This window comes from Mastigocoleus sp. MO_188.B34 (assembly GCF_030065675.1).
In the GTDB taxonomy this organism is placed as follows: Bacteria; Cyanobacteriota; Cyanobacteriia; order Cyanobacteriales; family Nostocaceae; genus Mastigocoleus.
Genome location: NZ_JASJDK010000045.1, coordinates 1 through 57,671, shown reverse-complemented (window position 1 = coordinate 57,671; position 57,671 = coordinate 1). Strand labels below are relative to the sequence as shown.

The 57,671-nt window shown below is 36.3% G+C and carries 40 protein-coding genes, 2 tRNA genes and 1 pseudogene; 25 read left to right on the top strand and 18 right to left on the bottom strand.

What is annotated here, in order from left to right; all coding sequences use genetic code 11:
* Positions 1 to 70: 70 nt before the first annotated feature.
* The 10 genes and pseudogenes from QNJ50_RS13140 (at position 71) to QNJ50_RS13095 (ending at position 17,470) form a co-directional block, all read left to right on the top strand.
* The gene (locus QNJ50_RS13140) at positions 71 to 1,411 is read left to right on the top strand and encodes a GAF domain-containing protein (protein ID WP_300635889.1); all 1,341 of its coding nucleotides are present in this window, start codon (positions 71 to 73) and stop codon (positions 1,409 to 1,411) included.
* A 676-nt stretch (positions 1,412 to 2,087) separates the two neighbouring features.
* Positions 2,088 to 3,404 carry an AAA-like domain-containing protein gene (locus QNJ50_RS13135; RefSeq protein WP_300635888.1) on the top strand — a complete coding sequence of 439 codons (1,317 nt, stop codon included), beginning with the start codon at positions 2,088 to 2,090 and terminating at the stop codon, positions 3,402 to 3,404.
* 191 nt (positions 3,405 to 3,595) lie between these two features.
* A complete protein-coding gene (locus QNJ50_RS13130; RefSeq protein ID WP_300635887.1) occupies positions 3,596 to 7,102 on the top strand; it encodes an AAA-like domain-containing protein in 3,507 nt (1,168 codons plus the stop codon).
* Between the two features lie 68 nt (positions 7,103 to 7,170).
* Positions 7,171 to 8,685: an AAA family ATPase gene (locus QNJ50_RS13125; protein ID WP_300635886.1), complete on the top strand. Its 1,515-nt coding sequence runs from the start codon at positions 7,171 to 7,173 to the stop codon at positions 8,683 to 8,685.
* A gap of 953 nt (positions 8,686 to 9,638) precedes the next feature.
* Positions 9,639 to 11,177, top strand: a complete 1,539-nt coding sequence (locus tag QNJ50_RS13120) for a peptidoglycan-binding protein (protein WP_300635885.1) — start codon at positions 9,639 to 9,641, stop codon at positions 11,175 to 11,177.
* A gap of 525 nt (positions 11,178 to 11,702) precedes the next feature.
* The gene (locus QNJ50_RS13115; RefSeq protein WP_366914263.1) at positions 11,703 to 12,215 is read left to right on the top strand and encodes an SH3 domain-containing protein; all 513 of its coding nucleotides are present in this window, start codon (positions 11,703 to 11,705) and stop codon (positions 12,213 to 12,215) included.
* A gap of 473 nt (positions 12,216 to 12,688) precedes the next feature.
* Positions 12,689 to 13,963: pseudogene (locus QNJ50_RS13110) on the top strand (ABC transporter substrate-binding protein); the annotation flags it as partial.
* A 442-nt stretch (positions 13,964 to 14,405) separates the two neighbouring features.
* Entirely contained in the window at positions 14,406 to 15,305 is a 900-nt protein-coding gene (locus QNJ50_RS13105; protein WP_300635884.1) for a sugar ABC transporter permease, read from the top strand.
* 111 nt (positions 15,306 to 15,416) lie between these two features.
* A complete protein-coding gene (locus QNJ50_RS13100) occupies positions 15,417 to 16,301 on the top strand; it encodes a carbohydrate ABC transporter permease (RefSeq protein WP_300635883.1) in 885 nt (294 codons plus the stop codon).
* A 92-nt stretch (positions 16,302 to 16,393) separates the two neighbouring features.
* A complete protein-coding gene (locus tag QNJ50_RS13095) occupies positions 16,394 to 17,470 on the top strand; it encodes an ABC transporter ATP-binding protein (protein ID WP_300635882.1) in 1,077 nt (358 codons plus the stop codon).
* 57 nt (positions 17,471 to 17,527) lie between these two features.
* Here the strand turns inward: QNJ50_RS13095 and QNJ50_RS13090 are convergent, their stop codons facing one another.
* From QNJ50_RS13090 to QNJ50_RS13080, 3 genes are all read right to left on the bottom strand, one after another.
* Positions 17,528 to 18,709 carry a patatin-like phospholipase family protein gene (locus tag QNJ50_RS13090; protein WP_300635881.1) on the bottom strand — a complete coding sequence of 394 codons (1,182 nt, stop codon included), beginning with the start codon at positions 18,707 to 18,709 and terminating at the stop codon, positions 17,528 to 17,530.
* A 744-nt stretch (positions 18,710 to 19,453) separates the two neighbouring features.
* Positions 19,454 to 20,458: a hypothetical protein gene (locus tag QNJ50_RS13085; RefSeq protein ID WP_300635880.1), complete on the bottom strand. Its 1,005-nt coding sequence runs from the start codon at positions 20,456 to 20,458 to the stop codon at positions 19,454 to 19,456.
* A gap of 136 nt (positions 20,459 to 20,594) precedes the next feature.
* The gene (locus QNJ50_RS13080) at positions 20,595 to 21,182 is read right to left on the bottom strand and encodes a hypothetical protein (protein WP_300635879.1); all 588 of its coding nucleotides are present in this window, start codon (positions 21,180 to 21,182) and stop codon (positions 20,595 to 20,597) included.
* A 24-nt stretch (positions 21,183 to 21,206) separates the two neighbouring features.
* Here QNJ50_RS13080 and rbsK point away from each other — a divergent pair, with 24 nt between their 5' ends.
* Complete coding sequence (gene rbsK, locus QNJ50_RS13075) at positions 21,207 to 22,169, top strand: ribokinase (RefSeq protein WP_300635878.1); 963 nt, start codon at positions 21,207 to 21,209, stop codon at positions 22,167 to 22,169.
* Positions 22,170 to 22,287: 118 nt separating this feature from the next.
* Here the strand turns inward: rbsK and QNJ50_RS13070 are convergent.
* Positions 22,288 to 22,360 (bottom strand) — tRNA-Phe (locus QNJ50_RS13070).
* Positions 22,361 to 22,895: 535 nt separating this feature from the next.
* Between QNJ50_RS13070 and QNJ50_RS13065 the strand changes: the two genes are divergently transcribed.
* A complete protein-coding gene (locus QNJ50_RS13065; RefSeq protein ID WP_300635877.1) occupies positions 22,896 to 24,524 on the top strand; it encodes an iron uptake porin in 1,629 nt (542 codons plus the stop codon).
* 645 nt (positions 24,525 to 25,169) lie between these two features.
* Here QNJ50_RS13065 and QNJ50_RS13060 read toward each other — a convergent pair.
* The 5 genes from QNJ50_RS13060 to prfC form a co-directional block, all read right to left on the bottom strand.
* Positions 25,170 to 26,891 carry an NFACT family protein gene (locus QNJ50_RS13060; RefSeq protein WP_300635876.1) on the bottom strand — a complete coding sequence of 574 codons (1,722 nt, stop codon included), beginning with the start codon at positions 26,889 to 26,891 and terminating at the stop codon, positions 25,170 to 25,172.
* 219 nt (positions 26,892 to 27,110) lie between these two features.
* Positions 27,111 to 28,415, bottom strand: a complete 1,305-nt coding sequence (locus tag QNJ50_RS13055) for a glycosyltransferase family 1 protein (RefSeq protein WP_300635875.1) — start codon at positions 28,413 to 28,415, stop codon at positions 27,111 to 27,113.
* Between the two features lie 1,314 nt (positions 28,416 to 29,729).
* A complete protein-coding gene (locus tag QNJ50_RS13050; protein WP_300635874.1) occupies positions 29,730 to 30,200 on the bottom strand; it encodes an RNA-binding protein in 471 nt (156 codons plus the stop codon).
* A 658-nt stretch (positions 30,201 to 30,858) separates the two neighbouring features.
* Positions 30,859 to 33,210: a M48 family metalloprotease gene (locus QNJ50_RS13045; protein ID WP_300635873.1), complete on the bottom strand. Its 2,352-nt coding sequence runs from the start codon at positions 33,208 to 33,210 to the stop codon at positions 30,859 to 30,861.
* Between the two features lie 568 nt (positions 33,211 to 33,778).
* Positions 33,779 to 35,407, bottom strand: coding sequence for a peptide chain release factor 3 (gene prfC / locus QNJ50_RS13040; RefSeq protein ID WP_300635872.1), 1,629 nt, complete (start codon positions 35,405 to 35,407; stop codon positions 33,779 to 33,781).
* A gap of 155 nt (positions 35,408 to 35,562) precedes the next feature.
* Here prfC and QNJ50_RS13035 point away from each other — a divergent pair, with 155 nt between their 5' ends.
* The 8 genes from QNJ50_RS13035 to QNJ50_RS13000 all read left to right on the top strand — a co-directional run bounded on the left by QNJ50_RS13035 (position 35,563) and on the right by QNJ50_RS13000 (position 44,636).
* Positions 35,563 to 35,904 carry a DUF4870 domain-containing protein gene (locus QNJ50_RS13035; RefSeq protein ID WP_300635871.1) on the top strand — a complete coding sequence of 114 codons (342 nt, stop codon included), beginning with the start codon at positions 35,563 to 35,565 and terminating at the stop codon, positions 35,902 to 35,904.
* An 879-nt stretch (positions 35,905 to 36,783) separates the two neighbouring features.
* A complete protein-coding gene (gene hemB / locus QNJ50_RS13030; protein ID WP_300635870.1) occupies positions 36,784 to 37,764 on the top strand; it encodes a porphobilinogen synthase in 981 nt (326 codons plus the stop codon).
* 494 nt (positions 37,765 to 38,258) lie between these two features.
* A complete protein-coding gene (locus QNJ50_RS13025; protein WP_027843056.1) occupies positions 38,259 to 38,576 on the top strand; it encodes a helix-turn-helix transcriptional regulator in 318 nt (105 codons plus the stop codon).
* Between the two features lie 825 nt (positions 38,577 to 39,401).
* Positions 39,402 to 40,385 (top strand): alpha-ketoacid dehydrogenase subunit beta, encoded by a 984-nt coding sequence (locus QNJ50_RS13020; RefSeq protein ID WP_300635869.1) that lies wholly within the window; start codon positions 39,402 to 39,404, stop codon positions 40,383 to 40,385.
* A gap of 355 nt (positions 40,386 to 40,740) precedes the next feature.
* On the top strand, positions 40,741 to 42,159 hold the full coding sequence (secD, locus tag QNJ50_RS13015; RefSeq protein ID WP_300635868.1) for a protein translocase subunit SecD: 1,419 nt from the start codon (positions 40,741 to 40,743) through the stop codon (positions 42,157 to 42,159).
* On the top strand, positions 42,159 to 43,109 hold the full coding sequence (secF, locus tag QNJ50_RS13010) for a protein translocase subunit SecF (protein ID WP_300635867.1): 951 nt from the start codon (positions 42,159 to 42,161) through the stop codon (positions 43,107 to 43,109). The genes secD and secF overlap by 1 nt, the downstream gene beginning before the upstream one ends.
* A gap of 519 nt (positions 43,110 to 43,628) precedes the next feature.
* Positions 43,629 to 44,045: a hypothetical protein gene (locus tag QNJ50_RS13005; RefSeq protein ID WP_300635866.1), complete on the top strand. Its 417-nt coding sequence runs from the start codon at positions 43,629 to 43,631 to the stop codon at positions 44,043 to 44,045.
* Positions 44,046 to 44,159: 114 nt separating this feature from the next.
* Positions 44,160 to 44,636, top strand: a complete 477-nt coding sequence (locus tag QNJ50_RS13000; protein WP_300635865.1) for a GNAT family N-acetyltransferase — start codon at positions 44,160 to 44,162, stop codon at positions 44,634 to 44,636.
* Here QNJ50_RS13000 and QNJ50_RS12995 read toward each other — a convergent pair.
* From QNJ50_RS12995 to QNJ50_RS12970, 6 genes are all read right to left on the bottom strand, one after another.
* Entirely contained in the window at positions 44,581 to 45,558 is a 978-nt protein-coding gene (locus tag QNJ50_RS12995; protein ID WP_300635864.1) for a HAMP domain-containing sensor histidine kinase, read from the bottom strand. The two genes, QNJ50_RS13000 and QNJ50_RS12995, sit on opposite strands and share 56 nt — an antisense overlap.
* Before the next feature lie 247 nt (positions 45,559 to 45,805).
* The gene (locus tag QNJ50_RS12990) at positions 45,806 to 46,396 is read right to left on the bottom strand and encodes an L-threonylcarbamoyladenylate synthase (RefSeq protein WP_300635863.1); all 591 of its coding nucleotides are present in this window, start codon (positions 46,394 to 46,396) and stop codon (positions 45,806 to 45,808) included.
* A 417-nt stretch (positions 46,397 to 46,813) separates the two neighbouring features.
* Positions 46,814 to 47,734 carry a peptide chain release factor N(5)-glutamine methyltransferase gene (gene prmC / locus QNJ50_RS12985; protein ID WP_300635862.1) on the bottom strand — a complete coding sequence of 307 codons (921 nt, stop codon included), beginning with the start codon at positions 47,732 to 47,734 and terminating at the stop codon, positions 46,814 to 46,816.
* Positions 47,735 to 47,761: 27 nt separating this feature from the next.
* Positions 47,762 to 48,571 (bottom strand): Tic22 family protein, encoded by an 810-nt coding sequence (locus tag QNJ50_RS12980; protein ID WP_300635861.1) that lies wholly within the window; start codon positions 48,569 to 48,571, stop codon positions 47,762 to 47,764.
* A gap of 747 nt (positions 48,572 to 49,318) precedes the next feature.
* A tRNA-Pro gene (locus QNJ50_RS12975) sits at positions 49,319 to 49,392 on the bottom strand.
* A 375-nt stretch (positions 49,393 to 49,767) separates the two neighbouring features.
* Positions 49,768 to 50,295, bottom strand: a complete 528-nt coding sequence (locus tag QNJ50_RS12970; RefSeq protein ID WP_300635860.1) for a GNAT family N-acetyltransferase — start codon at positions 50,293 to 50,295, stop codon at positions 49,768 to 49,770.
* A gap of 338 nt (positions 50,296 to 50,633) precedes the next feature.
* Between QNJ50_RS12970 and QNJ50_RS12965 the strand changes: the two genes are divergently transcribed.
* Positions 50,634 to 51,353, top strand: a complete 720-nt coding sequence (locus tag QNJ50_RS12965; RefSeq protein ID WP_300635859.1) for a hypothetical protein — start codon at positions 50,634 to 50,636, stop codon at positions 51,351 to 51,353.
* Between the two features lie 105 nt (positions 51,354 to 51,458).
* Complete coding sequence (locus tag QNJ50_RS12960) at positions 51,459 to 52,370, top strand: alpha/beta hydrolase (protein ID WP_300635858.1); 912 nt, start codon at positions 51,459 to 51,461, stop codon at positions 52,368 to 52,370.
* Positions 52,371 to 52,673: 303 nt separating this feature from the next.
* On the opposite strand, the gene tsaD is transcribed toward QNJ50_RS12960, so the two are convergent.
* The gene (gene tsaD / locus QNJ50_RS12955) at positions 52,674 to 53,726 is read right to left on the bottom strand and encodes a tRNA (adenosine(37)-N6)-threonylcarbamoyltransferase complex transferase subunit TsaD (RefSeq protein ID WP_300635857.1); all 1,053 of its coding nucleotides are present in this window, start codon (positions 53,724 to 53,726) and stop codon (positions 52,674 to 52,676) included.
* Positions 53,727 to 53,904: 178 nt separating this feature from the next.
* On the opposite strand from tsaD, the gene QNJ50_RS12950 reads away from it, so the two are divergent.
* The 3 genes from QNJ50_RS12950 to QNJ50_RS12940 all read left to right on the top strand — a co-directional run bounded on the left by QNJ50_RS12950 (position 53,905) and on the right by QNJ50_RS12940 (position 55,364).
* Entirely contained in the window at positions 53,905 to 54,399 is a 495-nt protein-coding gene (locus QNJ50_RS12950; protein WP_300635856.1) for a Photosystem I reaction center subunit III, read from the top strand.
* A gap of 39 nt (positions 54,400 to 54,438) precedes the next feature.
* Entirely contained in the window at positions 54,439 to 54,576 is a 138-nt protein-coding gene (gene psaJ / locus QNJ50_RS12945) for a photosystem I reaction center subunit IX (RefSeq protein WP_072207738.1), read from the top strand.
* A 290-nt stretch (positions 54,577 to 54,866) separates the two neighbouring features.
* Entirely contained in the window at positions 54,867 to 55,364 is a 498-nt protein-coding gene (locus tag QNJ50_RS12940) for a photosystem I reaction center subunit XI (protein ID WP_300635855.1), read from the top strand.
* A 751-nt stretch (positions 55,365 to 56,115) separates the two neighbouring features.
* Here the strand turns inward: QNJ50_RS12940 and gmk are convergent.
* A complete protein-coding gene (gene gmk / locus QNJ50_RS12935; RefSeq protein ID WP_300635893.1) occupies positions 56,116 to 56,718 on the bottom strand; it encodes a guanylate kinase in 603 nt (200 codons plus the stop codon).
* Positions 56,719 to 56,902: 184 nt separating this feature from the next.
* Positions 56,903 to 57,172, bottom strand: a complete 270-nt coding sequence (gene remA, locus QNJ50_RS12930; protein ID WP_027840949.1) for an extracellular matrix/biofilm regulator RemA — start codon at positions 57,170 to 57,172, stop codon at positions 56,903 to 56,905.
* Positions 57,173 to 57,671 lie beyond the last annotated feature (499 nt).

The following is a 57,671-nucleotide window of genomic DNA, read 5'->3' as shown; positions in this document are numbered from 1 at the left end:
TAAGATTAGAAAAAAAATACTCTTTAAATGCAAATTTAAACATTAAATAAACTGAAACTGAATTTAGGAAATGCATAGTAGTATCAATGAAAAAACTGTATTACGTCAGATAACAAAATATATCCGTCAAAAGTTAGAATTAAAAGTCATTTTGACTGCTGCGGCTGCAGATCTGCGTTTATTCCTGGGAATTGATCGAGTAAAAGTCTGTAAGTTTAACCAGGATGGAAGCGGCGAAGTAATTGCTGAATCTGTAGATGATGATGGTTTACCATCCATGCTGGGATTACATTTTCCTGGTGATGAAATTCCGGCTGAAACTCGTGAGCTATATCTTAAAGTACGAGTAAGGTCAATTGTAAATGTTGACACTAAAGAAATAGCTCAAAGTGCATTATATGATTTGGAAACGGCAGAGATACTTTCTGAAGAAATTCGTTATCGTGCAGTAGATCCATGTCATTTGGAGTATTTGACAGCCATCGGTGTCAAATCATCTGTTGTCTTACCTATCCTATACGATGGAAAACTTTGGGGTTTATTAGCATGTCATCACAGCGAACCACGTTTGATTTCAGAAGCAGATCTGGAATTAGTTCAGATGGTTGTCGAGCAAATGTCAGTAGCAATTGCTCAAAATACTCTTCTTTCCCAAGTACCGGAGAAAAAACTCAGGGAAAATAGTATCAAGCATATTGTCACTCTACTACATTCATTGTCTACGGTAGAATTACAAGCTGCTTTGGCACAAGTTGTTGTTGCATTTGGAGGTTCTGGAGGTAGGCTTTGTATTGCTAAAAGAAGTGAGGGAAACAAAATTGACAGCTTTATAGACCGCTTGGAAAATTCTAGCGATAGTCTCAAGCTTTATACCCATGGCAAACAGCCTGTAATGCCAAAACTAGCAAAATATCAATTGATGGAACAGTATAGTGTTTGGCAAGAATATTATAAATCTGGTGATTATGATATTTGGGCAATTTCAGATATATATCAAGTTCATAAATTACGCTTTTTGCAGGTTGCTTTTCAAGGTTCTAAAGTTCGTAGTCTCTTAATGATTCCACTTCAGCATCGCCAACACTTGTTAGGATATTTAAGTATTTTTCGCAACAAATCAGAGGAAGAAACTTTTTGGGCAGGAGAGTTTGAGTCAGATCAAAGACAATTATACCCCCGCCAATCCCTTAATGCTTGGCGAGATACTACTAAGACTCTATCTTGTGAGTGGAGTACAAAAGAAATTGACTTAGCCCGGGAAGTTAGTAAACAATTTGCCTTTGCAGTTCAAGAATATCAACTACAGCAAGAATTCGATAAGCAAACTGATAACTTGCAGAATGCGATGCAAAAACAGCAGGAATTAGTCAAAGCTTTGACTAAGATGCGACAAATTCCTTGGGGTAGATAAAGAGCAGAAGACAGGACTTAAGAATTGAATAAGCTTTACACCTAAATTTTAGCTATTTATCTATACCTTACTTACCTGCTATCTGCTATAAGATCCTTTCAATATCAACAATAGATATTGAAAGGAATTTATTAGTTTTTATTATTGTTTATTTTCAATAAAGATTCAACATCTAAATCACTTTGATTAGTTATCTACAAAAGTGACGAAAGACAAAAATACCTCAATCTTCTTGAATTAAAATTTGTTTGTCTTATGTAAATTACCTGACATTTATTGAAATATTTACTTGTTCGAGTTTAATACTACATAAATTAGTTCAATGTCTGTAATTTTTGCTAGTATTACATGTTGTTTGCCAAGTAAAAATAACTCGCATGACTGGTAATTTTCCCATCTCAGATAAAGAGGCACCCTTTGATAAGACGTAAATTATTACTTTTGACTATTTCTTCTTGTCTAATATGTATATATTTGTATAATAACAAGTCAAAATACTGATTTTATAAGCCTTTACTTGACTTAGATATAGCAGTTTGATTTAAAAATCAAGGGTTCTTAAGTACATAGTGTTTCACTTTTATAGTTGCAAATCAGAATACAACTTTTCTCATTGATTGCAGCGAAAATTAACTGCCGAATTTTTCCGCTTTTTATAAAATAGCGTTAAATTATAATGACTATAGAAGATACGTTATCTATTCTAGACGAAGTTTTTCACCCCGACCGTTTAAGTGTTGTTCAGGAACAAGTATTCCGTAAATGTTGGGAAGGAAATACTTACCAAGAAATTGCTAACACTTGTGGTTATGATGCTGATTACATTAGGAGTGTTGGCTCTCAATTATGGCAAAAGTTATCTAATGCTTTTGGGGAGAAAATTACCAAAAATAACTTTCGTTCTGTTCTCAGACAACAGTTTCAAAATAGATTAGTACCGACACATGAAAAAAGAGAACTGGAATTTCCTAAAGGTATAGTACCTTTAAACTCCCCATTTTATATAGAACGCGTTCCTGGTGAATCGCTTTGTTATGAAACTATTTTACAACCGGGGGCTTTGCTACGAATAAAGGCACCTTTAGAAATGGGTAAAACCTCATTGATGGTGAGGATTCTGGAAAAATCTAGACAATTTGGGTATTACACAGTTGCATTAAGTTTCCAGAAAGCTGACGCCAAAGTTTTTACTGATTTGGATCGGTTGTTAAAATGGTTTTGTAGTGCGATCGCTCACCAATTGGGTTTGGAAGGAGAGCAATATCAACTCGAGCATCATTGGAGTTCGATTTATGGAAGTAAAAGTAACTGTACTCATTACTTTCAAGAGTTTTTATTACCAGCCCTAAAAAGACCTCTTGTGTTAGCCCTAGATCGAGTTGATGAAGTATTTCGTCACTTGGAAGTTGCTGATGATTTTTTCAGCATGCTGCGTTCTTGGTATGAGGAAGCTTCCTATGGAACCCAAGGGAGTGAGGTATGGCGCAACTTACGATTAATTATCATCCATTCTACAGAAGTTTACATTCCTTTAGATACTAATAAATCTCCCTTTAATGTAGGAGTTGCAATTGAATTACAGACATTCAAATCCGAACAGGTCTATAAGCTTGCTCGCTTACATAATTTAGAATTATCACCACAAAGGCTAAAACAGTTTATGCAATTGTTAGGCGGTCATCCCTTTTTAGTCCGCCTAACATTGTACAATTTGGCATTAAGACATATAACCTGGGATTATCTTGTAAAATCTGCAGCCACAGAATCAGGTATTTATCGCAGTCACCTACGTCAACTTTTAGGATATCTCCAAGAAGATATAGAACTGATTCTGGCATACGAACATGTTCTTAAATGCACGGGACCTGTAGAATTAGAACAAATGCTAGCTTTCAAATTAAATAGTATAGGCTTAGTATGTCTTCAAGGTAATGCTGTAATATCTAGATGCGAACTGTATCGCCAATATTTTCGTCAGCATATTAGAACTTAAAATCGAGCCAAACCATTGAGATTTAATGTGCTAGCCATAAATAGAAAAGCTTCATAGAAATTACTGGGTAAACAAAATAATGATAATCTTCCCTTACAAGGGGGTTTATTTAATATTTTTGCTGATACCAAGCCGCGGTCTATTTTGACTCGACTTTGTAGTGCTATTTAATTAAAACTTACCTTGAACTAATGGCTACCGAAAAGTTGACAAATTACCAATATCAAGTAGGTGGACGTTTACCAATTGATGCTCCGAGCTATGTAATACGAAAAGCTGATAAAGAACTTTACCAAGCTTTAAAAGCTAAAGAGTTTTGCTATGTACTCAACTGTCGTCAAATAGGTAAATCCAGTTTACAAGTGCGAGTAACCCAGAGGTTAATGAATGATGATGTTGCTTGTGGTGTTGTTGATTTGTCAGGTCTTGGTAGTCACAATACAACTGAGAAACAATGGTATGCTGATATAACCCTATCTTTAGTTCGTAGCTTAGGACTGAGTCAAAAGTTCAATTTGCGTAAATGGTTGGAGAAACGTCAATATATTTCACCAGTCCGTTCTTTGGGTGAGTTTTTGGAAGATGTTCTACCTACTTTAATTACACGACCAATAGTAATTTTTATTGATGAGATTGACAGCACCCTAAGTTTACCTTTCAACACCGATGATTTTTTTGCACTGATCCGTGCTTGCGTTCAAAACAAAATTATTACTTTCACTTTGTTGGGAGTTGCAACACCTTCAGATTTAATTGCGAACAAAAGTAGAGCTCCTTTTAATATTGGTCGGGCGATTGAACTAAGTGGCTTTACTTTTGAAGAAGCCCAACCATTAATTAGGGGTTTAGTAGGAAAAGTAAAAAACCCTCAAGAAGTACTCAAAAATATATTAGCTTGGACTGGCGGACAGCCATTTCTAACTCAAAAACTATGTCGCTTAACTGTTGAGCACTATGCCCAAAAAACAGGAACTTCCGATATCATTTCAATTGCTGAATTAGTTAAAACTTATATTACCGATCAGTGGGCATCTAAAGATGAGCCACCTCATTTACGTACCATTAGCGATCGCTTCCAAGTCAATACTAAAAAAACTGGACGCTTATTAGGACTATATCAGCAAATCATAGACATAGGTTCGATTTCAGCCAATAAAGCAATCGAGGAACAAGTTGAATTATTGCTCAGTGGATTAGTTAAAAGACACAACGGGCGAATAAAAATTTATAATCGCATTTACGAAGAAGTATTTGATCGAAACTGGGTAGAAAAGCAATTAGCAAAACTCAGACCTTACTCCGAATCATTAAAAGCTTGGTTAAATTCCGAACGCAAAGATGAGTCACAATTATTACGAGGATTGTCTCTAGAGGAAGCCCAAGCTTGGTCAAACGAACATAGTTTGAATCATTTAGATTATCAGTATTTAGCTGCTAGCCATGTAGTAAATAATCGGGAAATTCAAAAAATTGAAATGGCTCGTACTAAAGAAGCTGAGGCGCGATTGGCAAAACAGCGAGAAGTTTCCAAACTACAGAGAATTTTACTAGCTTCAGTAAGTACTGCCTTAGCTGTTTCTGCGACACTGGGGATAATAGCTTTCTTTCAGTTCCATAGAGCGCTGGTTAACGAAATCAAAGCAACAATTGCTTCTTCAGAGGAATCCTTTGCTTTGAATCGAAGTTTAGATGCTGCGATCGAAGCTTTAAGAGCAAGGCAAAAATTGAAAGGTTTATATTGGACAGATCAAAAACTGCAGAATCATTTAGAAGAAGTACTTTTACAGGCAGCATACCAGGTAAAAGAGAAAAATATTTTTTCTGGGCATACAGGTGCAGTTTACGAGGTTGTTTTTAGTCCTGATGGTAAATTACTAGCATCGGCGAGTCGAGATCAAACCATCAAACTCTGGAAAATGGATGGTACCCTATTAAAAACTTTTGAAGGTCATGGCGACTGGGTTAGAGGAATTGCTTTTAGTCCTAACGGGAAATATATAGTTTCTGCAAGTCAGGACGGTACCGTCAAACTTTGGCAGATAAATGGTACATTACTGAGTACTTTCAAAGGTCATAGTGCTGGAGTTAACAGTGTTGCTTTTGGTAATAAATGTAAACTTATTGTTTCAGGTTCCGATGACAATACTGTAAAAATCTGGGAAACTGACGGTACCTTATTGAGGACTCTAGAAGGACATAGGGATCAAGTTAGGGGAGTAAGTTTTAGTCCTGATTGTCAAATGATTGCTTCCGCGAGTGGAGATGGTACGATCAAAACCTGGAAAGTTAACGGTACCTTACTAAAAACTATTAAAGGTCATAACTCTGGTGTTAATAGGGTTATTTTCAGTCCCGATGGTAATATCATTGCCTCATCTTCCGATGATAATAGCGTTAAACTCTGGCAAATAGATGGCAAAGAAATATACACATTTAATAAACATGAAGCAGGAGTTGACGGTCTTGCTTTTAGTTCAGATGGTAAAACTATTGCTTCAGCATCCGACGATCATACTGTTAAACTCTGGAAACTTGATGGAAGTTTGCTCCGCAGCCTAGAAGTCCACAATGAAGAAGTGAGATCTGTTGCTTTTAGTCCTAATGGAAAAGCTATTGCTTCAGCTTCTGAAGACAGTAGAATAGAAATTTGGCGACCAAACGAGACTTTACTAACAATATTAGCTGGACACAATGATGAAATTGAAAGTGTAGAATTCAGTCCTGTTAAAGTAAAATCTCCAGAGGGAATAGGTCAGATTATCGCCTCAGCTTCTGATGATAAAACCATAAAACTTTGGACTTCCCAAGGAAAACTGATTATGGTTTTAGAAGAAGACCAAAATAAACATGGAGGTCATAGTGATAAAGTTGAGGATGTTGCTTTTAGCCCTGATGGTAAACTAATTGCTTCTGCATCTGAAGATAATACTGTTGGGCTGTGGAAGTTTGATCGTGAAGATAAAAAATATTACTTTTTGTTAAGCCTAAATGGTCATAGGAATGAAGTTGAAGGTGTAGCTTTTAGCCCCGATGGGAAAATTATTGCTAGCGCTTCCGACGATCAGACTATAAAACTTTGGAAATCAGATGGTACTTTGCTCAAAACTCTTCTAGCACACAGGGGTAGGGTAGAAGAAGTTGCTTTTAGTCCTGATGGTAAATTACTTGCTTCAGCAAGCGGCGACCATACTATCAAAATTTGGAGCATTGACGGTCAATTACTTCGTACGTTCAAAGGTCATACCAGGGGCATAGATGATGTAGCTTTTAGTCCTGATGGTAAATTACTTGCTTCAGCAAGTGAGGACAAAACCGTCAAGCTATGGAATCTTCATGGAGAAGTAATCAAAACTTTTAGGGGTCATACCGGTCGAGTTAGAGCAGTTGCTTTTCATCCCACAAAAGATATGATTGCTTCTGCAAGTGGAGATGCCACTATTAAACTATGGAAATTAAATGGTTCTTTGGTAAGAACTCTCAAAGGACATAATGATGGAATTAATGGAATTGCTTTTAGCCCGGATGGAAAACGACTTGCTTCAGCAGGTAATGATAATAAAGTAATCTTATGGGATTTAGACAAATTTCTTCAAATTGAGCCTGTATTGCAGCACGTCTGCAATTGGATCGAAGATTATTTGAAAACTAACGCAGAATTGAAACAGGAAGATCGAGAATTATGTGATGACATTATTTGAATTCAGTTGTAAGACGCCATATAAACCTTAACAATAAAATAAATAACCAATCTTTTAAGATCTAAAGTATGAGCTTCCGTGACGAGTTTAAACTTCTGCTACGCGCCCGTTATCCTTTACTTTACATTGCTACCTATGAAGAGGAACGGGTGGAAGCTGCTATTCAGGAAGAAGCTACCAATCAAGGTAATCGCCCGATTTATATCTGGGATTTTGTTGATGGTTACCAGGGTAATCCCAATGACCAAGGTTTTGGGCGGCGTAATCCATTACAAGCTTTGGAATTGGTGGAAAAGTTATCTCCAAATGCACCAGGGGTGTTTATTTTGCGGGACTATCACCGATTTTTAGAAGATGTAGCGATCGCGCGCAAACTACGTAATTTTGCCCGTCTTCTTAAGTCACAACCAAAAAATATTGTACTATTGTCGCCACGCATTAATATTCCTGATGATTTGATGGAAGTTTTGACAGTAGTGGATTTCCCATTACCAGCCAAGACAGAAATTAAAACAGAGATTGAACGTCTGTTAGCTTCAACTGGTACTTCCTTATCTGCGAAGTTTTTGGATGACTTGGTAAGTTCTTGTCAGGGCTTATCTATGGAACGCATCCGTAGAGTTTTAGCACGAGCGATCGCATCCCATGGAGAATTACAACCGGAAGATGTGGAATTAGTATTAGCTGAAAAGCGCCAAACAATTCGCCAAACCCAAATTCTGGATTTCATTCCTGCCACAGAGCAAATTTCTGATATTGGTGGTTTAGATAACCTTAAAGATTGGTTATTACGCCGGGGTGGAGCATTTAGTGAAAAAGCCCGACAATATGGTTTACCCCATCCCCGTGGTTTGTTATTAATCGGAATTCAAGGAACTGGTAAATCTTTAACAGCAAAGGCGATCGCTCACCATTGGCATTTACCACTGTTACGCTTGGATGTTGGACGTTTATTTGCTGGCTTAGTTGGTGAATCGGAATCTCGTACAAGACAGATGATCCAGGTGGCTGAAGCCCTAGCTCCTTGTATTTTGTGGATAGATGAAATAGATAAAGCATTTTCTGGACTTGGTAGCAAAGGAGATGCGGGAACTACTAGCCGAGTATTTGGAACATTTATTACTTGGTTAGCAGAAAAAAACTCACCTGTATTTGTTGTTGCTACCGCTAACGATATCCAAGCTTTACCACCGGAAATACTGCGGAAGGGAAGATTTGATGAAATATTTTTTGTTGGATTACCAATTCAGGAAGAACGCAAAGCAATTTACGAAGTACATTTAACCCGCTTACGTCCTCATAACATCAAAAATTATGATATTGACAGATTAGCCTATGAAACTCCTGATTTTTCTGGAGCCGAAATTGAGCAAACCTTAATTGAAGCAATGCATATTGGCTTTAGTCAGAACCGTGATTTTACCACCGACGATATTTTAGAAGCAGCTTCTCAAATTATTCCCCTAGCAAGAACAGCTCAAGAACAAATCGAAAAATTACGGGAATGGGCTGCTGCAGGTAGGGCGCGTTTGGCATCTAAGCATAATCCTTTGAGTGACAGGATACAACAACAATTGCAATAAGGACTATCTTTAATTTAAAACGCGATCGGCCCTCCAATTTATGGAGGGTTAATTTAAAGGTTAGGAATGTAGATTAAATAAAGTACAAAAGTAGGGTAGGGTGCTGTTAGCATCGCGTAACGCACCATTCCAAATTCCAGAATTACAGGTTATTAACTTCTCATTCCTTAGTCATACAAATCTGAGGTGAGAGTATTTTTACCATAAAGTTCAGTTTTGATTATTGTTAGCAAAGCATGTCCTTTGAGTATAAATAATTAAATATTTAAGGTGTGTTGCACGGAACATCATAATCTACCACCCAAAAGCTTTTGGTACATTATTAATACTGAAGTCGCATGTAATTAAAAAGACGCTATTATTGTTGAAATAGTTTATAATATTAGTAAAACACACAAAAAACTATCAACAGTATTTGTGTTCAAAGTATGTATTAAATAGTTTGAAATTTATCTCATTAGATAAAGGTTTATAGCTCATAAAAATACTTATAATTTAATAATTGCTGATATTAATTTTATCGTAGCGGATATTTGGATTAAGACATTTCCAGTTTTAATCTTCTCTTCCATTGATTTAATTTTTTATATTTTTTTCAGCAATTAATGACTTAGTTTTTTGAACACAAATCTTTTTATAGCCTCAAAATATAAGTTCATATAATAATTCTCAATTAAGCAAAATATAAGTACAAAGTACAAAACTCATAGAGTAATAAAACTGTTATATTCTCGCTCCATACTTTGTACAACTGAGAATTGTTACAATATTCGATTTTAGTTGCATCTTTTCCGGAATTTCTGCAAATACATTTGATTTCCTACATCAGAAATTCATCGGGGTAAATCTTTGTGAAGAATATTTTTATCGAGTTCCGAACTTGCTTGTGAAACGCTTCTTTCTTGATAGCAAAGTGCACTAAAAGATTACCAACCTGAAGAATTAATAAAATCATGGAAAATATTAGTTATTTTTACGCAGTTTCTGCGTATGAAGCACCAGAAGATATTGAATTAATTCCTCTAAAAATTAACTTTCAACTTTTTTCTGGACTTAATTGGAAGAAATTATCTAGTAAAACTGCTATGGGTTTCTTAACGGTAGCGCTAAGTTTATCAGTACTAAGTGCTGCCGGACAAGCTATGGCTGCAGAAAAAGTTGGTAGTAAAGGAACAGAAGTTGTAGCTATCCAACGGTGTTTAAAAGATTTAGGTTACTTAAAAAGTAAAGCTGATGGCTATTTTGGTCCAATAACTAAAAAAGCTGTTAGCAGTTATCAAGCAAACAATAATCTTGTAGTTGACGGAATTGTTGGTACTCGAACCGCTCAAAAACTCAAGTCTGATTGTTCTTCAAGTAGTAAGTCTACTTCTATAACTACCAGTCTTCTTAAACAAGGTAGCCGTGGTTCTGCAGTTACAAAATTACAAGATAATCTCAGAAGTTTGAGTTTTTATAATAACAAATCTACAGGTTATTACGGTCCAATTACCAAAAACGCCGTTATTAAATTTCAAAAATCCCAAGGGTTAAAGGCTGATGGAATTGTTGGTTCCAATACCCAAACTAAAATTCAAGCTTCATTAAAACCTAAGGGTAAAGATAAAGAGACATCATATTCTTCGATTCTCCGTGTTGGTTCTAAAGGTTCTCAAGTTACATCTTTACAACAGAGATTAAAAGAACTGGGTTACTTTAAGGGAAATACCACAAAGTATTTTGGACAAATTACAAAGAAGGCTGTTATCGACTTCCAGAGAGTCAAGGGATTAACAGCTGATGGAATTGTTGGTCCAAAAACCTGGAGTGCTCTTGAAAAATCAAAAATAGGTGTCCCCGAGGATGATAATTACCCCGTTCTTCGTCGTGGTGATAGTGGTCCAAAAGTTAGAAAATTACAAAAACTTTTAAAGATTAAGGTTGATGGTCTTTTTGGTCCTGGAACAGAAGCCGAAGTAAGGAGATTCCAGAGAGATAATGCATTAAAAGCAGATGGAATAGTTGGTCTAAAGACCTGGAATGCTCTAAAAGGAATCAAATATCCTGAAATAGAAGATCGGTTTTGCATAAATAGACCAACTATTAGTTATGGTGCAAAAGGCGAGCATGTGACTTACTTACAAAAACGCTTACGTGACTGGGGCTATTTTAGTAGTAATTCCACAGGCTATTTTGGATCTAAAACTGAAGCTGCTGTAAGACGTTTCCAACAAGCTAAAGAGTTATATCCAGATGGCGTTGTTAGTAAACGTACCTGGGAAGCATTAGGAAATCCAGGTTGTGCTAATACTAAACTTCATACAGTAGTTGTACCTCTGACTGTTCCAGAAATTTTGGAACGGGTGCGTTCATTTGCTCCAAACGCTACTGTCCATAATTCCAGATTGGGTAAATATGTCAGTGCTGGGAAGTTTAAAAACTACTACAGAGCAAAACAACTCAAGGACAGGTTACGTAATAACGGTTTAGATGCACGTGTTGTATACATGTAAAAACTCCAGTAAGTTAGACTTACACAAAATTCTTAGAAATCTGAGGATTTGGGATAATCAACGATTTTCTCATTCATATTCAGATGGTTTGTAAGTTCTAACTTTACTTCAAATTGGTTGATGCTTGACTGGAAATTAATAGCCAAAAGATAGAGTAGAACATCTTTTTATTTCTATATTTTGAGAGAAAATTCTGAAGTTTCAACCGGATAAATCAACCCGAGAAAATAGATGCTAATAGGCGTAGCATGCTGCAAAAAGGTAGCATGCTACCTTTACCATTTGGTTGCATGTGGAACAGATACAGAAAATAACTCTTCTAAATTTATAATTCCCAATTTCTACTTTCTAGGCTGAAATTTTAAACCCTTATCTCAGCATATATACTGAAAATTGATTTTATGTACTTGTATTAGGGGGACGGATTCAAGTGCAAATGCAATAATAGGTGAGAAATTAAAGTGGATAACACAGCAGTTAATGGCTAAGCCTTTAACTCATTAATAACTTGATGGTGTTGAAGATATGATTTTTGTCAACATACTAAAGTTTCTGTTTGGTTTTGCTTTAGCCATTGCTATTTTAGCTGGTGGTGGTGTGGTTGCTGCGCTTTACTTTATTAACCGAAATGCTGTAACCCCCAACAAGCCAATGTTTGATAACGATCGACCTCCAGCCATAACTGCAGGAGTAAAACCAGGAGAATCAGCATTTACCACTACTTCAAAAGTGAAGGAGAAAAAAGATACAAAATCCCAAAATACACCATCACAAAAAGATAAACAGTCAACAGAAGAAGGAAAACCTGCAAAACCGTTGCCACCAGGGGCTTATAATGCTCGGGTAACATGGTCTCAAGGTTTAGTTTTGCGTTCTGAGCCCAACACAGATGCCGAATCTGTTGGTGGGGTAGGTTTTAATAAAAAAGTTATTGTTTTACAAGTCAGTCAAGATAAAGCTTGGCAAAAGGTTCGGGTGGTAGGTACAGATGAAGAAGCTTGGGTAAAAGCCGGTAATACTAAACGTACTAATGAATAATTAGAATAAAAACCAAGTAACCAAGTAAACAACCGATTAAAAGACAGGGTTACAGCATTGCTGTATCCCTATATATTTTAAGCATATTTTTACTATTCAATAGTGATGTTTCAGATTTGAAATTTTGGATTTCAAATTTTAGAATGGAAACAAATAATAATTTGGATATTTTATGTATAAATATATCTTCACTAAAAGATAACTAAATTCATAAATATTCTATTAATGTTAATAACTAATATTAATTAATATTTATAGTTAAATTTATCTATACATAAATGTAATACAAATAACTATTTGGTATATTTTATCTATAAGTTTAATTAAGCGTTCAATATTAACAGTAAACTGACTTAAGAGTAAATCGCAAGTTATATAAATACTGATACTGTATATTTGAAAATATCATAATTGCTTCGTAAATCGAACTAGATATTTCGGAGATAATGTTTCACTTCCAATTGCCTAAGATACTGTCAAAAATACCACATAAACTCAAATTACCAGCGGTAATATTTGCCGTTATATTAGTTCTTCTACATACTTCAATGCCACATGCATTGACCGAACAGCCAGTCACGTTAAATATGTTGATGACAGCCCCGGATGCTCAACCTTGGAAAACAGGAATAATCAAAGACTTTGAAGCAAAAAATCCAGGTATTCGTATCAATATAGTTGAAGGTCCAAATTCAACAAATCTATTAGAAGACCTTTATACCTCTGCTTTTATTTTGGGTGATTCACCCTATGATTTGGTAAATATGGATGTAGTTTGGACTCCGAAATTTGCAGCAGCTGGATGGTTATTAGATTTAACAGATAAAATTTCTTCAGATGAATTAACAGCTTTCTCTGAAAAAGACGTAGAAGGAAGGCGTTACCAAGAAAAATTATATGCAATTCCCATGCGTTCTGATGTGGGAATGCTTTATTATCGCAAAGATTTACTTGAAAAAGCAGGGTTGGCAGCACCACAAACTTTTGCAGATCTAATGGAAATTTCCCAAACTTTACAAAAGGGAAATAAAGCTAAATGGGGTTACATTTGGCAAGGTAAACAATATGAAGGACTAGTTGCAATGTTTGCAGAAGTCCTACAAGGTTATGGAGGATTTTGGGTTAATCCAGAAAATTTGGAAGTGGGATTAGATCGACCAGCAACTATTGAAGCAATTAAGTTTCTCAAGCAAACTATCACAGATAAAGTTTCTCCAAGTGGTGTAACCACATATCAAGAAGAAGAAACTAGAAGATTATTTCAAAGTGGACAGGCAGTTTTTTTACGGAATTGGCCTTATGTTTGGCCCCTTGCTAATACAGATGATTCTCCACTTAAAGGTAAAATAGCTATCAAACCAATGCTTGCAACTCCTAATAATACGGGTGGAGCTTGTTTAGGAGGATGGGCACTAGGAATTTCTAAATCTTCCAAACATCCTGAAGAAGCTTGGAAAGCAATTAAGTATTTTACTTCTGAAGTAGCCCAACGTAAGTTTATTTTAGAAGCTGGTTTTGTACCAAGTAGGCGTTCTTTATTTACAGATCCAGAAATTGTAAAAAAATATCCCCACTACCCAACACTTTTAAAGGTTGTAGAACAAGCTGTTTTACGTCCTCCAATTCCTCAATACGCCCAAGCATCAGATATTTTACAACGCTATTTAAGTGCTGCATTAACTAATAGAATGTCACCAGAAGCAGCCATGAGTGCTGCGGCAAATGAAACTCGGCAATTATTAGGTGAAAAGGTTAATCAAAGAATATCAATTGCAGATGGCAAAGTAAATTTACAAGAAATAAGTGAAGATAAATCAGAAAACTTACTTCAAACATCAATATTAGAAACAGCAAAACTAGAAACAGCAAAATTAGAAAATACAGAGCTATCTTCACGAAAGGAATTTACACCTGAATTACTGGAGAAAAAATCTGTAGTATCAGATGAAAAACAGGATAGAGATATACAAAGTGTGAATATATTGCATGAAGAAATATCTCTCATACAATCTGAAGAAAAAAGTTTAATTACACAACAAGATGAACCATTACTACTAAGCTCTAAATAAAAATTACAACCAAGCTCAAAAAATTACATATTGAAAAATTAAACATTAACGATCGCAAACTGAGTATCAACAACTACAATTCGCTATATAAATTACCTAAGTTCGGTAATAAACAAGAAAAATGCAAACCATCCGAAGTCGAGAACAGCGAACCGCTCTAATATTTTTACTACCTGCTTTAATCTTACTTTTGCTAGTATTTGGTTATCCAATAATTCGTGCTTTTTGGTTAAGCTTATTTACAAAAAATTTGGGTACAGAACTACAGCCAATCTTTGTAGGATTTGATAATTACATACGAATGGTAGGAGACGGTCGTTTTTGGAATAGTTTGTGGACAACTACCATTTTCACCACAGCATCAGTAATTATTGAATTACTCTTGGGATTAGGTATCGCCTTAGTTCTAAATCAACAGTTTGTTGGAAGGGGTGTGATGCGTACTGTGGCAATTTTACCTTGGGCTTTACCAACAGCACTAATTGGTTTAGCTTGGGCATGGATATTTAACGACCAATTTGGTGTTGCTAATGATATTTTATTACGCTTGGGTTTTATAGACACTGGTATTAATTGGTTGGGAGAACCAACATTAGCAATGGTAGCGGTAATATTTGCAGACGTTTGGAAAACTACCCCATTTATTAGTATTTTACTTTTAGCTGGTTTACAATCAATTTCACCAGATTTATACGAAGCTCATTCTATAGATGGAGCATCTTCTTGGCAAAGTTTCCGCCAAATAACTTTACCATTATTGATGCCACAAATCTTGATTGCAATGTTGTTTCGTTTCGCTCAAGCTTTTGGAATTTTTGACTTAATTAAAGTTATGACTGAGGGTGGTCCTGGTGGAGCAACAGAGGTTGTATCGATGTATATTTACTCTACCGTCATGCGCTATTTGGACTTTGGTTATGGTGCGGCACTAGTAGTCGTAACATTTTTATTATTGATTTTTGCAGTTGTACTAGCGAGCTTACTGCTTAAAAATTTACGTTCTCGAAGTTCGCAATTTTAATTTTCAGTTATTAGTTTATGGCTGACGCCACGCCCTTACGGGCTACATTTACCAATTACCAATTACCAATTACCAACTATCAGTCAGTAAATTTTTAATTATCCCAAACAAATGACTTCAGTTTCTCCCAAATATACAATTAATTCTGAAGAAAATAATACTACAAAAAATATAGGCAGAAAAATATTATTATGGGTCGCCGTAGTTCTAATTACTATTTTTTGCCTTGCTCCTGTAATGTGGCAATTATTAACTTCATTTAAAACAAAAGAAGCTATAGAAGAAGTTCCTACTGCTTATTTTACTCTGAGTTTAACTTGGAAACATTATATTGATTTATTTAGTAGGCGTCCTTTTTGGCTTTATATACTAAATAGTGCCTTTGTTTCTTTTGTTTCTACTACTCTTGCATTAGCCGTAGGAGCACCTGCAGCTTATGCATTAGCCCGTTTACGTCCATGGGGTGGCAAAGTTATTTTGGCTGCTATTTTAATTGTGACTTTGTTCCCAGGTATTTTATTATTCTTAGGCTTATTAGAAATAATTCAATGGCTACATTTGGGTAATAATTATTTGGCATTAATTATTCCCTATACAGCAATTAATCTACCACTCACAATTTTAGTTTTACGTAGCTTTTTTGAACAGCTTCCTAAAGACTTAGAAGATTCAGCACGAATTGATGGTTACAACACCGTGCAAATGTTAGTTCATATTTTGCTACCAATGACCATTCCTGCATTAGTAACAACAGGAATTTTGACATTTATTTTTGCTTGGAATGAGTTTATTTTTGCTCTAACATTTATTACTCGGGAAAGTATGAAAACTATTCCTGTTGCTGCAGCACAATTAGGTGGTGCATCCAGCTATGAAATACCTTATGGTTCTATCGCCGCAGCAACAGTTGTGGGAACTTTCCCCTTAGTTATATTGGTATTATTTTTCCAAAGAAAAATTGTTCAAGGTCTTACTGCTGGAGCAGTGAAGGGATAATTTATCAATAGTCATTTACCAGCAAACAATTATTAGTTATCAATTACCAATTACCCATTACCTATCACCAATTAACGACTACCAATTTCAAAATGTCTAAACTTGAATTAAGAAACTTAAATAAGACCTATACATCAAAAATTGTCCCAGTAAAAGACGTTAGTTTAATAGTTGATGATAATGAATTTCTTACTTTACTGGGTCCAAGTGGTTGTGGAAAATCTACCACCCTACGAATGATTGCGGGTTTAGAAGAACCAACTCGCGGTAAAGTAATTCTCGGAGGTGAAGATATTACTTTTAAAAGACCTGGCGATCGCAATATGGCGATGGTGTTTCAAAGTTATGCTCTTTATCCCCACATGACGGTATATGAAAATTTATCATCGGGATTGAAACTAAAAAAAGTACCTCGGGCTGAAATTCAACAACGCGTAGCAAATGTTGTGGAACTTCTTGGTTTAAAAGAATTACTACATCGGAAACCAGGTCAATTGTCAGGAGGACAAAGACAACGAGTTGCAGTTGGTCGAGCACTAGTGCGGCGTGCTGAAGTATATTTGTTAGATGAACCATTGAGTAACTTAGATGCACTACTTAGAGAAAGGGTTCGTGCAGATCTCAAACAAATATTTGCAAGGGAAAAAGCACCAGTAGTTTATGTAACTCACGACCAAACAGAAGCAATGACTTTGTCTTCTAAGGTCGCAATTCTGAATAATGGTTATATCCAACAATTGGATCCACCCGAACGAATTTATAATCATCCAGCTAATTTATTTGTTGCTGGTTTTGTCGGTAGTCCCCAAATGAATTTACTAAATCTACCCTGTCAAGGTCACAGTGCAATGCTGGGTGATTTTCAGATTCAATTACCAGATATCCCTACCGTACCATCAGAAATTGTTCTGGGTATTCGTCCAGAAAATGTTCGTTTAGCAACTTCCGATGATGACAAACAGATAATTCAAGGAAAGGTTTTTCTAGTGGAAAACTTGGGAATGCACAACTTAGTAAGTATCCATGTAAAAAGTTCTCATTCTCCAGCATTAACAGTTCGTGCGTTATTACCAACAGACCAAAGTTGGGATACGAAGGAAATAAAACTGGTATTACCTCCCCAAAATATTCATTGGTTTGATGTAAATTCTGGTGATATTTTAAGGTAATTTTTGATTAGGAATTGGGAATTAGGAATTACTAATTGATAGTTGGTATATAATTAGCTATTTATTTTTTTCTAAGAATTCTTTTAACGACTTCTCTACATTTGGTTGTCGGAGGTATACTTCTGCAGCTTCGATCAAATTATTTATATTTTCTTTACTAACATCATCAATATCATCACTCAATCGTTTACCAGTTAATTCTCGATCTAATTTAAATTGTAAACGTAATAGTCTAGAGCGAACCATTTGATCGGTTATATATTCGCATACATCTGCCGATCCATCTAATGCTACACCTATTAATGGTTGTGCCCATTGTATTAAACCCCAATGATGAGCTTGCTCAAAAGGGATAATTCGCGTTCTATCCCCAGTACCTATAGAAAGTACACTAATATTTTCTAAGGGATGACCCAATCTCAAAGCTTCTGCTACAGCACATGCAGATGGATTATTTGCTGTTACACCACCATCAATTGCCGAATAAATCGTTTTAATTGAATATATAGAATTATGAGTGGGTATTTGCTTCCAGGCTTGATCTAAAATAGCTTTTCTGTGACGCCCTATATATTTCTTTATTTTACGAGTTTGACCAGTTCCAGGACCACTAATTATTTTCACTAATGCATTGTTATATATATTATTTGTACATGAAGCATCTCTATCTAAATAGATGTTATCTATCGATGCTTTGTAAACTTGACCATTTATTATTTTTTCTAATTTGTGTGCGGGGAAATATGTTGGTGCAGAGGCGGAAGAAACACAAGTTTCCCATAAGGGAATATTCCCATAACCTTTATCTTGACGCCAACTTTTAAAAACAATTGGCTTTCTTTCAATCGTATCGTAAGCAACTATTAATAATAATGGTGAAGGGATATCAAAAATAGTTTTATCGCCAAAAACACTTTTTAATACTTGAGTTAAACCTCGATCTGAGTACTTGGGCGCTGATATTCCATGCTTAAAAATTAATTTTATTCTTTTAAATGAAAAGTGGCTCTGATAAGGAAATATTAGTGAACTATTTTCTCTGTAGAATTCTACAATTTTTTCGCTTTTAATTCCTGTAGCTATAGCTGCAGCTAAAATAGAACCAGTAGAGGTTCCTGCAATTAAATCAAAATACTCATTTAATGGTCGATCAATTTGCCTTTCAATTAATGAGAGTATTTGTGCTGTTACGACCCCTCTAATACCACCGCCATCTAAGCTCAAAATCCGAAAAGGCATGGTTAATAATTACCTTATAATTTTAAAGTTGAATTAAATTTCAATTAAAGTTGAATGATATATTCTTATTCAGCTTAGTAGACAAAAGTGTGATTTACAACAAATATGTTTTGAAAAGATACTTTGATTTTGCATTAGTTTTAGGTAAGTGAAATAAAAACTCATTTTTTAGAGTTTATTTGAGATTATATAGCAATCATATTTGATTTGTGAACAGTAAATCCTGTAGAGACGCGCCAGAGGCTAACGCCGACGCCGCAGGCTCTGGCGCGTCTCTACAATATTCATTTTCATAAATGATTTAGGATTGCTATATAAGCCAAAAAAATATCTTTTGCAAAGATAAAAAATAATAAATTTTCACATATATTTCACACAAGAATAGATATTTATGACACATATAAAACTGCTATTATATAGCATATCTGAAGAAATATTATTCATAGTATTTAGTATTACAGCAAGGTTAATAAAATACAATTCATCACAATGATGTGGATAACATTGTTGCTGCATATTAAAAGTAGTTTTTACCAACTTTTTAAAAGTTGTTCCCAAAATAAAAATAGTATCAATCTTAGTAGATAAAATCTACCTATTTCAAATTTTTGTTAATACCAGTAAAATAACAGTTTTTCAACTTAATAGAAAAACAACCAAATAATAATCAAGCCAAGAATTATTTACATTCTTGGCTTTTCCTATGTCTTATTGATGATATTTCTTAGCAAATAAGAGCAGTGATTATTTTGACTTCATATTTACATTTACCAAAACTTCTTGATTCATGCTTGTATCTTCTTGTTTAGAAGTAAATTTACCTTTCCAATTCACATTAGAAGCAACAGAAATCTTAGAATTAATCGGCATTAATTTATCCAGCATTATTTGATATTTTCCCTCTCCATTACCTTTATAAGATTGAAGAGTTAGTGCGGCGCTGGGTGGTAGTCCTGGTAAGGTCACTTTTTGCATTGCTTGGGCTTGTTGGTCAACTTTAGCCTGGAGAGTTGCAACACCATCTTTAATGTCTAATAGTTTATATGTTTGTGTTTGGGTAATATTGATACCATTAAAACCAACCTTATTGGTGACGACCCATTCAGCTCCTTTACCCACAGCTTCTTGAGGGACAGGAGAAGATACTTTGCTGAGGGAATTACTAACTTGTTGCATCATTTGTTTGAGCATTGGGTCTTTAATATCAGATGCAACCAAGTTAAATTTTTTGGGATTACCACGATTGTCCATCACTCCAGAACCTTTCATTCCTTTAAGTTGTGCGAATTGTTTTCGCATTGCTTCAAGTATTTGTGGTTGGACATTGGGATCTTTAATTACGTCTATATCTGAATAGGAAAAATCATAGGTAATATCTCCATTTGGTTCTACCTTGTTAACAACCGTATTGATTGTTACTTCAGTTGCAGGAATATCAAAAGCTGGTACTGGCTTTCCATCAAGTGACATTTTCATATTGGTTTTGGTCATCATCACTGACTGTTGTTTGCTACCAGCTACAGGTCGAAAGCGTAATTTTTGCCTCGGTTCTACACCACTATTAAGTAATTTAACTCTAGGTGCTTGGGGACTTTTTAGTTGTGGTTCTTCAGAATTTTCTACATCTGTAGATACGTTTGGTGTTTTTTGTTCTGTTCTTGCTTGTGCATGTGCGGGGGTTTGTACATACTTGATTCCAGTTCCCAAGAGCAAGCAAATTATTCCACCAGCAAATAAACTCTTCTTCATAGACCTCACCATATGCGATATATACACTCTATACCCTGTTTTCTAAACAACAGGAGTTTATGGAATCTTAAGAGCTTGAAATAAGGACTTGAAAACTTTTGTGAATGGAGTCTACGCCAAATTTAATTTACTAAAATTATTCTGCAGCAGCGCCCAGAAATATTTCATTTACACGACCATTTTTAAACGAGAATATTAGACCTCCATAAATCGAGCCAGCAACGAATATTTTCGAGGAGGTTGATGTTTCTCGATCTCTCTCCTTATAATAAGCTTGCGTTACCTTAGCGTAAGAATCTCCTATTTTTATTCCACGTTGGGTTTTTAGTGTTGAAGGAGAAGTTAACTTGATAGAAGCAACTGTCTGTTTTTCTTCTCCTGTTACGGAAACCATATCTAAAGTAATCCCTTGTTTTGGATAGTACCAATACTGATGATAAAGTCCGTCTGCTCCCCACAAAATATTTTTACTCTTACTTTCTGGACTTCCCAAAACTTTAACTACTTGCGCTGCTGTAAGACCAATTTTTAATATTCCAAAGCCTTCCCATCTAGTTATTTCTTCGGGTATTGGTAACTTTTGGCTCAAATCGTTAGATTTTTTTGGATTTAGATTTGCTTGTGTTTCTACTGATGTCTTAGGAAATTGTCTTTGAGCACAGTTGCTCAAACCAAGCACGGAGACTAGTGCTATTCTGGATATCAAAGAGAACAGAAGACGCATTAGATAATCAAACTAAATTAAGTTATGAGTATTATCGTCTTTGGCAGCATAAATAAAGACTTAGTGGCGACAGCACCTCGGTTACCACTAGCAGGAGAAACGCTGCTAGGACGAGATTTTTTTAGTGTATCGGGAGGTAAAGGAGCAAATCAGGCTGTTGCGATCGCACGTTTGGGAATTTCAACTCATATGGTGGGACGTGTTGGTGCTCAAAGTTTTGGTAACGAGCTGATTGCGAATTTACAAGCTGCTGGTGTGGAAACTGAAAATGTTTTTGTTGATGAAACCGTTAATTCTGGTGTTGCAATTATTATTGTTGACGATGCGGGTGAAAATCAAATCATTGTCATACCAGGTGCAAATGGAAGGGTAGACCTAGATGATATCGAGCGATTATCCCGTTTATTACCAACAGCACAAGCGCTTTTACTGCAGTTGGAAATTCCTATCCCTTCAGTTTTAGCAGCAGCAAAAGCAGCTCGAGAAAGGGGAGTAACCGTCATTCTTGACCCAGCACCAGCACGGTCTGATATTCCTGAAGAACTTTTATCCCTGGTGAATATTATTACTCCTAATGAAGTAGAAGCCGGACAGTTAGTAGGTTTTACTGTTGATGGGGAAGAGTCAGCCCACAGAGCAGCAGATCTGTTATTACAAAAGATGACCAGGGGTATCAATAAGTCCAACAATGTTAATTTGAAATGCGTACTGGTAAAACTGGGTGAGCGAGGAGTTTATTGTGCTACCCCCGACCAAAGATTTTTTCTTCCTGCATTTCCCGTTTCAGCTGTTGATACAACAGCTGCTGGTGATGCTTTCAATGGTGGTTTTGCTACAGCATTAGCCGAGGGTAAATCTTTAAGAAAAGCAGTAGTTTGGGGTGCAGCAGCAGGTGCTTTAGCTACTACCAAGCCAGGAGCACAACCTTCTCTCCCCGATCGATTTATTTTCGATAAGTTTTTGCAAGAGCAAGTCGGCGACTATTAGGATATTAGGCTTGAGATGTGCTTTGGCAATTCTACGCAACGAAGGCTATATTTTTGTTTCAATATTGCTAATGTAATAAAAATCCTTGAAACTGCCTTTAGCTTCAAGGATTTCTGTATGCCAGGAACGAGACTTGAACTCGTGACACGAGGATTTTCAGTCCTCTGCTCTACCAACTGAGCTATCCCGGCGGATGTATTTCAATTTACGATTATTAACAATAGCAAAGGTCATAGAATTTTGCAAGCTTTAGCGGAAATTTTTTTTTTAAGATTCAAGATTTTGGGATGGAAATGATTTTGGGGCACAGTTCATCACATCAAATAAATTACTTTATCTAGTTCAAAATACATGTAATAAAAAATTTATATTTGACTACATTAGTGCAGAATAATATCAATATAATTAAAACTATTGAAAGTAGCTTATTATTTTAAATATTTTGTTTTGATTGTATCAATAGTTTCTCATCTGAAAAGAAACATTGCTCGAACTTCAAGGAAAAATACATTTATATAATCAATTGAAGAATTATTGAATAGTAATTTAACTTTAAGAATGGGTAAATATAGTTACTAGCTAAATTAACAAAAAACTATCTTTTGTATAAGATTGTCGTTAAAAATATTGCTTTTTGTACTGATTAGATTAATAATTTCTCAATAAGAACATAGCTGTATAAAGTATTTTGTCATACAGCTAATATTCAGTGTGAGGAATAAAAATATGAAAAAAATTTGGCAATCTTTGCTTACTAGTTCAGCAATTTTTGCAGCGATCGCGAATGTTGGGACTACAGCATTGGCAAATGAAATATCTGCAGCAACAGAATCTCAAACAGAATCAAATTCTGCGATCGTCAATCCAGAAGTTCAAATTGAAAGTGCCAAACAAGATCGACTCATGGCACAGGTGACCTCCGTATCTCAACTATCAGACGTACAGCCAACAGATTGGGCATTTCAAGCACTCCAATCCTTGGTAGAACGTTATGGCTGTATCGCAGGATATCCCAACAGCACATATCGTGGAAATCGAGCATTGACAAGATACGAATTCGCCGCAGGATTAAATGCTTGTCTCGACCGAGTAAATGAATTAATTGCAACTGCAACTGCTGATGCAGTCACCAAAGAAGATATTGTTGCTCTGGAAAGATTACAAGAAGAATTTTCAGCTGAGTTAGCAACATTACGCGGTCGTGTAGATGCAGTTGAAGCACGCACAGCAGAACTAGAAGCAAATCAGTTTTCAACTACATCCAAACTCGAAGGAGAATTGGTGGTAGGTATAACTGATGTGTTCGAAGGAAACACAAATGATGATAATACAGCCTTAGGGGCTAGAGCGCGAATTAACTTCGTTAGCAGTTTTACTGGTAAAGATACACTTTACACTCGGATCCAAACTAATAATATTGTTGCCCCCGATTTAGGTACTCCGGAAGGTGGGTTAGCCTTTGCTGGGGATACGGGAGACAATGATGCAGCTTTAGATGCTTTATGGTACAGTTTTCCACTAACTGAAAAAACTAACGTCATTGCCATCGCTAATGCTGGTGCAGCAGACGATGTAGTCGATACAGTTAACCTATTTGACGGTGACGGTACAGAAGGGGCTTTATCTACCTTCGGTACTCGTAACCCAATTTATGGAGCAATGGATGGTTCTGGTGTCGGCGTTACTCAGGAATTTGGTAAGGGCTTATCTTTAAGTTTGGCTTACTTAGCAGGTTCTGCTAGCGATCCAAGTACTGATAATGGTTTATTTCAAGGATCCTATGGAGCATTAGCGCAACTTACCCTAGAGCCTAGTGATCGCTTTAAAATTGGTTTAACTTACATTAATTCCTACAACCAATTTGGAGGTGCAGGAAGTAATGCAGCAACTTTAAACGTTACATCACCAGTAGACAATGCAACTAATCTTGCAGATACTCCATATTCCAGCAATTCTTATGGCGTTCAAGCTTCTTTAGGTCTGAGTAAAAACCTAGTTTTAGGTGGTTGGGCTGGTTATTCAAATGTACGTAATCTTTCAACATCTCCAGCCTTCCCCGATCGCGGTAAAGCTGACGTCTGGAATTGGGCTGTAACCCTTGGCTTACCAGATTTAGGCAAAAAAGGCAACTTAGGTGGTATAATATTCGGTATGGAACCAAAAGTTACCGATTCAAGTATTGATGGTTTAAATGAGGATAGCGATACTTCTTATCACATTGAGGCGTTCTATCAGTACAAAGTTAATGACAACATTAGTGTAACACCGGGAGTCATCTGGCTCACAGCCCCTGACCACAACAGCAACAACGACGACATTGTAATTGGAACTTTCAGAACCACATTTACCTTCTAATCAGCAACTCAAAATCTGAAGTTACAAAATCTGAAGTTACAAAATCTGAAGTTATTTTTGGCATTTTATTTCTGACATTTTATTTCTGACATTAACTTATCAGAATCTAGAATTTTACTTCCTTGACTCTTGGTTAGAGAAGAGAAAATAATTTTCAGTCTCAAGTCAGGAAATAAATACTTTGTCCTCAGAGGAATAAAGAAAGACCAGCCTACCACAGCTGGTCTGTAAAATAACCTTTTCTTAACGTTGTCTTCTCAAAAGAGTTAAACTTTATCCGGCGCGTTCCCAAAACACATCGGGTAATGTTTCTTAACAATATTGTAACAGGCAACACAGACTTTTAGTGAAAATTTATCAAAAAAAGATAAGAAAGACTAAATCGACCTCTATACTTTAAGAAGAATTTACTTGTAGATTGGGGATTGGGTACTGGCGACTGGCAATTGGGTAAGTTCGCGCCCAAGCAGAGTTTAGTTCAAGTTAATGTTATTGGTAATTGGTATTTGTTATTTTTTATGGGCAATACACACGTTGTTTAGGACGTCATATTTTGCCCAGAAGGGAACAGAGAACAGATAAATGTCCTAACATTTTTGGCGACTGCGATAATAATCCCAATCCCTAATCCCCAATCCCTAATCTTCACTCAACTAAATACGGCTTACCCCAAAGAACCTGCTCTTGTTTATAAATCGCAATTCCTGGTTTCGCACCTTTGGGCTTATAAACATATTTCGGCTGGGTGTAAACCACTGGAACTTGTTTACTTTGACGACTGCGACTGTGGTAAGCTGCGAGATTTGCGACAAATTGTAAATCCTTCGACTTTGGTGTGGTTCCAGCCTCTAATCTAAGTAGTACATGACTTCCAGGAATTTCCTGAGCGTGGAACCAAAGATCATAATCGCCTGCTATTTTGAATGAAAGTTGATCGTTTTGGCGGTTGTTACGACCAATTAAAACTTCAAAACCACCTGGGGTATGGTAACGATGAAAATTGGTACTAGCTGTTTGAGTGGAACTGCGACGACGATATTCTGTATCTTCTAAATATTTTTGTCCGACTAACTCTTCACGAATTTCTTCTAAAGCTTGTAAATCTTCCGTACTTTGGTAATCATTTGTTTGAGAAATAGATGCTTCGACTTGCTCTAAATAATTAATTTCATTCTTGACTTCTAAAAGTAAAGGTTCAACTGCAGAGCGAGCACGTTTAAGTTTTTGATGTTTTTTATAAAGACCTTGAGCATTTTGAACAGCATTTTTATCAGGTTCAAGTTTTACCTTCACTGGTTCTCCAGTTTCAAAATCAGATAGAACCATCTCTTGAATTCCTGGTTTCCACTCATGCAGATGAGCCATTAGTAAATCAGCTTTTTGACGATATTCATCTGCTCGATCAGATTGCTGCAAACGTTCTTCAAAGTTTTGCGCCTTAATGCGCAGTTTGGTCAAAAAATTGTTGATTTTCTGGTTTAATTGATGTTGCAGTTGGGAAAAAGCTTGTTGATTGAGTTTTTCCGTATAGTATTTGTCGATCAATACTTGAATATCTTCAACGGGTTTAACTCCACCCCAACCAAGAACTGTATATCCAGTCGTTGTCAAAGCTGGATTAAAGGTTTTTGCTTCTAAAGACTGCAACCACAGTCGCCAAGTTTGAAAAAGTTTTTGCCACTCCTGAGATGTTAACTTATCAGTGTGGGTTTGGGGATTAATCTCCGATACTTGCAACATTGATTCAAGTAATGATGGCGATATCCCGCGATAAGTCTTAAGTAGTTGACGTTTAATACTTCCTGGAACCAAACTCACCCGTTCCCACCAACGCTCAAAAGGCTCATCTAAACTGGGAATACTATTAGTTAAAGCGGGTGGAGCTTCATATAACTGTCCTGTAAGTACGGGACGCACGCTAGATTTTTGTTGATTGATTTGATGGGCAACAGTAATAATTTGATTGTTTGCATCGGTAAGAACCATATTACTGTACTTACCCATAATTTCCACATACAGGTGATACAGTGGACTTTCGCCGGGACGACGAGCAAATCTTAAATCAATAGCCCGCTCCCAAGGAGCAATAGTTTCTATTTCTATTAATGCCAAACCACCTAATTGATGTACCAATTGTTGACTAAAAGTAAAAGTATCTGGTTTTCGTGGTGGTGGTTCGCCAATACAAATTCTTGCAGCTTGAGGATGGCGAGAAATATCTAACCAACTTCGCCCTTTGAGAGTACGCAAAGCAATTGCAATAGTATATTTATCACGTTGGTGAACCTGTTCTACACGTGATGGAAGCCAGCGATCGCGAATATCGCTGCAAACAGCTTTGAGAGTTGTATAGTCAAAAGTCTGCACGACGATCGCTCATTTCATTAGAAGTCTCACAGTTTAGTATAACTTTGAAGTAAACTAACCCATGGCTTTTTAGTTGACATATACAAAGTTTTTACTGTAACTGAAGTAAACAGGTTTGTAGAGAATCTAAAATATCAAAAGTAAACGGTAAAAGGTAAAAAGCACATCTCAGCTTTGCCTTTTAGCCATTACCGATTTCTGGATTATTCAGTTTTTTATTTACTTCTCAATTAAGCTCGGAGCATCTGTCGGTGTTATGTGTGAGATTTCTGTGTAAAGGTCACTCAATTGATGCGCCACACCATCCCAACTAAACTTAGTCTCAACCCGCTTTCTTCCTCCTTGACCCAACTTATCTCGCCATTGTGAATCAGAAATAATGCGATCAATTGCAGTACTAAAAGCTTCTACATCTTTGGGTGGAGCCAATAAACCTGTTTCTTCGGGAACAACAGTAAACTGTAATCCTCCCACGTCACTTGCGACAACAGGTGTTCCACTCGCCATTGCTTCAATTGCAACTAAACCAAAAGGTTCATAATGACTCGGAACAACGCACACATCAGCCGCAGCATAATACAGCGGTAAATCTTCCTGACTTAAACGACCGGGGAAAAATGCAACATGTCTCATCCCCAACTCATCAACAATACTTTCAATTCGCTCCCGCTCTCTACCATCACTTTGACCGGGACGACTACCACCAGCAACAATTAATTTGAGATTAGGTGAGTTAAATAATTTAGATTTTCGTATCGCCCTAACCAAAGTTTCTATACCTTTTCGGCGGTCGAAACGTCCCACATACATAACTATTTTTTCATCAGGGCTAAATTTCAACTCATTACTTGCAGTTTGAGCTTTATTTCCCAATTTCGCTCTTGCTGCTGCTTTATCAATGCGACCAAAACGTTCAATATCTGTACCGCAAGGAATAATATCAATTTGACCTTCACTTGAGACCCAAGAACGCATGTGTTCTTCTTCCTGAGGAGAAGTAGCCACAATTCTCTCAGCTGTTTCTAATACATTTTTCTCTACTTCCAAGCGAGTATTAGCAATTAAGGGAGCTTTATTAATAGTTTTGTACTTTACTGCCCCTAAAGAATGATATGTATGAATTAGTTGGCTTCCCTGAATTTTTTTCAATTGCATCCCAACCCAAGCAGATAACCAGTAATTGGTATGAATTAAGGGATATATAAAATCATTTTCTTGCTGAAATTTCAGCAAATTATCCACAAATTCAGGTAGGTAATCAAAAATATCATCTCGTGGGACAAAATCTGTTGGACCAGCCTTCAAACGAATAGTTCGGCAATTCTCTGTATGCTCAACAATATCATCTTGTTGTGCATTTACTTTACGGGTAAACATATCAACTTTCCACCCTAATTTCGCCAGTGCTTCACCCACGTGACGGACGTAAACATTTTGTCCTCCTGCTTCTTCTTTTCCTACCTCAATTGCAGGATCTCCGTGAACTGAAATTAAGACGATACGTTCTTCCGTTCTGGAGTTCATAGCCTTCCGATCCTTGATTTAAAGAGGTTTAAACTAGCGCCAAAGTTTCACCTTTGCAGTTCAACCTCAGTTGTCTATTTGTTCTAGTTAATATTTATTTTAATTTAAAACGTCTAATAAATTTACATTCCAGTTACTTTAATAACTTATGTATTATCTATATTAAAAGATGCAAATTATACTTTTAAATCAATAATTTTGCTCAACTTTTATTTCCACTTTAATCTCAAAAATACTTGTAAAGTATAACTATTATTACTCGCACACATGTCAAACAATATATCTAATTGATACTTTTATAGTTTTTTTATACATTTAAACAAAAACAACTTAAAGTAACAAAAAGAACTTTTTTGTTAGTGTTGTCACTTATTTAGAACAGACTTGTAAAATGATTACTTGATGTCTTTATAAAAATTTATATTTTTTTTACATAATACCTTAATAGTTTCAATAAATAGTATGATTAATTACCCATCAACCTGTGTGTATAAAATGCACAATTTATTTATCGTGTTTTAACTAGCAATAAATCATACATATACTGAAAAATCAAAAGCAAGTTATTAATTTGTTATTATCATGACAACTGAAGTACCTGAAATTTTCTTACTTGTTAGAAACCAAGTATGATATGTGAAGATATTCAATCCAATTAATTATTTTTAGGCTCTAGATGTTTGTATCCCCAACGAAATACCATATAAATACATAAACCGGTATCTCTTCTCGATTGCATCGAAGAAGAAGAGATATCAGTCTAGATATAAACATTAAATATCAAGCTTGCAAGAAGAAATAATACGGTGATGTAGTGTGAAACGAAGAACAAAAATACGCCAATATCTAAAAAATATCTATTCGGAAAACTTCTAACTAGAATCAAAAACAGTATTATTTGAAGTCTATAGGTTCTAATCCTATTAGTCTAATCCTATTGACTTTATATTATTCCGATCAAGCTTAAGAACAGTATTCCAAGATCATATATGACGCTAAACACCAGTGAAATCTTCCAAGATAAAGTTATTGATATCAAAATTTATTGATGTTTTGTAATATTCTGAATCAGGTAAATATATTAGATTACCTTCGAGCAAAAATTCTCTTGTTTGGAAATATAAAAATATTATTTTAAATAATAAATGTATCTATGCATCAGTAATTTATGAACTGAGACTAGATAGCAATGAAAAAATTAGAAGCACGGAAACCTTTAACTTTTTCATTCTTTATTAACTATTAAATTAAAAATTAAAAATCAAAGACAGAAAATACTTTGATTTTTAATTTTTAATAACCCAAGAAAACAAATTAATTTGTTGCTTGTGCAGCTAACATCTCCTTGAGTTTCTCTAATTCTGCAGCCCAGCGAGGGTCTGGACGAACTGCATCGGAATCGTGGTGATTGGATGAAGAAGTCTCTTTTGGTGCATTACGACGAGATTTCTTCCCTTTCTTGCCTTCTTTTTGGGAGCTACCAGCACCGCTGGATGCTTTAGCAGCTTGCTCCTCGTTGTTTTCTTCTCCTTTGCTACGAGGTAATGCTTTTTCGATTTTAATTGCAGTTTCTTTAAACATCTGACCATTATATTTTTCAATAATTTGATCAGCTTTCTCATCATTATTGACTGTAATAAAGCCAAAACCACGGCATTTTCCAGTCTTACGATCTTTAATCAGTTTAGTTGTAACTGCATTACCTTCTTCGGCAAAAATTGCTTGTAGCTCTGACTTATCTATTACTTCTTTCGGCAAATTGCCTATGTAAAGGCGAACAGACATTTACTAGACCTCCACGGTTGAATAAACACAAACAGGTAAAAACAAAATTGGCTTTGACTGTTGCTACGTGCTTTTTGATAAATATTGCCATAAACCAATATCTTTTATTCCCAACTGCCAACTTTTTCAACACAGTTTTTTAATGGGATTGAGCTTGTTTTAGGCAGAAGCGCGCACAACGCTCATAATACCTTTATTCTATGAATTTTTAGTTTAAAAGCCTTCCATTCACTACCAAAAAATACTTAACTACCTTAATTTAGGGAATCAAACACCATTCCCTACAATATCACGCTATCCCAATTGCAGCTAGTTCAACTCACACATTTTGTTGCTTGAAATTTAATTATTGTACTATAAAATACATTTTGTCCCAAATTTAATATTTGAGAAACAAAAACCAGCCATTGGCTGGTAAATTCACTGCTGTGTTTGGGGAATTTAAAAACAACTATTGGCTTACACAGTCTCAGAGATAGCTAAATTATATATATATCTAAAACTATTGTTAATAAACTTAACACCTCAGGACATTATGTGCAACTTTTATTTACACATCACTCCAAGCAGTTTTAAGAATGTAGAATTGCCAAGGCGTCAGAGATAAGAAGAGGATGGACAACTATAGGTAAAGTAGGGTTATTTCAATAACTCACAGCTATCCTTGGAGAAAGATATAAGCACCCAAAGCAGTAAAAATGAAAGCAAAAATCATCGACCATATTGGATGAAGTCCATTAATTTTTTTACCACTTTGAGTTTTTAATATTTGAATATCAACCCAAGGTGTCGCACCCCGTCGCAACCAACCGCGAACTATGACTTCTCGACCGACAAAGTCCTGAGGATTAAAGGCTTGTCCCAACCAGGAAATATGGTGTAACTTGAGTAAACCTCTATTAGTTTGCAATATTAAATCTTGTCCTAAATAATTACTGGTACCACGACGACCAAGTAATTTGCCAGTAAGTAAAACAGCATTACTATCAATTGGAAGCGAAGCAGGGTTATTTAAAACGTCGATAAAATTTTCGTTGGTTTGGGCTGAATTGGGTTTAATATCCGGGAAAAATTGGTTAATTCTAACTAAAGTTCCAATACTAAAACCAATTAAAATACAGCCTAAGAGGAAATTCCAATCATCATATATCCACTTCAGATTCAATACTTCAACAGCATAAGCAATTTGCCACACTAACCAAATACCAAAACCCAATAACAAGCCTAAAGGAATTCCCCACCATGGTGCCATACCAATGAAAAATGACTGATGTCGGATTTGCAAGGGCTGTTGTTTTTCTATACTTAACTCTGTTTCCAAACGCCACTGACGAGCGATTTGACATAGGCGTTGAATCCGATGTCCTGTGAGAGGATGACTGTTATTAGCAGCAAACCACCAACGATAGGGATTAAGATATTCCCACATTAAATAGGACTCGAGGGCTATGTGGGGTGCGATACTTCCCAAAGATAAACTTTGTTTGTATCCCAGTGGTAAAAGTAAATTCAAGCTTTCTAGTAAATAACTAGTTTTTTCTTGTTTTTCAATATCTCCAGCAATCCCAATTGCCATTTTAAGTAAAGCACGAATTGCAGCGTTGGGGTGACCTGTCATTTCTGCAGCGCGGCGATCGCTATAGTAATGGCGTAATTGGGAGAACCATAAACTAGTACCAGTCAACACATACCAAATACAGTAAAAGAAATTGGCGAAAACTCCTAAAAAGGAACGTCCAATTTTGTTTGGTAACCAGTCCCCCCAACGGGAAATCATTTGGTACAAACCATAAATTGGTAGAGTCACCAATAGGTAAAGGGAGGTTAATCCAATATCACCATAGGTAATGTGTCCCAATTCCATTCCATAAACTGCAGCAATCTCATCATTTTCTAGTTGGTCTAGGAGTCCTTGAGTAACTACAATCCGAGCGGTACGGGACAAATTTCCATAGGAATAAGCAAATGGAGCAGATTCTTGCAAAACAAATAACTGGGGTATTTTCCACCCTCTTTGCTGACAGTAACGTATTAATAGTCGATTAGCTGCAGGGCTATACCTGTTTAGTTGCTCTTGTTGTAAAGTTTGTTGGGGATAAAACTTACTCAATAAGATATCCAATAACCAAGGAGAAGCTATAGCAAGAACAATAACAACTGCTAGTAAGAAATAAATTGGATCGTAATAAAGGAACTGTAATGGTTCCACAAACGGTAACCAGTTCAAAAGATGATTGACTGATTCCATCAATAAGACCAATAAAAATCTCATTGTCCAGAATAATGCAACCGATGTTAAAACCATCACTACCCTCAGGGGAAGTAATTTAGGTTTCGGTAAAGGTTGCCACATTTTTGCTTTTGGTGCTTTCCGCCAGTAGACAGTTACTCCTCGAGTCGGTAGTTCTTCGTTACTAGATTTAGATTGTTCAAATGTTTTTGGAGATTCTTGTTTATTCTTAGTTTGATTATCTTTGGTTTGATTATCTTGAGATTGATTTTCCTTTATTTGATGATTTATCTTATGTTGTTGCCTCAGGGTTTTATCTTGGTGAAATGTTTCTCGACTACTTTCACTGTTTAGTAATTCCACTACAGTAGAGTTATCCTGAGTTACAAGTTGTGATGAAAATAAATTCTCCTCAAGAGGAGCAGAATCTTTATTTTCAAAGGGAATAAAACCTGTTGCTTCAGGTATATCTTCGGGTTCACTTTTTGACTTCAGTTGTTCCTTGGAGCGCTTAGCTCGAAGTTTTTTTAAGGAGAGATTTGCCCATTCTCTCACTTCTTGATTATCACTTTCACGCAGATCTTCACACAGAGAAATGGCTGTACTAACTTCACCAGTCCGGGAATAAGCCACAGCTAATCCGATTGTTGCTTGTAAAACATCGGAATAATTAGTTGACTGACTGATGAAGCCATCTAATATAGTTATTGCAGCTTGGTAATCTCCCTGTTTGAGAGCATTTAAACCAGCCTGAAGGGATAGTTCGGAATGTGATGGCATTGGAACTGTAACTCAATTATTGGACACAGCCACCCATTATTTTGACCTTTTGGGTAACTCTTAGTTTACTAAAAATAGGAGGGTAAAAAACTGGTAATTTCTAGCAAAAGCCCAAAATATAACCATCAGTCATATGGATTTAGATTGAGTTTTCAATCTAAACGTTGATAACTTTTTTGCCCAAAATCATAGGATCTACTTACTTAAGGAAAGATTACTCAACGGGAAAACCAAGAAATAAATAGTTCCAAAATATTCCCATACTGGTAGCTTTACTTGCAGGATGCGATCACTCACACCTCAAACAGGCTAAAAAACAAGGTATAGATTTCAATTTATTGGAAATAGTCAATAAACTGAAACTTATAGTAATAAAGTAGGTTACGCAGTAAATCGATAGTTAACCGAAATTAATTTTTATAATTTGGAAATCATATAATCTGGGAATCATATAATCTGGGAATCATATAATTTGGGAATCAATTCATAGTTTGACAAAAGTGGGCGAAGGTCGCCCCTGATAATTCACCCTTGGTTGTTTGTCCTGAAGAATTTCCTTTAATATTTGTTAAGCCTTAGTGGGCTCTTTCCCAGAAACAACCGGAGCAATATTATTTAATTTTAATTCTGAATGGTCTTGCTGTAATTGCTGACAATTCCACTCATTACGGAACAGTAATACCGGACGTCCCATACTATCTTTTACAGTAGTTGTATTGAATAAACGTCCCACTTTCTCCAAAGCTTCCCAACCACCTTCAACCCAACGGGCGACACTGTAAGGTAATGGTTCTAATCTTGTTTCAATTCCATATTCTTGAAGCAAGCGAAATTGTACTACCTCAAGTTGTAACTGACCGACTGCTGCTAAGATTGGGTCACGCTTAGCTTCATCTACGGAGTACATGATCTGTACTGCTCCTTCTTCTCGCAATTCTGAAACACCCTTCTGAAATTGCTTGAATTTTGAAGGATTGGGGTTGCGAAGTACAGCAAATAACTCAGGCGAAAAATAAGGTATTCCCTCATATTCAAGCTTTTTACCGGTGTATATTGTGTCACCAATTGCAAAAACCCCAGGATTATTTAAACCAATTACATCCCCAGCATAAGCGTACTCAATCGATTCTCTTTCTTGGGCAAATAGTTTTTGCGGTCGGGAAAGACGGACGTTTTTACCAGTACGAGCATGACTTACAGTCATATCTTTCTCAAATTTTCCCGTACACACCCTAATGAATGCTACCCTATCCCGATGTTTTGGATCCATGTTTGCCTGGAGCTTAAACACAAAACCGGAAAAATCTGGGTATGTTGGTGAAATTTCACCTAAGGTACTTTGACGTGCGGTGGGCTTGAGAGCATATTCAAGAAAATACTTTAAAAATAACTCCACCCCAAAATTAGTCATTGCACTTCCAAAGAAAACAGGTGTCATTTTTCCTTGGTGCACTAAATCCAAATCTAGTTCTGGTCCAACACCTTCAATAAGTTCTAATTCATCTTTAAGTTGATAGTAAAGTTCTTCTTCTATCAGTTCTTCTACTCTTGAATCGCCTAATTCTAATACATTTTCTAAAGCTTCACGGCTACCGTGGGCGCTCCTTTCAAATAAATGTATTTGCCTCCCGTTCCGATCAAATACTCCCTTGAAGCGATCGCCCATACCGATCGGCCAATTTACAGCATAGGTCATTAAACCTAATTCTTGCTCGATTTCATCAAGTAGTTCTAAAGGTTCCCTTCCGGGACGATCGAGTTTATTAACAAAAGTAAAGATGGGTATACCCCGCATCTTACAGACTTCAAACAGCTTTCTGGTTTGTGGTTCCAAACCTTTTGCCGCATCAATTAACATTACAGCATTATCTGCGGCTGCCAAAGTCCGATAAGTATCTTCACTAAAATCTTGGTGACCGGGGGTATCAAGTAAATTAATATGGGAATTTTGATACTCAAACTGGAGCACAGTGGAAGTAATAGAAATTCCTCTTTGTTGCTCCATTGCCATCCAGTCAGAAGTTGCTTTGCGTTGGGCTCTTCTCGCCTTTACAGAACCAGCTTCGTGAATTGCTCCTCCGTATAGGAGCAACTTTTCTGTCAGGGTTGTTTTTCCCGCATCAGGGTGGGAAATAATGGCGAAGTTACGGCGTCTGTCTACCTGTTGAGTAAGTTCTGACTCAAGTTCAGTTGACATATTAGTTGACATAATTTGAGTTAAATGTTTATGAGATTTGTTACTTAAATTAAATTAAATTTTCCTACTTAAAGCTGGAGTTTTTATATTAAGACAACAAAGCTCGTGCTAGTGTCTTAATATTGTCAAAAATCAGCTAAAAATCGGAGAATCTAATGTACGACACGGACAGCCGAAGATTTTTATCAGCACTGTGTCATGGCGCTATTTTCTTTAGTTGTTTGGTATTATCAATCGGCGTACCTTTTTTCATCCTGTTTATTAGTAGCGACCCAGTGGTTAAGAATAATGCGAAAGAAGCTATCAATCTCCACTTTAATGTGTGGCTCTATTTCCTGATTATTACACCCTTGGTTTGGGTCACCCTTGGTTTGTTAGGGATACTGTATGGGGTCTGGTTATTTCTCCATTGGGGGCTTACTATTTGGGCATTATTTAATGTTCTAACTCATCCAGATAAACCTTTTCGCTACCCTTTCATTTTCCGTCTTATATAACCTAAAAGCTACATGTTCGAGAGTAGATCAGCTGGTCTCGATCTCAAAATTTGACCAAAAAATTACATTCACCACAAATCGATAATCAATAACTTTCTATTTGCATCCTTGGAAAAGCATTCTAATTTATTAAACTCAACTCATCAATTCAAACAGTAAATTAAAATTTCCAATTCAAAAGGTAAATTCTGCATTTATTACAAGTGGACAGCAAATTAAGTGGCAAGTATCCTGGTGTCAGTAAACAATATTTCCAGATATATTAAGCTCTGAATTGGGATAGAGATTATTTAGTATCAGCAGAAAATTTTTCTGTCATATTTTCTCCTAGCGATAGTTATAAATACTTTTCCAGTCCTTAAAGTAGCTGAATACATTTCCCACATAAGTGTAACGGAATATAAAGATAGGTTTGGAAAACTAACTCCTTAGGCCACACTGATACCTGAGGTATGGAAGTTACCCAAACATGGAAATTTGTTTACTTCTCTGAGGTTAATTTCCTGAGGTTAATTTCCTGAGGCTAATAAACAGTTATTACCTAAGTTTATTTAGACTGGTCATAATTAACTATTCCTAGGAACCACAGCTTCAATCAACAATTCTAGTGGCGATAAATGTACTTGATTGTCGGTAGATTGATGCTTTGTATTCTATTTCGATCAATTTTTTAACATTTTTGCTTAACACTCTGACTGTAAAATACAAAATTGCCCTACAACTCTCGATATAAAAAATTGAGCAGTAGGGCAGAGGCAAGTTAAGCGCTGATTCCAGTCTGTCCGAGTAAAGCGAATTTCTTGCTTTACCATGTGACGCTTTATTTATTGTCCGCTCTAGCTTTTATTGTCCGCTCTAGCTTTTAGTTGATAAAATTTTATGTTTCCAACTCATCGACCTCGTCGCTTGCGTACCAGTTCTTTACTACGCCAGATGGTACGAGAAACTGTAATCACAACAAATGATTTAATATATCCTTTATTTGCAGTTCCAGGAGATAGAATTGCCAAAGAAGTAAAATCTATGCCTGGGGTATATCAGCTATCTGTGGATAAGATAGTTGAAGATGCCAAAGAAGTTTATGACTTAGGTATTCCAGCAATTATTCTGTTTGGCATTCCAGATGAAAAAGATGATGATGCTACCGGTGCATGGCATGATTGTGGAATCGTGCCAAAAGCATCTACTGCAGTTAAAGAAGCAGTACCTGAATTAATAGTTATTGCTGACACTTGTTTGTGTGAGTACACCAGTCACGGTCATTGTGGTTATTTACAAGTTGGAGATCTAAGCGGACGGGTTTTAAATGACCCAACCTTGGAATTATTGAAAAAGACTGCAGTATCTCAAGCTAAATCCGGAGCGGATATCATCGCTCCTTCAGGAATGATGGATGGTTTTGTGCAAGCGATCCGAACCGGTTTAGATGAAGCTGGTTATCAGGATACGCCAATCATGTCCTATGCAGCTAAATATGCATCATCTTATTATGGCCCATTCCGAGATGCAGCTGAATCGGCACCCCAGTTTGGCGATCGCAGAACCTATCAAATGGATCCAGCTAACGCCCGCGAAGCAATTAAAGAAATTGAGTTAGACATTGCTGAAGGTGCGGATATGCTTATGGTCAAACCGGCTTTATCATATATGGATATCATCTGGCGAGTTAAGCAGGCTTGTAATTTACCAGTTGCAGCATATAACGTTTCCGGAGAATACTCCATGATTAAAGCTGCAGCCCTCAATGGCTGGATTGATGAAGAAAGGGTAGTGTTAGAAACTCTAACTAGTTTTAAACGCGCCGGAGCAGATTTAATTTTGACCTACCATGCTAAAGATGCTGCTCGTTGGTTAAGTTAAATCCAGGATAAGTACAACTAAAAAGTAATAATTTTAAATTATCAATCTCTCGAGTGCAGCTGTAACAGGTTTAATTTGACGAGCGATCCAAGTAAGTTGGGTTAGAAGCCGCAAATTATAACTTGTATGGTGGCGAATCGAGAGATTGAACTTGTTTATATAGATAGGGGATCGATAAATTCATATTCACCGGACTATAGGATGTTATTTTCTCCATGTCTTTTATCCATATCTTTTATAAATTACTGATGAGTAATCATAAATGAGAAATGTCTATTTTTTTATTGCCACTGTGAAAATACTATTATCTACAAAGATGATTTTTAAAATTACTATGAAGTTTTCGGTATAATCCGCAATAAATTTGCCAGGAAGTACACTGATGGCTTATAAAATAATATAGTTAAAAAAAAATTGTCGATTGACTATTTTTGTCGATTGAATGACCGATTTAATAAGCCAATTCTGTTGTAATAAAGAGGGAGCAATTAGGTATGGATATGCAAGTCCTGAGAGAACGGGCGGGTCTTAGCCGGACTGAAGTAGCCTTCAGGCTTGCAATAAGCGAAACTAGTGTTCGCAATTGGGAAGCAGGACGTACTGAACCAACCATGACACCTAAGAAGTATTTGGAAGCGATACGTCTGTTTAAATGCACGCCAGAAGAGTTGGCAACGGCAAGTGAAAAGTCTATAAATCAAAGACATAAGCGTAAGCCTGGTAGACCGAGGAGGTATCCAGAAAACGGTGTAAGTCAGTCTCCGGCTATTAGTCAGATGAGTGATTCACCCATTTATACTCCAAATATTTAGTCTTAATTTTTTAGTGCTTCGAACTGATTTTATCTATATATAATTTCAGTTTGTAATGTTTGCTTCCCATTAAGCATGTCTGAACAATTTTAAGTATTGAGAAAAGTAAAAATAGATCAAGCAGTATAAATAGAATCTTAGAGATTACTTATTTATCTGCTTGGTAAGTAAGATAGACGTTTTTTAGCGTCTATTTTTTTTTGATATTAGAATGTAATTAACTGTTATTAATGATGTTTCCAATGCACTGCAAGAAATAAAAATCAAAAATTAATTAATGGGGCAGGTGTAATTGATAAGATAAATAACTAGTGAAAAGATTTGTTTACTATGAACTACTTTTGATGAAGTAATTTTTTCGAGTTCGAAATTTTAACAGTATTCTTACAGTAACTCTTAACTTAACTGTATGATTAAAACTTCAGAAAGTGTAAAGTAGAGCATTTTTACCAAATTTGTTTTAAGTCTGAGTATGGGAAATTTTAGATACATTGCTCAGATTTACAACTATGTTACAAATAGAACTACTTGCATACTTAACAGCAGTGCAAATTTTGTGATAAATTTTTCGTTCAGTAAGTCCTACGACAACCTTGAAACACCAAGATGTAATTTATCCTCCATTCTCTTTCTAAAATAGAACGATAGTGCAATTGGAGTTTCTTCAACTAAGCTAACATCATTAAAGCTTGTTTGATGTGCTAACAACAGCAGGTTACTACTGGTATTTTCAACCTTCGTTGTCTGTATAAAGACATATCGCTGACGATATTTTCAGCAGATGCACGATAAGATTCTAAAACTATAGGGTAAATAAAAGATCTCATGGCTCAAACTATATTCTTTAATGCTCTGCGAGAAGCTATTGATGAGGAAATGGCTCACGATCCAACAGTCTTCGTTCTTGGTGAAGATGTTGGACATTATGGTGGTTCTTATAAAGTAACCAAGGATCTTTATAAAAAGTATGGGGAACTGAGGGTTTTAGATACACCCATTGCTGAAAATAGTTTTACTGGCTTGGCTGTGGGAGCAGCCATCAATGGTCTGCGACCGATAATTGAAGGTATGAATATGGGTTTCTTGCTTCTAGCATTTAACCAAATTGCCAATAATGCTGGAATGCTACGTTATACATCTGGGGGAAACTTTAAAATTCCCATGGTAATTCGTGGTCCTGGTGGTGTAGGAAGACAACTAGGAGCAGAACATTCTCAACGTCTTGAGGCTTACTTCCAAGCAGTACCTGGATTGAAAATTGTTGCTTGTTCTACGCCTTATAATGCTAAGGGTTTATTAAAGTCTGCGATCCGCGATGATAATCCAGTGTTATTTTTCGAACATGTATTACTTTATAACCTTAAAGAAGAACTACCAACGGAAGAGTATTGGTTGCCATTAGATAAAGCAGAAATAGTTAGACCGGGTAAAGATGTTACTATTTTGACTTACTCCCGCATGAGGCATCATACCCTACAAGCATTGAAAACTCTAGAAAAACAAGGCTACGACCCAGAAATTATTGATTTGATATCCCTTAAACCTTTGGACCTAGAAACTATTGGCAATTCTATCCGTAAAACCCATCGAGTTATTATCGTTGAAGAGTGCATGCGAACTGGTGGTATTGGTGCTGAATTAATTGCCTCTATTAACGAACGCTTTTTTGATGAATTGGATGCACCAGTTGTAAGACTTTCTTCCCAAGATATTCCTACTCCTTATAACGGTACTTTGGAAAGATTGACAATCGTACAACCAGAACAAATCGTAGAAGCGGTAGAAAAAATGGTAGCTTTGCGCGTTTAAATTTGGGGACTAACGGCAGGGGATTGGTGACTATAACCAAGTATAAAATAAGACTATTAATAGTTTTATTTCTAATTCCTGACCCCTAATTCCTAATTTCTACATTGTGCCATGGATATTTGGGTGTATTGGGACGCTAACATGCTACGTATGTCTGAGATACACTACCAGTTAAGAGAGTGGGACACCATCTAGGTGCTAGCACAATTCCCCATCCCCAAATTTCAACGGGCAAAACTAAACCCGTTAAACCTGAAAGGATTGCTATGCTTAATTCCGCCAGGATATATTGTTATGCCAATCCCAACTCTTATTTTGAGAAAGCTATGATAACCTTTGTTACAAAATTGAAGGTATGCAAAGACAAAAACCGCTATTAATTTTAATTTTTGTACTAGTCTTTGCCGCTATTGCGGTACTCGTAAATTTTAATGTACCCCTTGGATTAGACTTACGAGGTGGTTCGCAGTTAACAATTCAGGTCAAGACTACTGAGAAAATCACACAGGTTAGCGAACAGGATTTGGAAGCAGTTCAAACAGTTCTGGGAAATCGAGTCAATGGTCTTGGTGTTTCCGAACCGGTAATTCAGTCTGTCGGTAATAACCAAATCTTGATTCAATTACCCGGAGTCGATGACCCCAAATCTGCAGAAAGAGTTCTAGGTACCACAGCACAACTCGAATTTCGACGTGAGAATCCGGAAAAAATCAGACTTTTAACCGTTAGACAGGAAGAACTAAGAGAACTACTAACTAAACAACAAGATTTGCAAAAAAAAGAAGACACAGCCGCAATTGAAGCGAATCAAGCCAAAATTGCTGAGAAACAAAAGCAAATTCTTGAAGAGCAAGAAAAACTGTTTGAGAAAACCGAATTAACCGGTGAATATTTAACAGATGCGATCGAAGAACCACTTCGTGCTGGTGGTGCTTGGGCTGTTGCAATCAGATTTAATAATAGGGGAGGTCAATTATTCGCTGACCTCAGTCGGGAAGCAGCACAAAACTCTACCAGACTCGGAATTTTCCTTGATGATCGATTAATTAGCGCGCCCAGTGTTGGGTCCGAATATAGGGATACTGGAATTACTGGAGGTAGTGCTCAAATTTCTGGTAGCTTCGATTCTAACTCGGCAAAAGAATTAGCACTGCAATTGCGCGGTGGTTCATTACCTTTACCAATTGAAATAGTCGAAAATCGTACTGTTGGCGCTACTTTAGGGCAAGATAGCATTAGAAGTAGTATATTTGCCGGTTTAAGTGGTTTAGCTTTAGTCTTAGTATTTATGGTTCTCTACTACAGACTACCAGGACTGATTGCTAATATTGCTTTAATTATTTACGCTTTACTTACTTGGGCTTGTTTTGCTTTATTAGGTGTAACTCTTACACTACCAGGGATTGCTGGTTTTATCCTTAGTATAGGGATGGCAGTAGATGCTAATGTTTTGATTTTTGAGCGTACTCGGGAAGAACTGCGTTCGGGTAAAAGTCTGTATCGTTCTGTTGAATCTGGTTTTTATCGAGCATTCTCCAGTATTTTAGATAGTAATGTTACTACACTAATTGCTTGTTTGGCGCTGTTTGTTTTGGGTGCAGGTTTTGTTAAAGGTTTTGCTCTTACCCTGGCGATCGGTGTATTAGTCAGTATGTTTACAGCGGTTACTTGTTCTCGGACATTAATGTTCTTGGCAATTACCATACCTTCATTACGGAAACCGGAAATATTTTGTCCCAACATTCCTAGTTCGAAAAAGGCAGAGGTAGCTTGATGAAAATTAGTATAAATAAATCGCGACCACTTTGGTGGGTTATTTCTGCTGTCATTATTATTGCCGGTGTGATGTCAATGGTCATTTCTTGGCAGCAAATTGGTTATCCCTTACGTCCCGGCTTAGATTTTGTTGGTGGTACTAGGTTACAGGTAGAACGAGACTGCAGTAAACCCGAGAATTGCAAACAAGCTGTTGATATCGCTGTCGTTAGGGAAGTTGCAAAAGAACAAGGACTCGCAAATAGCAGTATTCAAATTAGTGGTAAAAATGGTGTCTTAATTCGAAGTAAAACTCTGAATGTTGAAGAACGGAGCAAATTACAAGCTGCTTTAAGTGAAAAAATTGGTGAATTTGACCCCAAGAAAACACAAATAGATACTGTGGGTCCAACTTTAGGGCGACAATTATTTTCTTCTGGGATTAAAGCTCTGTTGGCAGCTTTTACTGGTATTGTAATTTACCTATCCTTTAGATTCCAGCTAGATTATGCTGTATTTGCAATTGTCGCAATATTTCACGATATCTTGATTACAGTTGGGATTTTTTCGATTTTAGGATTGGTTGGAGGTATAGAATTAGATAGCTTATTTATTGTTGCATTGTTAACAATTACGGGCTTCTCGGTCAACGATACCGTAGTGATTTATGACCGAATCCGCGAAACACTGAAAAATGATTCTGGGCGTCCAATTACAGAAATCGTAGATGATGCTGTTAATCAGACTTTACCCAGATCTGTAAATACTACACTAACAACATTACTGCCTTTGTTTGCCATTTTTCTCTTTGGTGGCGAAACTCTGAGAAATTTTTCTTTAGCATTAATTATTGGGTTCGCGATGGGAGCTTATTCTAGTATTTTCATTGCTAGTACTCTCTTAACCTGGTGGCGGGAACGTTATCAACAAGAACCTATTCTAGAAAGTAATCAATCTGTTGATGCTTGAGCTTAATCTTTTATTCGCAGTATTTAGATATTAGCTGGGAGTATTAGGAGGTTCAAAATAATGCTTTTATCCATAAGACTAAACTAAAATTAAACCACAGATAACATGTTTCAATGAATGAGCATGCAGTTATATCCCGGTTTACTTATAAATTGGGATTTAGCCACTTGGAATTATTTTTATAAGTCGGGGATAAAAGCAAATAAGTTTATCTTTAAATTTTTTTTCACAATCATAATAAATACAGAATATCTTTGGATAAAAGAGAAAGGAATCGGTCTAGTACAGGTCAGCAAAAATGAAACAAGCATTTATAAATTCTAAGAGCTAGATAATACAATACTTGTTGACTTCTGTGCAGCGGTACTAGGCTTATTAATACTTTATGGAGCAGAAAGGGTTGGCAAATTAAAATTTGTGAGAATTAACATTGATAAAGCAAAGCAATTATAAATTTGTTCCTCACATTCTGGTTTGAGATCCTAGCCCAAGCATAATTTTCTTCTCTCCTTTATAGATATGGAACAGCAGCCTAAACAAAACTCAATAGATAGTGATGAAATTCTCAATTCCGATCCTACATTTAAGCGACAAGTTCAACGTTTATACGAACTAACTGTCTACAGCAGATGGTTATTAATTGTGATTGTCTGGCTAACAATAGTACCTATTTGTCTGTGGAGTTTACGTATGGAAATTGTACTGTGGAAAGAATATTTTACATTTGCTGCAGTTAGATATGGACTCATATCACATCCATTTGCAGCCTTAGGATTAGCTTTTAGCATTGGAATGATGCTTGCAGTTTTGATCTGGCAAAGTCGTAATATCTTATTTGGTCTTTCCTCTGAGGAAAAAAAGCTTTTGGAAGACAGAGTTTGGCGCATTCGCAAACAAGGCTCAAATCATCCTTTATGGAAGTGGATTTGTGACTAAATATAGATTTTCTTGAGTTTTAATTTTAATTTTAATTAGTTTTAAATTTTTTAAAGATATATTTAGATAAGTACTATATAGTTCTCGCTGAAAGTGCTCATAAAAGGATTTGATATGAAATCTACTCAGATTCGCTTTAGCGATCGCAAATCTGATATTGACCTCGTGCAACTGCAACAATTATTTAATCTTGCAGCTTTCTGGGCAGAAAATCGAAGTATTAGCGATCTGAGTACTGCAATTGCTAATAGTCAGCCAGTGATTAGCGTATGGGACCGAGCAAGAATGATCGGTGCTGCTAGAGCAACTAGCGACGGAATTTACCGAGCTACAATCTGGGATGTTGTGGTTCACCCAGAATATCGTGGTATTGGTTTAGGAAGTAAGTTAGTAGAAACTGTTCTGAGTCATCCTCACATCAGAAAAGTAGAAAGAGTATATTTAATGACTACTCATCAGCAAAACTTCTACGAAAAAATAGGTTTTCAGCAAAATTCTACAACTACAATGGTGCTTTATCAGAATACAGACCAAGCTAATTTTCCGACTCAGCTTCTAGAGGTTCAACTCCAGAATTCGCTCGGGGGATAGATATCTGAATTCTTGTTGAAGTATCTACTTCTTGATGATTTTCAGGTAAAGATATAACTTCTAATTTGCCATTCATAGTTTCCAGTAAATTCTGATTCAGAAGTAATTTCATTCCCGGGGAAGTTCTCCCATCGTTTTCGTTGATGGTCATTACCTTGAGTTCTGAAATGTTAGTAACTTGAGACTGTTGTTTAACAGATGAAATTAATTCTATTGGCTCCCGATCCAGTAATGCATGATTTGGTACATCTAACCATACGTGTATCATGCTGCTGTTATTGGATTTTGCAGCAGAAAGATAAATCTTACCTTCCTCCATATGAGCGATCGTATTTGAAACTAAGTTATTCAAAACTTGACGCAACCAGCTTTTATCTGCAGAAGCATAAATTTCTGGTTGCGGTGATGTAACGATGAAGGGAAAATTACGATTTGCTGCCAGCATGTAATTTAGTTCATAAACTTCTTGAAATAACTTACTGATGGAAACTGGTTGTATATCTAGTTTATTTGCACCATAATCCGCTCTGGCAACTTTCAGGATTTCGTCAAGGAGTTTTAATAATATTAGAGCCCGTTCGTGAGCCTGAGAAATAAACTCTCGCTCTTCCGATGGGCTTTCACATAGGTCTTCTAAAATAAGTTGATGCAAACCTATTAATCCATTGAGAGGCGATCGCAACTCATGGGTAACTCGAGCCAAAAACCCACCCTTAAATTCGCTCATTTCTTGAGCCATTTGATAGGCAAGTTCATTATATTCATCTGCATTATTTATTGTTGATTTAGCCAATAAATCTTTGGAATTAGATAAATTGTGATCCTGAGAAGTTTTCTGATTATTTAAATTTTGAATGAGTTTACTAATACCCAAGCCAAAAATTAATCCTATAAGTAAATATATCCAGTTATTCCAACACATAACCCAATAACTATTAATGAATTAAATGATTATTCTTTTCAGTCTTGAAATAGAAAGCATAAATATTAAAAACTGTAGATATTAAAAATACAGGCACTTTTTAGTGGAGCTTTTTCTATCAAGGCTATTTAATTATAGTCAGTTGCGACCGAAATTTTAATTCCAGTTTTAATTCCAGATTGATAGGTTAATTCTACTCAGATGAAATAATAAAGTCGAATAAATAATACTAAAAATATAAAAATACTTATATATCTAAAATCACAGATCCCTGGCGTAAGATTTTCCAATTTTTCCCATCCCATTTTGCTACTGTAGAGGGCTGACCTGTACCCATCTCTGATTGAAGTGGTATTTCCTCTGGAGATAAAGCAAGTGCTTGAGGAAATTTTGCTGCAATTTCAGCCATTTTTCGCAAAGGCGGTTGACCTGATAAATTTGCGCTAGTGGTTGCTAAGGGTCCAGTTTGTGCAATAATTTTCCGGGCAATTTCACTATCTGGAACTCGGATGCCAATTGTACTCGGATCTGTAGGATTGAGAGATACTGGTATTTTTTTTGATGCTGGAACAACTAAAGTCAATGCTCCAGGCCAGTATTTTTGTGTGACATGATGCCAACTTTCTAGATCGCAATCAGCACTTACATAATCCCAAAGCTGAGAAATATTTGCAGCCATCAAAATCAAAGGTTTTTTAAGATTACGCTGTTTTGCATTAAAGATTAGTGATGAAGAACTTGGGAGTGCTGCCAATGCTGGTACGGTGTCTGTTGGGAAACTAGCTAACTGACCAGAGCGAATACCAGAGACAAGTAAATCAAGAGAAACTAAAGGCATATTTATCAATATAAAAATTATGAGAATATAATCTCAAGGAAATAAATAAGTGTTTATTATTCTAATATATTAATTTTCTAATTATTTAATAGATAATTCCTAGATGTTAAATCATAAGAATCAGCAAGAAAGGAGCATAGTACAGCAATCTATAGCAATCATATTTGATTTTTTTAACGGATAAATCCGGTAACTCGACAAATATTAACGCCAACCCCACATCCTCTGTCGCGTGTCTACAATATTCATTTTTACCTACGGTACGCTTACGCGTTTGGACGCACTACGTGTATGACTAAAGTCACGCTACCGCTAACAGCAAGAGACGTGCAAACATCTTTGATGCGACTAACATGAATGATTTAGGATTGCTATATATTTTATGTTTACAAACTATATTTTTTATTTATAAATTCATTATCGGTAAATCTGCTTTTTATAAGCAACAGCAAAGCGTTCAATCCCAGATAAATCAGTATGAATTTGAATATTTTCATATTCACCTTGAGAAATAAGTATTTCTCGAACTGCATCTGCCTGTCCTGCCATCATTTCGACTAACCATACTCCACCAGGTTTTAAATAAGTAGGGGCAGTTTTAGCCAGGTGAAAAATACAATCCAATCCAGAATCACCACCATCTAAAGCTAAATGGGGTTCGTGTATCGCAACTTCTGGTTGTAATTCAGCAATCGTATCTTTGGGGATATATGGTGGGTTTGATACCATACCACTAAATTCTCCAGAGAATTTTTTTAGTGGTTCCCACCAATAACCTTGATAAAAGTTTATTTGCTTGGTCAAGCCCGCATTAATGGCATTTTTTTGTGCAATTTCTAATGCTGCCATGGAATAATCAACAGCATGAATTGTTGCTTCGGTAAAAGTATCAGCTAACCCTAAAGCAATCGCTCCACTTCCAGTTCCTAAATCTGCCCAATTACCCTTTTGCAGTTGGGAGGATTGTAAAGTAGCATTTACAGCTAAATCAATCAAACATTCTGTTTCTGGTCGGGGAATTAATACTGCTGGAGACACGGCGATGTTAAACTTGCGCCAAGGTGTAGCTCCAGCAATATACTGCACTGGCAAACGCTCTTTAATTCGTTTTTGCCAAAGTTGCTCTAAATCCTCTAAATTGAGCTGCGACTGAATTTGATGCTTATTTTTAAAATTCCCCAAACGGAGCGCTAATTTATCTAAATCAGTGATCTCTTGAAGCAACCAATCAATTTCAACAACTGGAACATCAGCAGTGATCGCAGCACTAATTGCTGCTTTCCGCCATCTCCAAAGCTGTAAACCAGAAATTGTTTGTAATTGCTTATTTGCGCCCATTCTCAATCTTATATTAGAGCTATTATTTTACTTTTTCTTAGCTGGTGCAGCAGCAGGATTAGGTGCTTTTTTATTTTGAGGTAATTTTTGAATGAATTGTCTTGCTTCGGGAGATGGCCAAAAAACAACTTGTTTTAACCACTTATCGTCTTTATCTTGCAAAGTTTTAATTACGTTGTCCACGTCTACTACGTGAATGTCAGCTTTGGGATATTTTGGCTTTACTTGCTGGAGTAATCCTTCAGCATCTTTTTTACTCAAAAATAAAGGAATAAATTCTTCTGTACCACCAGTTTTAGGCTTAATGGAGACGTATCCTTTATCTTGGGCAAATCGAACCAAAAATAGTGGCACACTTCTAATTTGGTCAACTTTTTGTCCATTCGCACGCAATAATTTCATTGCTCCTTGAACTTCCCGCTCCACAGGTTTAAAGGCGAACAATAAACGGTTGGGCTTGCTTTTTGTATCTTGCAACTGCTTATAAATTAAACCCAAAGGTACAGGTGTAACTTGCAGGGAACGAAACATTTGTGCTTTCTTTGGATCCTTTGGCTTGGATTGCTGTAATTGCTGCACAAAAGCTTTAGCTTCCTGTTGACTCATGTACACACCGGTAACAGCTCCACCTGCTGCTTGTCCTTTTTTGCTTTCCAAAGGACGACTTAAAGGAACACCTTCTTTATTAGTAACTAAGAAAACAGGGACTTCATTGAGTTTTTGCGTAATTTCTGTTTCTGAGATTGCCAGTGCTGGGATAATCCCACCTGTAAGAGTTGTTAAAACAGTTCCACCAACTAAACTAAGCGTTGCGCCCCAGCGAACCAATGATTTCATGATTTCTCCTAGCGTTGATATTTCAATTCAGTCAGACAGATGGTCGGATTAGCACAGAACCAAAGAGTTGTAGTTATAGTATCGTCTTTACTAATTGTCTGTGCTTTGTTTATTAATTCATACTCGCCTCACCTTTAACAGCATCGAACTCCAAAATTTAAGTATGGATGCTTGTAGGAATATTTTTGTGACGACACAAGTTGTTGTCACCAAAAAAAGGCGAATAGTTCCCATTCTATTGTCTTTAGCTCAAACCAATGACTTCTTTGACTCTTTTATCGTTCCAATTTTTCTTGCCTAGAACGATTCATTAAATCATGCCTGGGGCATAACTAACAACAGTCACTGTAAAGTTTTGGTTTATTCGTATTGTTGATTCATAAATTTTTAATAATCATATTCATCAACTGTTATGGCATATTAATCATTCATTTATGAATCAGCTCTCAATATAGCAATCATATTTGATTTCCATGAATGATTGAGGATTGCCACAGTATATAATCGTAAAAAAGGTATATTTTACTACTTTTTATGCGTGAAGTAATTGTGACTGTTCGATTTATTAATCAGTAGTAAATTGAACTATTCATACATTAGAGATTAATATTAATTACATTATTAATAACTATTATTTTTAAGATGAACAACCTTGTTTTTTAATTTTTGACCTTCTATTCACAAATAAAAAAGATATCTGGGCATTATTATTTACCTAGATATATTTGAATTTATTATTTGAATGAATCGGGATGACAGGATTTGAACCTGCGGCATCCTGCTCCCAAAGCAGGCGCGCTACCAAGCTGCGCTACATCCCGGAAATTTAATTAATTGCTATGATTCAAAATCAGCAATACTAGAAATTATACCACATAAAATTAAGTTTAGAGCAAAACAAAATTTTTTACTACTTTGCTTATGATAAAATACACTAAAGTACTAGCAAAAGATTATAGTAGTTCACGGGTAAATTTTTCCCACCTGAACTGAATTACAATTGTAAAAATTTATGTAGCTTTTATTAAATTTTTCAGGCAACTCCAGTTACAATGTAGAATTTTTCCAAAAATAAAACTAATTACTACTGAACTTTTAAATTACAATTGAAACTGTTTTCTAAAATCTTTTTAGATAGCCTTGGAAATAATAACATAATAGAAAACAAATTGCAAATATATTGATTTTCAGAATCCTTAATGAGGATACCAAAACATACCCTTTATACCTTCTGGGTCAGGCATGAATCCTAAATTTTGATAAAATCTCACAACATGAGGATCTGCAAATAAAGTAACGTTACTGATTTCTTCACTACGCAACTTTTTCAACATGTATTCCATTAATGCCTTACCAAGTCCCTTTCCTTGAAAATCTGGGTGGACTACAACATCCCAAATGGTGGCATTAAAAGCACGATCAGAAGTAGCACGGGCAAAACCAATTAACCTCCTCTTATTTCCTCGTACTTGCCACATAGTGGTAACGAGAAAGCTATACTCAATTGCTTTTTTTACTTTTCGTAAAGGGCGACGGGACCAACCAACTGCGTCACATAATTCCTCTAGCTCGTACAAGTCAATTTCTCGCCCTGTACTAAAAACTATGTGATCGCCGTTTGGGCTAGATTTATCAATTGTCTCTAAAAAATCTTCACCAAAGGAAGACTCTTTAGTTGTTGCCCCAGCTTCTGAGGTATTGAACCAAGTTTTCCAAAAACCCATGCCAGCGTGGTTCGGGTAACATAACTGAATTGGCTTAAGTATAAAGGCGTTTATATAAGTTTTGAGAGTTTTGAAATTTATCTATATAACTCAGATACTTGAGTTATTTAGGGGAGAGCCCTAGATAAAATTTTGCTCTTCAACTTTTGTACACCAGCCATTCTTAACTTTAGCATTTTGTTGTAATTCCTAAAATAAATTTACCAAAAGCAAAGTCTAGTAGGCATTCCCTATTGATGGATACTGGTTTTACATTACCCCAAGGTCGCACAGAAGACTGAATAGCATATAACATTTTTCTTGGTTGTCACCCGCGTTCAGTGAGTTGAAATTCGACGATGGCTTCTGGTCTCAAAACATCCACTCTGGAACTTCTTAAACGCTTTAATCAAGCGTTTCCACAATTTTACGAGCAGTTTGTTAGCAGTGAAATTCAACTGCAAAATTTGCGTTTAGCATATCGTCTTTATAAAACTAGGCGTGCTGTCATCGAACTTAAATCAGAAGGTAACAAAACTGCTCTGCATTTTGCATACCGTAATCAGTCTTTCCTATTAAGTGACATTTTTGGTGTTTTAGCAGCTTATGGGCTCAATATTCATAGTTTGAGTCTCTACGGTCAAATTAGACCGCCGATGCTGGTTTTTATTAAGCTTTTAGTATCTCGGAGTAGCAAAGCACTCACAGAAAAAACAGCAGATAACGTCACCCGTGCTCTTCGCGAAGCTTTAGGTGGAAGGTTTGAAGTTGAAGAAATGCTAGCAGTAGAATTTAACCTGGATGCAGGGTTAGAACAGGTACAAACAGAGTTCTACGTCGATCCGGTTTTTCATTTACCAGCTTTGGTGGTTGAAGCTGATAATCAACCTGGATTATTTTACAAAGTGATGTACGCTGTTTGGCAAGAAGATTTATTAGTAGTAAATGCTAATTTACTTGTATGGCGTGGACGGACGCGATTAATTCTTTATCTACTTGGACCAAATGAAAGTCCAATCCCAGAATATTTGGGTCATAAAATTGCTGAAGGAGTGCGCACAAGGTTATTGGGGGCATAATAATGCCATTATTTATGGCACAGCTATATTTAAATTTTGAATTGGTTTTATTTCCTTCACCTGAGTATTCAGTCGTACCTTCAACTGTTCGGGTACGATATAAGCATGGCAACTATTGAAATCTTAGACGTTCCACACGCTTACGAGCTAACAGCTCCCACAAATAGTACCTGTACTTTAGTCTTTATCCACGGTTGGCTCAATAGTCGTGGATACTGGAAACCTGTAATTTCTCAACTGTCAAAAGATTTCCAATGTTTGTCTTATGACTTAAGGGGTTTTGGAGAATCTCAAATACAGCAAAAAACAAATTTTAATTTTCCTTTATCAACTTTTAGTCTTGACTCGGCTTCTGAAACAGAATTTGCTGGTACTTTTGATTCTCTTTATACTCCAGATGCATATGCACGGGATTTGGAAAAGCTTTTGGAAAAGTTAGGAATTAATAACGCTTGGTTAATTGGGCATTCTTTAGGAGGTACTATTGCCCTTTGGACTGCAGCGAAAATGCCAGAAATTATTCAAGGTGTAGTTTGCGTTAACGCTGGTGGTGGAATTTATTTGAAAGAAGCTTTCGAACAATTTCGAGCAGCAGGACAAAGATTTTTACAAATACGTCCGCGATGGCTCTCTCAAATACCTTTGATCGATCTATTGTTCGCCAGAGTTGATGTCGTACATCCCTTAGAACGCCAATGGGCGCGCCAGAGGGTGATTGACTTCGTCGTTGCGGATCCAGAAGCAGCTTTAGGGAGTCTTTTGGACTCTACCACCGAAGAAGAAGTAAATATACTGCCAAAATTAGTATCTCAACTTAAACAACCTGTTTACTTCCTTGCTGGTTCCGAGGATAAAGTTATGGAACCGAAGTATGTTCGCCATTTAGCTAGTTTTCACAAATTATTCCAGTCTTGTGGCGATAACGTGATCGAAATTCCTAATTGCGGTCACTTATCGATGTTGGAACAACCAAAAGCTGTTGCCGATCATATTCGTTCACTTGTGACTAAGGATTAATAGTGAAAAATTAATATATCACTATGGCATGGGGTTAGGAAATTTATCAGTTCTAAAACCTGTTATGCATATGCATAAGTTTTTGACTTTTGTTAACGGCTGACGACTTTGTACCATTAAGTATTGTGCAGTTACAAGTCATATTCTTAATTCAGACTTGCGCTTAGCGCCACATCAAACAGGGTACTTTCTTACAACAAAAGAATTTCCAAGATATTTATCTTTGTTCAACTAGCTCCTATTTTTCCTCAGCATTTTTTTATTCAATATACTCAGCTTATTGTCAAAATTTTATTGCCAAAATTATATTTTTGAATCGTATAATTCCATGACTTGGCTCAAGTGCATGCGCGATCGCACTTTCAAATTTAGAGCAGAAGTATGTCCTCTCTGAAAATGATCCGCAGCAGCACAAGCAATCATTGCAGCATTATCCGTACAATATTTCAGTGGAGGAAATATAACTTGAATGTTGTGTGGCGTTGCAGCTTCGGATAAATGATTTCGTAAAGCACTGTTAGCAGCGACGCCACCCCCAACAGCAATCTTGGAAAGACCATAATCTAGAGCACACTTAATAGCCCTTTTTGTTAAACCTTTCGCTACTGTTTCTTGGAAGCTCGCAGCGATATCTGATAATGGCAGTGGATCCCTAATTTCATTTTCCAACTTTTGCACCAATCGCAAAACAGCTGTTTTCAAACCACTAAAGCTAGCATCATAAGGGTGATAGCCACCTTGTGGTAACGAAACTTTTCCCTCGGGTAATTTAAAAGCTTGGGGATTACCTTGTTTCGCTAAGCTGTCAATTACTGGACCACCAGGATATCCCAACTGTAAAAGCCGAGCAACCTTATCAAAAGCTTCTCCTGCGGCATCATCACGAGTTTGCCCTAAACTTTCGTAAACACCACAGTCCTTAACATAAATTAAACTAGTATGTCCTCCAGAAACTAATAGACTTAGAAAAGGCGGCTCCAAGGTCGGATCGCCCAAATAAGTAGCGTAAATATGACCTTCGAGGTGATGGATTCCTAAAAAAGATTTATCGTGTACCATTGCTAAAGTTTTCGCGGCTGTTTGACCAACCAATAGTGCTCCAACTAATCCCGGAGCACAGGTTGTGGCGATAGCATCAATTCGATCCCAACCCAGTTGAGCTTGTTCCAAAGCTTGAGTCACGACCAAGTTAATGTTTTCTAAATGCTGTCGTGAAGCTACTTCCGGTACAACGCCACCATACAATTTGTGTATGGGGATCTGAGAAGCAACTACATTACTATAGACTTGACGATTGTTAACAATTGCAACAGCAGTTTCATCACAACTTGTCTCTATGGCTAGAATATTAGTCATTTTTAAGTAACACCTAGTTAAAATTTGTTTGCAAAGCTTTAAATTTTATTTACTTCAACTTTACTCAGTTTGCTTATCAAGAGTATGATGACTTGCTAGTTAAGTAAAAATAAAATTGTGCAAGCCGCTTCGTTTTGTACAAAAACTTTTGGTTTCGTAATAAAAGGAAACATAATCTATGCAACGATTGTTTGCTCTGATTTTTGCAATTTTTCTGTGGTTTAGTTATGTGCCATCCAGTTTGGCATTAGGAGCTGACCTGGTACCCTGTAGTGAATCTCCTGCTTTCCAGCAAAGAGCAGCCTCTGCTCGTAACACTACAGCCGATCCCAATTCAGGGAAAAAGAGATTTGAGCGTTATTCTCAAGCACTGTGCGGTCCTGAAGGTTTGCCTCACCTAATTGTGGATGGTCGCCTCGAGCGTGCTGGTGATTTTCTAATTCCCAGTTTGTTGTTCCTTTACATCGCTGGTTGGATTGGTTGGGTAGGTCGCGCCTACTTAATTGCTGTTCGTAAAGAATCTAATTCCGAACAAAAAGAAATCCAAATCGATGTTTCTCTAGCGCTTCCATTGATGGCATCTGGCTTTGCTTGGCCTGCTGCTGCTGCTAAAGAACTACTTTCCGGAGAGTTAACAGCTAAAGATTCGGAAATTCCAATTTCACCTCGTTAAGCGAGTGGAAATAATTTTACTTATGAAGGGAGATAAATAATGGATACGCAGAGTAACTTCGTTAAATTCTTATGTACTGCGCCAGTAATAACTACAATTTGGTTATTTATTACTGCAGGAATTTTGATTGAATTCAATCGCTTCTTTCCTGACTTACTTTTTCATCCTCTACCATAAAAGATGATAATATTTAACACAATTAAGGGTGACTAATGCCAATAATTGTGTTAGTTATTAAACCTGAATTAAATTGGTAATTTTCTCTAGTTTGATAGGCTAAAAGTCTTTTCAAAGCTAGTACTCAAGATAATTATTTAACTCGTGATGCTGGCAACAGCTCGCGAGTTTCATCATAATTAGAACAATTAATTAATTTTTCTAAAGTTGCCTAGTAAAAGTTCACTTATATAGAATTATTATTAATATAAAATAATGCCAAAATCTTAAATTAGAGGCGAACACAAAATATGGCACAAGCTGCAAGCGATCCTCGCAATCAAGAGGTTGTTACTGCTGCTGGACGCGATCCGCAACAGGGAAATCTGGAAACTCCAGTAAATAGTTCCCCCATTGTGAAGTGGTATATCAATAACCTACCTGCTTATCGTCCTGGGTTAACACCCTTTCGACGCGGTCTAGAAGTTGGTATGGCTCACGGTTATTTATTGTTTGGACCATTTGCGAAGCTAGGTCCCCTTCGTAATGCTACTAATGCTAATTTGGCTGGTTTGCTTGGAGCTGTTGGACTAGTTGTGATTCTTACTGCTTGTTTATCTTTATATGCAAACAGTAATCCTTCCAAAGCATTGGCAAGTGTTACTGTACCAACTCTTCCAGATGCTTTTACCTCCAAGGAAGGCTGGAACAATTTTGCTAGTGCCTTTTTAGTGGGTGGCATTGGTGGTGCTGTCACAGCTTACTTCTTGACCAGCAATCTCGCATTTTTACAAGGCTTGGTTGGGTAGAAAATAAAAATTTAGTTGGCTGACTAAATAATTTTTATAAGCTATCTAGAGAAAGTTAAAACTGGATAAGTGGTGGGCTTTCCTTGCTGAGAGTCAGAACAAAAAGTTGTCGCAAACTTACACATCATAACAGAGCTTTCAAGACTTTTAATTTTCTCAAACCCTCCTGTTTTAGGGGGGTTTACATAAAAATTTACTTATGTGCCGTAGATATTTTTATAGAAAAAATATCGCTAGATAGAATCTAGCGAAAATTTGTATGTAAACTTAGTAAAAATTATCAATTGTTCAATATTAATTGGTAATTATTTTTTTGATTGGTTCAAAAAATGTGATGTAACAGGTTTGATAATTACATCCTAAATGATTTTGCAAATTATTTTGAGATAATTATGAGCTTTACACCCATTAGCGATCGTCATTATTTAAAAATCAGATCAATGAGATTGTGTCTGGAATAATTTGAGACCGATTATTGTTATTAAAAAATATTCTATTTGAAACTACAGGGGAAAAATAAAATTCACAATCTTTTCCAACATTTCAAAGATAAAAACAAATAGGCAAAGTAAATTTTACCTATATGTTTGAATTCGAGGGCTCCACAATTTATATTTAGTATCTAAAAAAATAAGATACCTTTAAGGGGTTTAATGCGATTCCAAGAGCTTTAAATTATAAAAACTTAACTCTTCTGTGGGTCATCGAAACTACTTAAATGCCTAAAAAATCAAAGTTCAGCAAATAAAAGTTATCCAAATATTGCTTGTTCCAGGGAACAAAGAGCTGTTTCAAAATCATCATTGACAATTTGGATATCAAACTCATCTGCAGCAGTAATTTCGTCCTGAGCTAGTATTAAACGACGAGCGATCGCATCTTCAGAATCCTGATTACGGGATCTTATACGTTTTTCTAGCTCTTCCAAAGAAGGTGGCAAAATAAAAATACTTATAGCCTGAGGAAAGGAAGTACGCACTTGTCGCGCTCCATCTAACTCTATTTCCAGTAAAACTGTTTTGCCAGAATTAACTTTCTCAAGCACGGGTTGGCGGGGAGTACCGTAGTAATTACCCGCAAATTCTGCCCACTCCAAGAATTCTCCGCTAGCAACTAGTTGTTCAAACTTAGTCCGGCTAACAAAGTAATAGTTTATGCCATCAGTCTCCCCAGAACGAGGAGTGCGAGTCGTCGCAGAGACAGAATAATAAAGTTCTGGATGACGCTGGAGCAGGGTTCGCATCAAAGTACCTTTTCCTACTCCACTTGGACCGGTCAAAATCATTAATTTGCCGGGAGATAGATATTGTTCTTTGGTAGTAGCACCACTTTTGATTGATAAAACTTGCATCATCCGCTCAACTTGTGAATCAATCAATAGACATTAGATATTATTCATTAGTTACTTGGTGTTTGTGCGTTGGCAATATCACCATTGACCAATAAAATTAGTAGCCTGTTAAACAGAAGACTATTTTAATTCACATTGCGCTGTTGGTACAGCATAAATGAAAATAAGGTTTGTAACCCATATTTCCTTAGTTATCGACATTTTGATGATGATCACGAGAAATCACGAAGCGGTTTGCTACTGTTTCTGGTTGAATTGCAGAAAGTATTACATGGCTTGAGTCAGTAATAATAACAGCCCTAGTACGACGACCATAAGTAGCATCAATCAGTTGACCTCGATCTCTGGCATCGGTAATAATCCGTTTAATCGGGGCTGACTCTGGACTGACAATGGCAACTACTCGGTTGGCAGAGACGATGTTACCAAAACCGATGTTGATTAACTGAATGTCCATAAAAAAACTGAAGCCAAATGTGTTGTGAGAAGCGATTAATGAGCTATTCTCCATGTTATCCCCAAAAATATACACTTACAACGCTTTTGTTCGGGGTAGATTTTGTTTTCTAAGAAAATGTGCCGATTTTTGCTATTTTTTTGCTCGTTAGGCAGTAATTATTTGCGATCGCACAAACAGTTAAAAAAGATACATTGCAACGTGTATCTTCAGAGCACGACTTATTCAGCAATTCAAGATTATATGGACATAGATTAGAGTGATTTTTTATCCTAGTATTTGCGTAAAATATTAGGTACTTTCTAGATATTTGGCTACAGTGTTGTAAAGAATATTTTCTACGGGTGCAGAAATAAAATCACAGTCACAACAAATTATATTAATTAATGTTATGAAGACATTTTAGTAATTTTTTTTAACAGAAAAATCTTCATAACCAAACAATATTTATATTTGCCATTGTTATATATACCAATTATTTATTTATATATAAAATATG

Excerpts from the sequence above, each read along its gene's own strand:
- QNJ50_RS13140 (WP_300635889.1), top strand. The coding sequence starts at position 71 with ATGCATAGTAGTATCAATGAAAAAACTGTATTACGTCAGATAACAAAA.
- QNJ50_RS13135 (WP_300635888.1), top strand. The coding sequence starts at position 2,088 with ATGACTATAGAAGATACGTTATCTATTCTAGACGAAGTTTTTCACCCC.
- QNJ50_RS13130 (WP_300635887.1), top strand. The coding sequence starts at position 3,596 with ATGGCTACCGAAAAGTTGACAAATTACCAATATCAAGTAGGTGGACGT.
- QNJ50_RS13125 (WP_300635886.1), top strand. The coding sequence starts at position 7,171 with ATGAGCTTCCGTGACGAGTTTAAACTTCTGCTACGCGCCCGTTATCCT.
- QNJ50_RS13120 (WP_300635885.1), top strand. The coding sequence starts at position 9,639 with ATGGAAAATATTAGTTATTTTTACGCAGTTTCTGCGTATGAAGCACCA.
- QNJ50_RS13115 (WP_366914263.1), top strand. The coding sequence starts at position 11,703 with ATGATTTTTGTCAACATACTAAAGTTTCTGTTTGGTTTTGCTTTAGCC.
- QNJ50_RS13105 (WP_300635884.1), top strand. The coding sequence starts at position 14,406 with ATGCAAACCATCCGAAGTCGAGAACAGCGAACCGCTCTAATATTTTTA.
- QNJ50_RS13100 (WP_300635883.1), top strand. The coding sequence starts at position 15,417 with ATGACTTCAGTTTCTCCCAAATATACAATTAATTCTGAAGAAAATAAT.
- QNJ50_RS13095 (WP_300635882.1), top strand. The coding sequence starts at position 16,394 with ATGTCTAAACTTGAATTAAGAAACTTAAATAAGACCTATACATCAAAA.
- QNJ50_RS13090 (WP_300635881.1), bottom strand. The coding sequence starts at position 18,709 with ATGCCTTTTCGGATTTTGAGCTTAGATGGCGGTGGTATTAGAGGGGTC.
- QNJ50_RS13085 (WP_300635880.1), bottom strand. The coding sequence starts at position 20,458 with ATGAAGAAGAGTTTATTTGCTGGTGGAATAATTTGCTTGCTCTTGGGA.
- QNJ50_RS13080 (WP_300635879.1), bottom strand. The coding sequence starts at position 21,182 with ATGCGTCTTCTGTTCTCTTTGATATCCAGAATAGCACTAGTCTCCGTG.
- rbsK (WP_300635878.1), top strand. The coding sequence starts at position 21,207 with ATGAGTATTATCGTCTTTGGCAGCATAAATAAAGACTTAGTGGCGACA.
- QNJ50_RS13065 (WP_300635877.1), top strand. The coding sequence starts at position 22,896 with ATGAAAAAAATTTGGCAATCTTTGCTTACTAGTTCAGCAATTTTTGCA.
- QNJ50_RS13055 (WP_300635875.1), bottom strand. The coding sequence starts at position 28,415 with ATGAACTCCAGAACGGAAGAACGTATCGTCTTAATTTCAGTTCACGGA.
- QNJ50_RS13050 (WP_300635874.1), bottom strand. The coding sequence starts at position 30,200 with ATGTCTGTTCGCCTTTACATAGGCAATTTGCCGAAAGAAGTAATAGAT.
- QNJ50_RS13045 (WP_300635873.1), bottom strand. The coding sequence starts at position 33,210 with ATGCCATCACATTCCGAACTATCCCTTCAGGCTGGTTTAAATGCTCTC.
- prfC (WP_300635872.1), bottom strand. The coding sequence starts at position 35,407 with ATGTCAACTGAACTTGAGTCAGAACTTACTCAACAGGTAGACAGACGC.
- QNJ50_RS13035 (WP_300635871.1), top strand. The coding sequence starts at position 35,563 with ATGTACGACACGGACAGCCGAAGATTTTTATCAGCACTGTGTCATGGC.
- hemB (WP_300635870.1), top strand. The coding sequence starts at position 36,784 with ATGTTTCCAACTCATCGACCTCGTCGCTTGCGTACCAGTTCTTTACTA.
- QNJ50_RS13025 (WP_027843056.1), top strand. The coding sequence starts at position 38,259 with ATGGATATGCAAGTCCTGAGAGAACGGGCGGGTCTTAGCCGGACTGAA.
- QNJ50_RS13020 (WP_300635869.1), top strand. The coding sequence starts at position 39,402 with ATGGCTCAAACTATATTCTTTAATGCTCTGCGAGAAGCTATTGATGAG.
- secD (WP_300635868.1), top strand. The coding sequence starts at position 40,741 with ATGCAAAGACAAAAACCGCTATTAATTTTAATTTTTGTACTAGTCTTT.
- secF (WP_300635867.1), top strand. The coding sequence starts at position 42,159 with ATGAAAATTAGTATAAATAAATCGCGACCACTTTGGTGGGTTATTTCT.
- QNJ50_RS13005 (WP_300635866.1), top strand. The coding sequence starts at position 43,629 with ATGGAACAGCAGCCTAAACAAAACTCAATAGATAGTGATGAAATTCTC.
- QNJ50_RS13000 (WP_300635865.1), top strand. The coding sequence starts at position 44,160 with ATGAAATCTACTCAGATTCGCTTTAGCGATCGCAAATCTGATATTGAC.
- QNJ50_RS12995 (WP_300635864.1), bottom strand. The coding sequence starts at position 45,558 with ATGTGTTGGAATAACTGGATATATTTACTTATAGGATTAATTTTTGGC.
- QNJ50_RS12990 (WP_300635863.1), bottom strand. The coding sequence starts at position 46,396 with ATGCCTTTAGTTTCTCTTGATTTACTTGTCTCTGGTATTCGCTCTGGT.
- prmC (WP_300635862.1), bottom strand. The coding sequence starts at position 47,734 with ATGGGCGCAAATAAGCAATTACAAACAATTTCTGGTTTACAGCTTTGG.
- QNJ50_RS12980 (WP_300635861.1), bottom strand. The coding sequence starts at position 48,571 with ATGAAATCATTGGTTCGCTGGGGCGCAACGCTTAGTTTAGTTGGTGGA.
- QNJ50_RS12970 (WP_300635860.1), bottom strand. The coding sequence starts at position 50,295 with ATGGGTTTTTGGAAAACTTGGTTCAATACCTCAGAAGCTGGGGCAACA.
- QNJ50_RS12965 (WP_300635859.1), top strand. The coding sequence starts at position 50,634 with ATGGCTTCTGGTCTCAAAACATCCACTCTGGAACTTCTTAAACGCTTT.
- QNJ50_RS12960 (WP_300635858.1), top strand. The coding sequence starts at position 51,459 with ATGGCAACTATTGAAATCTTAGACGTTCCACACGCTTACGAGCTAACA.
- tsaD (WP_300635857.1), bottom strand. The coding sequence starts at position 53,726 with ATGACTAATATTCTAGCCATAGAGACAAGTTGTGATGAAACTGCTGTT.
- QNJ50_RS12950 (WP_300635856.1), top strand. The coding sequence starts at position 53,905 with ATGCAACGATTGTTTGCTCTGATTTTTGCAATTTTTCTGTGGTTTAGT.
- psaJ (WP_072207738.1), top strand. The coding sequence starts at position 54,439 with ATGGATACGCAGAGTAACTTCGTTAAATTCTTATGTACTGCGCCAGTA.
- QNJ50_RS12940 (WP_300635855.1), top strand. The coding sequence starts at position 54,867 with ATGGCACAAGCTGCAAGCGATCCTCGCAATCAAGAGGTTGTTACTGCT.
- gmk (WP_300635893.1), bottom strand. The coding sequence starts at position 56,718 with ATGATGCAAGTTTTATCAATCAAAAGTGGTGCTACTACCAAAGAACAA.
- remA (WP_027840949.1), bottom strand. The coding sequence starts at position 57,172 with ATGGACATTCAGTTAATCAACATCGGTTTTGGTAACATCGTCTCTGCC.